The sequence below is a fragment of the Mycolicibacterium duvalii genome (assembly GCF_010726645.1).
Lineage (GTDB): Bacteria > Actinomycetota > Actinomycetes > Mycobacteriales > Mycobacteriaceae > Mycobacterium > Mycobacterium duvalii.
Genome location: NZ_AP022563.1, coordinates 2,849,131 through 2,905,024, shown reverse-complemented (window position 1 = coordinate 2,905,024; position 55,894 = coordinate 2,849,131). Strand labels below are relative to the sequence as shown.

Genomic DNA, 55,894 nt, shown 5'->3' with positions numbered 1-55,894 from the left:
GGGCCGGGTGCGACGTGCCAGCGGTCGGGTTGGGAGTCGTCGACGTCGACGCCGGCGTCGTTCAGCATCGCCACCGTCATCGCGACGTGCGGCGCTGAGGGCACCGCCGTGCCGGTGTGCACGATCGTCAGCCCGTCGTCGAACGCGGCGCCCGACAACAGCAACCCGGAGACGAACTGGGAGGAGCCCGACGCGTCGAACTCGACGGTGCCGCCGCGCACCCCGCCGGTGCCGCGCACGGTGAACGGCAGCGCGTCACCGTCGACGTCGACGCCCAGCGCGCGCAGCGCGTCCAGCAGCGGACTGATCGGCCGGGCCCGGGCCTGCTCGTCACCGTCGAAGGTGACCGGCTCGCGGCCCAGCGCGGCGATCGGCGGGACGAAGCGCAGCACGGTGCCGGCCAGGCCGCAGTCGACGCGGGCCCCCGGTGCGGCGGCCAGCTCTCCGCCCACGGTCAGGGCGGTCTCGTCGTCGGGGGCGGCGGTGACATCGACCCCGAGGGCTTCCAGCGCGCCGATCATCAGGTCGGTGTCGCGGCTGCGCAAGGCGCCGGAGAGGGTGGAGCGGCCCTGCCGGGTGGCGAGCGCCGCGAGCACCAGGGCCCGGTTGGTCTGCGACTTCGAGCCGGGCACGGTCACGGTCGCGTGAATGGGGGTGGACGTCGACGGGGCCGGCCAGGTGGTCACCGGTTCATTGTTCCCTGCCGCGGTCTCGGAGTCGGTAGCGCCCGGCAGGTTTCTGCCACCATGGGAGGTATGTGTGGGCGATTCGCAGTGACGACCGACCCGGCGCTGCTGGCCGAGAAGATCAAGGCCATCGACGAGACCAACGCCGCCAAGGACGCTTCCGCGCCGAACTACAACGTGGCCCCGACGACCACCGTGGCCACCGTGGTCAAGCGGCACACCGATCCCGACGACGAGTCGACGCGCCGGGTGCGGCTGATGCGGTGGGGTCTGATCCCGCCGTGGACCAAGGCGACCGCCGACGGCGGCCCGGACAACAAGGGCCCGTTGCTGATCAACGCGCGCTCCGAGAAGGTGTCGACCTCGCCGGCGTTCCGCAGCTCGGCGAAGAACAAGCGCTGTCTGGTGCCGATGGACGGCTGGTACGAGTGGAAGGGCGAGAAAGGCTCCAAGACACCGTTTTTCATGTACGCCGGGGATGGGGAGCCGCTGTTCATGGCCGGCCTGTGGACGACCTGGCGCCCCAAAGACGCCCCCAAGGACAGCACCCCGCTGCTCAGCTGCACCATCATCACCACCGACGCCGCCGGGCCGCTGGCCGACATCCACGACCGGATGCCGCTGACCGTCAGCGCCGAGGACTTCGACCGGTGGTTGGACCCCGACGCGCCGATCGACGAGGGCCTGCTGCGCGGGCACGGCGACCTGGACCGCATCCAGATCCGCGAGGTGTCCCGGCTGGTCAACAGCGTGCGCAACAACGGCCCGGAGCTGATCGAGCCGGCTCAACCGGAGGCGGAACAAGGCACGCTGCTGTGAGCCGACCGTTGGCCGACCCGGCGCTGGTCGAGGCGCTGGCCGGTGCTCTGCGCGCCGCGGGTTACACCACCGACGGCGTTACCGACCTGCTCGGCGCCGACGCCGGGGCGGCGTTCAGCCGGGGGCTGTGGTGGTCGGCGCTGCGGGCCACCGAGCGGCCCGCAGCCGGTCGGGAGCCGCTGGCGGTGCTGGTGCGGCTGTTCCTGCTCGGCGCCGACGAGAGCCGTGAACGCGTCACTTCGGCGCTGCCCGGCGTCGGCGTCGGCGCGCTGCTCGAGGGCGGTGTCGTGGAGGCGGGCCCCGACGGGGCGCTGCGCGCCGCACTGGACATCCGCCCGCACAGCGACGGCGCGCGCGACTTCTTGGTGGTGTCCGACCAGGACGCCGCGCTGCGGCCCGGCCCGGTCCGTCCCGACCACGTGCTGGGCATCGGCGGCGCGTCGGTGTCGCTGGCCCACGCGGTGATCCGCACGCCGGTCGGTCGCGCGCTCGACCTGGGCACCGGCTGCGGCATCCAGGCGTTGCACCTCGCCGCGCACTGCGACGAGATCGTGGCCACCGACACCAACGAACGTGCCCTGGCGTTGGCCGCGGCCACCGCGAGGCTCAACGACATGTCCTGGGATCTGCGCTGCGGCAGCCTCTTCGAACCCGTCGACGGCGAGCGCTTCGACCTGATCGTGTCCAACCCGCCGTTCGTCGTCGGCGCCGGTGCGCTGGACTACCAGTACCGCGATTCCGGGATGGCCGGAGATGCCCTGTGTCAGAGGTTGATTCAAGAGGTCGGCGAGCATCTGCTGCCCGGTGGCACCGCGCAGATCATGGCGAACTGGATCGTGCGCGACGGGGATTGGCGTGACCGGGTCGCAGGTTGGCTGGTTGACACGGGTCTGCACGCGTGGGTGGTGCAGCGCGAGTTCGCCGATCCGATCAGCTATGTGTCGCTGTGGACCTCGGATGCGGGGGAGTTGCCGCAGGACGCCGCGCGCCGCGGCGGACAGTGGCTGGACTGGTTCGCCGACAACGGCGTCTCCGGCGTCGGCATGGGGATGATCACCCTGCGTGCGCCGCGCCGCGGCGAGACCCGCCCGGCCGATGCGGTGCTCGAGGAGATCACCGGGGCGGGCGAGGCGCTGACCGGCCCCGAGGTCGACGCGTTCTTCGCCCGCCGCGAGTACCTGCACGACACCGGTGACGACCGGCTGCTGGCCGCCCGGTTGACGACGGCTCCGGTGTTCCTCGAGGAGCAGTCGCTGCCCGGCCCCGACGGCTGGCAGGTCGTCGGGGCGGCCGTGCGGCGCCCGGGCGGGCCGGGCGCGGTGCTCGGCGTCGACGAGGTGTCGCGTGCACTACTGGCCGGCTGTCGCGGCGAGGTGCCGCTGGGCATGCTGATCGAGCTGCTGGCCGCCCACCACGGCGTGGACGCCGACGCATTGGCGGCTGCCGCGCTGCCGGTCGTCCGCGAGGCGATCGGGCGCGGGATCCTCTACGAAGCCCGGTAGCGGGCGCTGACCACGACGTAGGGGGCGCCGAACGTGACCGCGCCGGTGCCGTCGACGTGCGGGCCCAGCGCGGTCTCGAAGGCCGCCGCCAGCTCGTCGCGTTGCCCGTCGGAGGCGCGGCGGAACGTCTCCACGTGCACCGGCGACTCCGCGCGCAGGAAGTGCAGCGCGGCGGCCATCGACGCGAACTCCCAGCTGTGGCGACCGCGCCGGATGTCGATGTCGTCGAAATGCGGTGCCAGCCGGTCGGTCAGCGTGTCGGCGTCACCCCACTGATCGGGGGAGAAGCCCGACGCGGCCGGCGGCCCGAGCACGGCCACCACCGGATCGAACAGCGGGTTGCTGGTGTCGCGGGTCCACGCCGAAAAGGCCAGCACCCCAGTCGGTGCGAGGAGGCGGGTGATCTCCCGGACCTGGGCGGCCGGATCGACGAAAATGATGCCCATGTTGGACACCACCGCGTCGAAGGCCGCGGCGGGCAGGCCGGTGTCGGACGCATCGCCGACGCGCCACGTGACCGCGTCGGCGCCGGGCCGCTGCTCGGCGATCGTGAGCAGCTCGGCGGTGTAGTCGACGCCGGTGACCTTCGCGCCCTGCCCGGCGGCCGCCAGTGCGGCGCTGCCGGTGCCGCAGGCCAGGTCGACCACGGCGGCGTCGCGCAGGGGGCGTCGCCGCGCGGTTGCGTCGACGACCTGCTCGGCGATCGGCGCGATGCGATCGCCGACCGCGTCGTAGCGCCCCGCGGACCAGATCGTCATCAGGGGAGAATAGGTCGCTCGCCCGCGAAAGTGGGCTGTCCGTAGTTCAGGCCCTTCGGCACCTACGCTGACGGCACTCTCGCGGGAAGAGCTACGGGCCGGTGTAACCGGGTGGGTTGGCGCTCTCCACCCAGAAGTCCACCCCGAGCTCGGCGCCGGGCACGCAGTCGTACACCGACAGATCGGTGACACCGGACTCCAACAGCACGTCCTCGCACAGCAGCGTGTTGCCGGTGAACGACGACGGCTTGGTCAGCACCGCGTACGCGGCGTCGGAGTACACCTCGGGCTTGCGCGAGCGGGCCATCGACTCGTCGCCGCCGAGCAGGTTCTGCACCGCGGCGGTGGCCACCATGGTGCGCGGCCACAGCGTGTTCGACGCGATTCGCGCATCCTTCATCTCTTCAGCAATGCCCAACGCGCACAACGTCATCCCGTACTTCGCCATCATGTACGGGGTGGGGCGCAGCCACTTGGACTCCAGCAGGATCGGCGGCGACAGCGTCAGGATGTGCGGATTGTCGCGGCCCTTCATGTGCGGCAGGCAGGCCTGCGACACCGCGTAGGTACCCCGCACCTGGATGCCGTTCATCAGGTCGAACCGTTTGAGCGGCACGTCCTCGATCGACCCGAGGTTGATCGCCGAGGCGTTGTTGACGCAGATGTCGATCCCGCCGAACTGCTCGACGGTCTTGGCGACGGCCGCGGTGACCGAGTCCCCGTCCCGGATGTCGCCGACGATCGGCAGCGCGTGCCCGCCGACGTCCTCGATCTCCTGGGCCGCGGTGTAGACGGTGCCCGGCAGCTTCGGGTGCGGTTCGGCGGTCTTGGCGACCAGCGCGACGTTCGCACCGTCCGCGGCGACCCGCTTGGCGATCGCCAGCCCGATACCGCGGCTGGCTCCGGAGATGAACATGGTTTTTCCCGCGAGCGACATGGGGTCAGCCTAGAGCGCTCGGATGTCGGCGACGGCCGCGTTGGTCAACCGCACCAGATCCCGGGGGTCCAGGCCGACCTCCAGACCGCGCTTGCCGGCGCTGCACAGCACCCGGTCCCACTGCAGCGCCGACGCATCCACCACCGTCGGCAGGGCCTTGCGCTGGCCCAGCGGGGAGATGCCGCCGACGACGTAGCCGGTGGCACGCGCCGCGGCGGACGGGTCGGCCATCGTGGCCTTGGCGGCGCCCAGCGCGGCCGCCGCCGCCTTGAGCGAGAGCTTCGCCGGGACCGGCACGACGGCGACGCCCAGGCCGGACGGCAGCGTCACCACCAGGGTCTTGAAGATCTGGTCGGCCACGACCCCGTCGCGGGCGAGCTCGTCGACCGCCTCGTCACCGAACGACCCGGTGCGGGGATCGTGGCGGTACTGCAGGACGTCGTGGGGGATGCCCGCAGCGATCAGCGCCGCGATCGCCGGGGTCGCTGCACGTGCCACCGGCACAGCCTAAGCGGGTCGGACCGCGTCATGAGCGCCCCAGCGCGCCGCGACACCGCAGCCCCAGGGTGACGAACGCGTCGGCGACGTCGACCGAGGTCAGGACGTCGGTACGGACCCGCACCGACATGCCGGACCGGTCGAGCAGCAGCACCGGCTGTTCGCGTTCGGTCTCGTAGACCGAGCACCAGTCGCCGATCGCGTCGGCCACCGCGCGCAACGTGCCGATCGGCCCGATCCCGTCGGTCGCGAACACCAGCAGCCGATCGTCCATGGCCGGCACCGGTCGCAGCGGGCGCCCGTCGCTGACGCGGTCGATGCCCAGCCAGCGGGTCACCGTCGGGGACACCGAGCCGACCAGACCGGCCGCCAGTTCACGCAGCTCCGGCGGCGGCGCCGGACCGGCGACCAGAACGGGGCCCAGCGTGGCCGGCATGGGACAGGTCCACACGCTGGTGACGAGGTGCTTGCCGGGCGGCGACATCTGCCCGACGTAGGACCGGCGCATCGTCAGCGTCCAGTCGCCGGTGGCCGGGACGACGACGGTGTCGTCACCGTCGGTGCGCAACCGCCACCCCCGCTGCTGCAGCGCGGACTGAAACGCCGCGCGGCGACGCAGCCACCACGTCAGCGCCGTGGCTGCGAGGAGCAACGCCGCGGCGATGACGACCAGGGTGGTGGAGAGATCCATCGAGACGATGAGTATTCCCGACCGGCGACAGCCTGGCCCGGGATATCGGGCAGTCGCCCGAGGGAACAGCACGCGCGCCGCAACTGTTGTGCGGAGAGCCGACAGGCCGAACGGCCGGTCAGGCCAGTGAGTCGGGGCTTGTCAGGAGCAGCCTCTAGGATCGGCGGAAGGGGATAGATGGTGCCAGTATTGGCCTTGGCGGCCCCATCACGTTCGGTGCACCTACTGGACGTGATCGGCGGCGCCGCGACAGAAGGGACGGTGTTCCCCACGATGACCGACACCGACGGGTCGGCCACAGGCACGACCCGCGAAGAGACGGCCCGCGAAGAAACCGACGCCGAGCTGACCGCCCGGTTCGAGCGCGACGCGATCCCGCTGCTCGACCAGCTCTACGGTGGCGCGATGCGGATGACGCGCAACCCCGCCGACGCCGAGGACCTGCTGCAGGAGACGATGGTCAAGGCCTACACCGGCTTCCGGTCGTTCCGCGAGGGCACCAACCTGAAGGCCTGGTTGTACCGCATCCTGACCAACACCTACATCAACAGCTACCGCAAGAAGCAGCGGCAGCCGGCGGAATATCCGACCGAGGAGATCACCGACTGGCAGCTGGCGGCCAACGCCGAGCACTCGTCGACGGGTCTGCGGTCGGCGGAGGTCGAGGCGCTGGAACTGCTGCCCGACAGTGAGATCAAGGAAGCGCTGCAAGCCCTGCCCGAGGACTTCCGGATGGCGGTGTACTACGCCGACGTCGAGGGCTTCCCGTACAAGGAGATCGCCGAGATCATGGACACCCCCATCGGCACGGTGATGTCGCGGCTGCACCGCGGCAGGCGCCAGCTGCGTGAGCTGTTGAACGAGGTGGCCCGCGACCGCGGGTTCCTGCGCGGCGAGGTCGAGGCGCCCGAAGAGGTCACCTCATGAGCGAGCACGAGGTCCCGCCGGGCGAGGGTCAGGCCGAGGAGCGATGGCGGCCGCCGGTCGGCCCGGTCGATCCCGAACATCCGGAGTGCGCCGCGGTGATCGCCGAGGTCTGGACGTTGCTCGACGGCGAATGCACCGACGAGACCCGCGACAAGCTGCGCCAGCACCTCGAAGACTGCCCGGCCTGCCTGCGGCATTACGGCATCGAGGAGCGCGTCAAGCGTCTGATCGCCGTGAAGTGCAGCGGGGAACGCGCCCCGGACAGCCTGCGCGAGCGGTTGCGCATCCAGATCAGCCAGACCACCATCATCCGGCGGGGCTGAGCCGGCCCTAGCGGCTCACACGGACTTCGAACCGGCGTTGGGCCGCTTGCCGTGGTTGGCCTTCGAGTGCTTACGGTCACGCTTCTTACGGCCACGCTTGGCCATGATGAACCTCCAACGAGTCGGTGGGTGTGCACCCGCGAACGGCGGGTCGGTTGCGTCCCATTGTCGCACGAGCTCCCGACAACTATTTCGCCGCCGCCTGCGGCCTTGCAGGACCGGCGCAAGCCGTTGTGGTTCGATAGACGCGGTAAGCACCAGTAGGGAATGGGGTGAAGATGGCCGAGGACGTCCGCGCGGAAATCGTGGCCAGTGTGCTCGAGGTCGTGGTGAACGAGGGCGATCAGATCGGTGAAGGCGACACCCTGGTGCTGCTCGAGTCGATGAAGATGGAGATCCCGGTGCTCGCCGAGATCGCCGGCACCGTCAGCAAGGTCAGCGTGGCAGTGGGTGACGTCATCCAGGCCGGTGACCTCATCGCCGTCATCAGCTAGCCGGCAGACCGTCCCGACCGTTCCGATTCGTCATGTCGACCCTCGGTGACCTGCTCGCCGAGCACACCATGCTGCCCGGCAACGCCGTCGACCATCTGCACGCGGTGGTCGGCGAATGGCAGCTGCTGGCCGACCTCTCGTTCGCCGACTACCTGATGTGGGTTCGCCGCGACGACGGGATGCTGGTGTGCGTGGCGCAGGTGCGGCCCAACACCGCCTCGACCGTGCTGCTCGCCGACGCGGTGGCCAGCACCGCCGAACCCGAGGACATCCCGATCGTCACCGCGGCGTTCCGGTCCGGAACGATCGGCAGGCTCACCCTCGACGGCCAGGACGGCGCCCCAGGACTCAACGTCGAGGCGGTGCCGGTGCGCTACCACAACACCGTCGTCGCGGTGCTGACCCACCAGACCTCGCTGGCGCCGCGCCAGGTCAGCCCCCTGGAGGCGGCCTACCGCAACTGCGCCGAAGACCTGCTGCACATGCTGTCGGAGGGCACCTTCCCCAACGTCGGCGACCTGGCGATGTCGCGGTCCAGCCCGCGCGTCGGCGACGGGTTCATCCGCCTCGATGAGGCCGGAGTCGTCACGTTCGCCAGCCCGAACGCGATCTCGGCCTTCCACCGCATGGGCTCGACCGCCGAGCTGGAGGGCCACAACCTCGTCGCGGTCACCCGGCCGCTGATCTCCGACCCGTTCGAGGCGCAGGAGCTGGCCAACCACGTCCGTGACTCACTGACCGGGGGCTCCAGCATGCGCATGGAGGTCGACGCCAACGGCGCGGCGGTGCTGCTGCGGACGCTGCCGCTGGTGGTTCGCGGCGCTCCCGTCGGCGCCGCGGTGCTGATCCGCGATGTCACCGAGGTCAAACGGCGCGACCGGGCGCTGCTGTCCAAGGACGCCACCATCCGCGAGATCCACCACCGCGTGAAGAACAACCTGCAGACCGTGGCCGCGCTGCTGCGGCTGCAGGCGCGCCGCACCACCAACCCCGAGGGCCGCGAGGCGCTGATCGAGTCGGTGCGGCGGGTGTCGTCGATCGCGCTGGTTCACGACGCACTGTCGATGTCGGTGGACGAGGAGGTCAACCTCGACGAGGTGGTGGACCGCATCCTGCCGATCATGAACGACGTCGCCACCGTCGACGCCCCGATCCGCATCAACCGGGTCGGGGAGCTGGGCGTGCTCGACGCCGACCGCGCCACGGCGCTGATCATGGTCATCACCGAGCTTGTGCAGAACGCGATGGAGCACGCGTTCGACGCCTCGACCAGTCAGGGGTGCGTCACGATCCGTGCCGAGCGTTCGGCACGGTGGCTGGACGTCGTGGTGCACGACGACGGTCGCGGGCTGCCCGACGGCTTCAGCCTCGAGAAGTCCGACCGGCTCGGGCTGCAGATCGTCCGCACCCTGGTCTCGGCCGAACTCGACGGCTCGCTGGGGATGCACGAAGGCGCTTCGGGCGGAACCGATGTGGTGCTGCGGGTGCCGATCGGGCGGCGCACCAGAGCCAGTCAATACTGATCGAATTGCGGTTTGCTAACGGCGATTCGGTCAGTTTGTGACAATTTGCTGCAAATGGTGCAAATGCCCGCCGAATTGTGCGCACAAAGTTACGGCCCCGACGTGCGTCGGGGCCGTAGGTGTGCGCGAGGGCGCGATCAGACTCCGGAACGAGCCTTCGTCCGAGCGTTGCGGCGCTTGAGCGCGCGACGCTCGTCCTCGCTCATGCCGCCCCACACGCCGGCATCCTGGCCGGACTCCAAAGCCCAGCTCAGGCACTCTGCGGTGACGGGGCAGCGGCCGCAGACGAGCTTCGCATCAGCGATCTGGGCGAGCGCCGGTCCGCTGTTTCCGACCGGGAAGAACAGCTCGGGGTCCTCGTCGCGACAGACGGCCTTGTGGCGCCAATCCATTGGTATGTCTTCCTTTCATATGCGCAGCGGAGCGCACGAGATTTACGTCGGCTGTTAACGCGAGCGCGCAGAATGTTTCTGCGCTGTTGCATCCGATGCTTTCACAGGCTCGACGGATGTCAATAGGTGTTCGTTAACTCGTGGGCTATCTCACTTCGGTGGACCGTTACCGGACCCATAACCCCGTTGTACTACGCTAAACCCATCTGCGCCCAAAACATGCGGTGTGAGTTGGCTTTCATATGCTGCTTGCGCTGGTCAGGCGGGGTTCTCAGAGGATTTTCGGTGGCGGCGCGATCACCGCGAGCGCGTCGGGCACCGCCGCGAAGTGCATCGACTCCCGCTCGCCGAGGTAATCGCCGTCGATCTGGCAGGCCACCGGCGTGGTGCTGGTCACTTTCAGCCACCGCAAGTCATCGTCGCGGACCAGATGCTTGGCAGACAGCTTGGGCTTGCGCGCGAGCATCTGGCGCACCAGGCGCAGATTGGCCCAGACGTTCATGCTGGTGGTGGCGAACACACCGAGACCGGTCTCGAACGTGGTGCCGGGGTTGGTCCACACCGGCCGCGCGTTGGCGTAGGTCCACGGGCTGGAGTTGGACACGAACGCGAAGTACACGCCTTCCACCGGCTCCCGGTCGGGCAGGTGCAGTGTCAACGTCGGCTCCTTGCGCACGCTGGCCAGCACCTCGCGGATCGCGACCTGGATGTAGCGCGACGCGGTGACCTTGCGGCCCCGCGCGCGTTGGGCCTCCACCGCGGCCACCACGTCGCCGTCGACGCCCATCCCGGCAGTGAACACCGCCCACCGCTCGCCGCAGTCCATCAGCCCGATGCGCCGCCACGTCCGGGTGCGCCGGTACTCGCCGAGCAGGTCGACGAGCTGGTTGGTGGCCTCGATCGGGTCCGGGCTGATCCCCAGCGCGCGAGCGAATACGTTGGCCGACCCGCCCGGCACCACCCCGACCGCGGGGCCGGTGCCGGTGGGGCCGCATTCGGCGAGGATGCCGTTGACGACCTCGTTGACGGTGCCGTCGCCGCCGTGCACGATCACCACCTCGATCCCGGTGCGGGCCGCCTCACGCGCCAGCTCGACGGCATGGCCACGGTGATCGGTGTGCGCGACGGTGAGTTCGACCCGGCTCTCCAGCGCGTGGGCCAGCAGGTCACGACCGGCCGGGGTCGTCGATGTCGCATTGGGGTTGACGATCAGCACGGCACGCACGGGGCTTGAGCCTAACGGGCGCACCGACCGCGCCGGTACCGTACAACGGTGACCGAACGTCGACTGCTTCTCGTCAACGGGCCCAACCTGAACCTGCTCGGGACCCGCCAGCCCGAGGTGTACGGCACGACCACGCTCGCCGAGATCGAGGCGCGGGTGGCCGAGGTGGCCGTCGCGGCCGGCTTCGACGTCCGCGCGGTGCAGAGCAACCATGAGGGCGCACTCGTCGACGCGATCCAGGCCGCCCGCACCGACTGCGTCGGCATCATCATCAATCCCGCCGCCTACAGCCACACCTCGATCGCCGTCGCCGACGCACTGCGCTCGGTGGGGCTGCCGGTGGCAGAGGTGCACCTGAGCAACATCCACGCCCGCGAACCGTTCCGCCACCACTCCTACGTCTCGGCGGTGGCCGAGGTGGTCATCGCCGGCGCCGGACCGCTCGGCTACGAGTTCGCGGTGCAGTTCTTCGCCGACCGGCTGGGCAGCTGATGTCCCCGGCGGTGCGGATCGCCGGCGGAATCGTGGCGCTGCAAGGCTTTCTGGGTCTGGTGATGGCCGTCGTGCTGGTGGTGCGCGAGGCGGCCGGTCATCACGAGGAGGCCATCAGCGGCTACGGCACCGCCGCGTGGTTCGTGATCATGGGGTCCGGTGTGCTGGCCGCGGGCTGGGCCCTGTGGACGGGCCGGCGGTGGGGGCGCGGCATCGCGGTGTTCGCCAACCTGTGCCTGCTCGGGGTGGCGTGGTACGTCTTCAGTTCGGGCCGGCTGTCCTACGCCGTGGTGGTGGCGGCGGTGTCGATCGCGGTGCTGGGGCTGCTGTTCAGTCCGTCAGCGGTGCACTGGCTGACTCAGCCCGGCCCCGACGACGACTCCGCGGCCAACTCGGCCAGCCGTGGGCCCGACACCCGGTAGGTGATCCACTCGTTCTGCGGGACACCGCCGACGCCGTCGTAGAGCGCGATGGCGTTGACGTTCCAGTCCAGCACCGCCCACGTCAGCCGGCTGTAGCCGCGGTCCACGCATTCCCGGGCCAGGGTGGCCAACAGCCGACGCGCCAGCCCGCGCCGGCGGAACTGCGGGCGGACGAACAGGTCCTCGAGGTAGACGCCGGCCACGCCGTCCCAGGTCGAGAAGTTCCGGAACCACAGCGCACCGCCGGCGAGCTGACCGTCCACCTCGGCGACGAGCCCGTAGACGACCGGGTCGGCGCCGAAAAGCGCTTGCCGCAGCTGACTTTCGGTCACGGTGCATTCATGCTCAGCCTGCTCGAAGGCGGCCAGTTCGTGAATCAGCGCGGTCAGTCCGGTTTCGTCGCCGGGCCGCGCGGCGCGGATGGTCTCACTCATCGGCGACTCCCAGCGCCGTCAGAATGGTCCTGAATTTCGTTGTCGTCTCGGCGACCTCGTCGTCGGGATCGGATTCGGCGACGATGCCGCCGCCGGAATGCGCGACCGCGCTGCGCCGGTCGGCGGACAGTTGCGCACCCCGGATCGTCACCACCCAGCGGCCGTCGCCGCGCTGGTCACACCAGCCGACCGTGCCGGCGTAGAAGCCGCGGTTGCCCTCCATCTCGGCGATCAACGCCATCGCCTGGTCGGTGGGGGTTCCGCCGACCGCGGGGGTGGGGTGCAGTGCCAGCGCCAAATCCAATGCGGTCGTCGAACTCTGGCGCAGCGTGCCCGAGATCGGCGTGGACAGATGCCAGACCGCGGCGGTCCTGCTGAGCTCGGGCTGCGGCGCCACGGACAGATCGGTGCACAGCGGTTGGAGCGCGTCGCGCAGCGCATCGACCACCACCTGGTGCTCGTGGCGGTTCTTTGCCGAATCCGCCAGCGCGGCAGCACTTTTCTCGTCTGTGGCAGGGTCGGGGGAACGGGGTGCCGAACCGGCGAAGGGGCGGCACCACACCTGCCGGCCGCGGCGCGCCACCAGCAGTTCCGGGCTCGCCCCGACGATGGCCGTGCCCGAGTAGCCTTCGCCCGCCGCGGACAGGTCGACCAGGTACTCGGTCGCGTCGGCGTCGGCGCCGTGCAGGCGGTGCAGCACGGTGCGGGCGTCGATCGGTGCGTCGGCGGTCAGCTGCAGCGCCCGCGCGAGCACGACCTTCTGCAGGCCACGCGTCGGGTCGGAGAGCCGCTCGACCGCGACGGCGACCCGCCGCCGGTGCTCGGCGGCATCGGGCGACATGCCGGCCACCCGCACCGTGGGCAGTTCGCGCAGCGGCCAGTCCGGCAGTGCGTCGCTGAACGTCACCGATTGCGGGCGGATCAACGCTGCCGGGGCGGACGGGTCGAAAGGCAACGCGCCCATGATGATCGGGGCACTGCGCGACGCCAGCGCGGCCCGCGCGTCGGCGATGCGGGGAAACGCGGTGTGCACGCCGTCGCCGACGACGACGCCGTCGGGTCCGGCGAGGACGAAAGCCGGTTCCCGGGTCATGTCGGATCCGGGTGTCCGGTCAGCCCCAGTGCGCTGAGCTGACGGATGCCGTGCTCGAACCCGCACACCGCGATCGACACCGCCGGCATCGCGAAACGGATGCCCTCGTAGACGGGTTGCTCGATCCAGCGGGTGATCACCGCGCGGGAGAAATGCCCGTGCCCGACGAACACCACGTCGCGAGTGGCCATGTGCCCGAGCGCCAGCTCGATGGCCCGGTCCGCCCGCTCGCACACCTGCGCCGAGGTTTCGCCGCCGGGACAGCCGTGGGTCCACACCAGCCAGTTCGGTACGGCCTTGCGGATCTCGTCGGTGGTGGTGCCCTCGTAGTCGCCGTAATCCCATTCGCTGATCAGCGGGTTGACCTCGTCGACGGTCAGGCCGGCCAGTTCGGCGGTGCGCTGCGCGCGTTGCCGGGGGCTGCAGACCACATACGGGTCGCGCAGAGCAATCTGGCCCAGCGTGGCGGCCGCGGCCTGCGCCTGGCCGCAGCCGCGTTCGGTCAGGTCGAGTTCGGTGTGACTGGTGTGCCGACCGGTCCGCGACCATTCCGTCTCGCCATGGCGAAACAGAATCAGGCGGTGCTGCAAGAGGGCCACACCCATCGATTGTGCCGCACCGGTGACGACGCACGCGCGCCGCGGACGGCTTTTGACTGCGCATGACACACTGGTCCGTGTGACGCGAGTACTTGCGGTCGCCAATCAAAAGGGTGGGGTCGCCAAAACGACGACGGTGGCGTCGCTGGGCGCGGCGATGGTCCAGCATGGGCAGCGGGTTCTGCTCGTCGATCTCGATCCGCAGGGTTCCCTGACGTTCTCGCTGGGCCAGGATCCGGACAAGCTGCCGGTGTCGGTGCACGAGGTGCTGCTCGGCGAGGTGGAACCCGACGCGGCGCTGGTCGACACCCCGGAGGGCATGACCCTGCTGCCGGCCAACATCGACCTGGCCGGCGCGGAGGCCATGCTGCTGATGCGGGCGGGCCGCGAACACGCCCTCAAGCGGGCGTTGGCCAAGATCAGCGACGCCTACGACGTGGTGATCATCGACTGCCCGCCCTCGCTGGGGGTGCTGACCCTCAACGGGCTGACCGCCGCCGACGAGGTGATCGTCCCGCTGCAGTGCGAGACGCTCGCCCACCGCGGCGTCGGGCAGTTCCTGCGCACCGTCGGCGATGTGCAGGCGATCACCAACCCCGACCTGAAGTTGCTGGGCGCGCTGCCCACGCTGTTCGATGCGCGGACCACCCACAGCCGTGACGTGGTGTTCGACGTCGCCGACCGCTACAACCTGCCGGTCCTCGCGCCGCCGATCCCGCGGACGATCCGGTTCGCCGAGGCCAGTGCATCGGGTTCGTCGGTGTTGACCGGGCGCAAGAACAAGGGCGCGATCGCCTACCGGGATCTGGCTGCCGCGCTGCTCAAGCACTGGAAGAGCGGCAAACCGCTGCCCACCTTCACTCCGGAGATCTGAGCGCTCAGCTCAGCGCGACGAGCTCGCCGCCCCGCTGCTCGAGCAGCATCGACCCGGCCACGGCGGGCACCACCGGCCCGGCGACGTCCATGGCCGGCCGCTGCAGCGGAATGTGGCGCTCACCGGCGCCGGTCTGCGGATCGAACACGTCGTAGCCGCCCGTGACCGGAACCAGCAGCCGGCCGGCCATGATCGTTGCCGGGCCGATCGGCGCGTTGCCGTCGGCCGCGGCGACGCTGTACTTGTACTGCAGATCGTCGCCGGAGAACACCATCAAGGTGTCGCCGGTCCACCAGGTGATCAGGTCACCGACCCGGGACGCGGTGGCCTCCGGTGTGGCCGGCGAGGGCACTACGGTGCTGGCGATCGTGGTACCGGTGTCGTCGATGATGTCCACCCGCGGGGCGGGCGTGGAGACGTAGACCGCCGTGGTCGTCCCGGCGACCGCGACCACCCGGGCACCGCTGCCCTCGGGGACGCCGTTCTGCTGGACGTACTGCACCTCCGGCACGTCCTCCTCGTCGGAGGGCCGCAGCAGGGTCAGGCGCAGGTCGGCCTGGTTCCCGCAGGCCTCGAGTACCGACACCGCCGAGGAACTGGCCGCCGCCGACACCAGCCGGCACAGCGGCGTGGCAGGAACGTCGGGCTTGATCGGGGCATCCAGCGCGCCGTAACTGAGCATGCGCACCATGTCCGACCGCCACATCTCCAGTCGGGTGGGCCCGGCCGAGAGCACGGTCGTCCCGTCGGTCGACAATTCGACCTGGTCGTCGGCGTAGCTGCTGCGGGCCGGTCCGCGTGTGCCGGTCTCGGCGTCGACGGTGCTGACCTGGCCGCATCCGCGGCTGTCCGGGTACACCGCCACCGCGTAGTCATAGACCCAGGTCACGCCGCACAGCTGCCGGTCGCGGGCGTAGGTCCACACGGTGTCGCCGGTGGCCGGGTCGCGGCCCTGCACGGTCTGCCCGTCGCCGGTGACCACCGCCCCGGCTACCACCAGCGGACGGGTGGTCGTCGGGCTGGGCGCGCTCCAGCGTTGCGTCAGCGTGTCGGGCACCGTCTCGGCCGGTTCCAGGGACGGCACCGGCGCGACGGCGGGTCGGCTGACCGTAGCCCGCGCGTCGCTGTTCCACCAGACCGCGACCGCGACCAGTGCGACGACCGCGGCGATCGCCGCTGCCGCCACCAGGTCCGCCCGGGTGCGGCGTTTCGGTCTGACCATCGCGGGCCGGGCGGTGCTAGCTGCTCGGCGTGGCAGCGGTCTGACTGGCCGCCGTCGCCTTGTTCGGGCGCCGGCGCCGACGACGGCGCCCGGACCCCGAGCGTGCCTCCGCGGCCTCACCGTTGCTGCCGCCGGCGGCGTCGCCGTCGGCCGGCGTGGCGGCCTCGGCGCCGTCCGGGTGCCCACTGACGGGCTTACCGGCCCGGGTGCGGCGGCGGTTGCGGTTGCGGGCGGGCTTCTCGCTGCGCTCGCGGGGCTCGCGCGGCGGCTTGTCGGCCGTGCGCTTCGCCTTACCGATCGAACCGCCGGCCTCGGCCGGGATGTTCAACTCGTCGTAGAGGTGCGGCGAGCTGGAGTAGGTTTCGGCCGGGTCGGGCGTGTCGAGGCCGAGCGCCTTGTCGATCATCGACCAGCGGGGCAACTCGTCCCAGTCGACCAGCGTGACCGCGATGCCGGTCTTGCCGGCGCGACCGGTGCGGCCGATGCGGTGCACATAGGACTGCTCGTCCTCGGGGATCTGGAAGTTGATGACGTGCGTGATGTCGTCGATGTCGATGCCTCGGGCCGCGACGTCGGTGGCCACCAGCACGTCGACCTCGCCGGTGCGGAACGCCTTGAGCGCCTTCTCGCGGGCGCCCTGGCCCAGGTCGCCGTGTACGGCGCCGACTTTGAAGCCGCGTTCGCCGAGCTCGTCGGCGACCTTCTGGGCGGTGCGCTTGGTGCGGGTGAAGATCATCGTCGCGCCCCGGCCCTCCGCCTGCAGGATGCGGGCCACCATCTCGACCTTGTCGAGCGCGTGCGCGCGGTAGGCGAACTGCTCGGTGGTGTCGTGGGTCTGCGACGACTGCGCCGACTCCGCGCGGATATGGGTGGGCTGGGTCATGAAGGTGCGCGCCAGCGTGATGATCGGGTCCGGCATGGTCGCCGAGAACAGCATCGCCTGCCGCTGCGCCGGGATCTGCTTGAGGATGCGCTCGATATCGGGCAGGAAGCCCAGGTCGAGCATCTCGTCGGCCTCGTCGAGCACCAGCGTCGAGAGCCCGCCGAGCTGCAGGTGTCCCTGCTGGGCGAGGTCGAGCAGCCGGCCCGGGGTGCCCACGACGACGTCGACACCCTTCTGCAGCGCCTCGATCTGCGGCTCGTAGGGCCGTCCGCCGTAGATGGCGGTCACGGTGAGCTTGCGGGTCTCGTCGGCGGAGAGGTACTTCGATGCGGCGACCAGGTCGCCGTGCACCTGGATGCACAGCTCGCGGGTCGGCACCACGACCAGCGCCCGCGGAATGCCCGACAGCGGGCGTTCGGTGTCGGTGGTGATCCGGTGCAGCAGCGGAACACCGAAGGCGTAGGTCTTGCCCATGCCGGTGCGGGCCTGCCCGATGAGATCGTCGCCGGCCAGCGCCAGCGGCAGGGTCAGCTCCTGGATCGCGAAGGCGTGTTCGATGCCGTTCTCGGCAAGTGCGCGGACGATCTCCTCGCGGACGCCGAGCTCGGCGAAGGACGGGGTGGTATGCGGGGTTACGGGAGTCATGCTGGGTAGACGAAGCCTTTCACTGTTCAATCCTCATGCGTTTGTCACGCGCGCATGAGTTGTGAAGAGAACTTCGCCGGGCCCAGCGCTGAGGGGGCGGGCCGCCTGCATGCACGCACATTGCCAAGGTGTCTGCGACGAGTGCTCGTCGACCGGACCTGATAGGTGATCTGTCGACCTGTGCGCCGACACCGTGGTCCATGGTAACGGGTCGAGCCGCCGAACACCGCACGCGGCGCTTGCCAGGGGCCCGGCGTCTAGAGTTGCGTCATGACTTCTCCGCGGACTTCTGCGCCGACATCGCAGCCGTCAGCACCGGCTGCCGAGGGCCAGGACGTCTCCGGAAAAGCGGCGCCGATCACCTCGGAGCACCCCGGGATCAACGAGCTGTTCGCGCTGCTCGCCTATGGCGAGGTGGCCGCGTTCTACCGGCTGACCGAAGAAGCCCGGATGGCCCCCAACCTGCTGGGACGTATCAACATGGCCAGCATGGCGGCCGCGGAGATGAACCACTACGAACTGCTGCGCGACGCGCTGGAACACCGTGGTGTCGACGTCGTGCCGGCGATGACCAAGTACGCGTCCGCGCTCGAGAACTATCACCGGCTGACCACTCCCAGCACCTGGTTGGAGGCGTTGGTCAAGACCTACATCGGCGACGCGATGGCCGCCGATTTCTACCTCGAGATCGCCGGCTCCATGCCGCCCGACGCCGCCGGCGTGGTGCGGTCGGTGCTGTCCGAGACGGGGCACTCGCAGTTCGTCGTCGCCGAGGTCCGCGCCGCCGTGACGGCCAGCGACCGCCAGCGCCACCGCCTGGCGCTGTGGTCGCGCCGCCTGCTGGGGGAGGCGATCACCCAGGCCCAGTACGTGCTCGCCGACCACGACGAGCTGGTCGACCTGGTGATGTCGGGCGGCGGGCTGTCACAGATGACGGATTTCTTCGACCGGCTGCAGCAGACCCACAGCAACCGCATCGAGGAGCTCGGCCTGGGCTGACGCGCTACCGCGTGCAGTTGGTGATCATCGAGTTGGAGTTCTGCGCGACCAGCAGCGCGCCGTTGGCGTCGGTGATGCTGCAGTTCAGCTTGCCGCCCACACTGGTCGCGGTGACCGAGCTCAGCGTGACGCCGGGGTCGAGCACCACGGTCTTCGACCACGGCAGCGCGACGTTGACCTCGGTCTGCAACGCGCCCTGCTGGTCGGTGTAGATGACGGTCACCATGTCGAGCAGCGCCCGGTCGCCGGTGACGCGGTAGGTGACCGTGCCGGGGGCGGCCGCGGCCGGCGGCGGCGCGGCCTGCGGTGCCGGCAGCACCGGCGCGGGCGTCGCTGACGGCGCCGGCGCCTCCGGGGTGGGGGTGATGGTGGTGATGGTCTCGGCGGGCAGGGACCGTGTCGGCGGCGCGGCGATCCGCGGCGCCGGTGGGGCCGTCGTCGACGGTGCCGGCGCGGCGGCGCTCGGGCTCGGGGCATCGGAGGTCACGACGGTCGCCGACACCGATCCGCTGTCGCTGCCGCTGAGCATGGTGCTGACGACGATGACCGCGACGAACAGGATCGTTCCGGCCACTCCGCCGATCCACATCCAGCGCCGGTCGACGTGCGCTTCGTCGACGTACTCGTCGTAGTCCTCGACAGCGTCGTAGGACCGGTCATAGCGCCGGTCATAGGACCGATCGAACGGCGGCATCGCGTCGGTATCGAGGTCGGCGTTGTCCTCGAAGTCCTCGTACGGCTCGTAGTCCAGGCCGCTCGACCTGCCGCGCCCGCTGCGGAGTCGTTCGGTCGGCGTCAGCGAGTACGGCGAATTCGCGGTGTATGACCTGTTCATCCTGCTGTCCCAGTCGTCTGCTTCCCGGTTGCGGGCCTGATGCTATCGATGCAGAAGTGACAGATGAGGCTGACGCGCGTCCGTCGCGGTCACGGTCGGGACTCAGTTCGGTCGCCTCCGCATCGCGGCGCCGGTCGGGATCGGGGCGCGCGTTCGCCCAGGGCTGAGGTGGCGGCGCGGCGGCACGCCGTCGACGTCTACTAACCTGCTGGAGACGAAGTTTCGCCAACCAACAGAAGGGTTTCCACCGTGGAGGTCAAGATCGGTGTCACCGACAGCCCGCGCGAATTGGTTCTCAACAGCGCGCAGACACCGGCCGAGGTGGAGAAGTTGGTCGTCGACGCCCTCGACGCCGGCACCGGGGTGCTGGCCCTGACCGACGAGAAGGGCCGACGCTTCCTGGTGCCCAACGCGAAGATCGCCTACGTCGAGATCGGCCCGGCCGAGGCCCGCCGCGTCGGGTTCGGGGTGGGGCTCGACGCCGGTAAGAAGGACTAGCCGACCCGCCCGCCGGCCCGGACTAGGACCGGGTCAGCGGCACGTGGGACAGCCCACCCCAGATGAAGGCCACGGTGCCCTCGACGGCGTCGTCCTTGTCGATCGGACGCTCGTTGTTCAGCCAGTAGCGCGCCGAGTCGACGCTGATGCTGACCAGGCCGACCGCGATCATCCGGGCGCGGTGCGGCTCGAGCCCCGAGTCGTGGCTGATCAGGTCGAACACCGCGTCGGTGCACGACTCGGTGGCCACCTTGACCTGCGCGGCCACCTGCGGTTCGGTCACGTAATCGTTCTCGAAGATCAGCCGGTAACCCTGGCCGTCGTGCTCGATGAAGTCGAAGAACGCCTGCACCGCGGCGCGCACCCGCTGCCGGTTGTCGGTGGTGGTGCGCAGCGCCTGACGCACGCCGGAGACCAGATTGTCCACATGGCGCGCGAGCACCGCGAGGTACAGCTCGACCTTCGACGAGAAGTGTTGATACAGCACCGGTTTGCTGACTCCGGCACGATCGGCGATCTCGTCCATGCCGGCGGCGTGATAGCCGCGGTCGACGAAAACCTCGCTGGCGGCGGCCAGAAGCTGCCCTCGGCGCTCGTCCCGGGGCATCCGGTTGCCGCGCCGGGCGGCGCCGGCACCGGAAACCCCGCTGCCGTTGGCGGGCTGGCCGCTCCGCCGCTGCGCCGTCTTGGCGAGTTCGCTCATCAGAACCTCGAGTGTCACCGCCGGACCTACCGGCGTCGTCGTCATTGCCTGTAATGGCTCGCTCTGACACTACTACCGATCGCTGATCTCTCCTGTGAGGACATGTGTTCCGGGGCCGGGGCGACCCGGCGGTGGCGCGCCGGAGCTGCAGGGCCGCCGTGCTATGTCATTCTGTTGCGGTGACCTATGACTCCCGTGTGCGCGGAGGGCAAGTGGGTCCCGAGGGCCACGAGAACGGGCGCGTACCGGTGCTGCACGACCAGTGGCGCGAGCCGCTGCGCGCACTGCGCGACCCGTTGGCCGAACAGCCTGGTCGGATCCGGTCCAACCGGGACGAGCACAAGCGGTGGCGCAAGCAGACCTGGCTGGGCCGTTTCGTGTCGACCTACGGCTGGCGCGCGTACGCGCTGCCGGTGCTCGTGGTGCTGACCGCGGTGGTCATCTACCAGACCATCACTGGGACCAGCGCGCCGCCGCTGGTCGCCGACGCCGAGGACCCGGTACAGGGCCCGCCGACCATCGGCGCGGCCAGCACCGAGATCGTCGGCGCGCCACCGAAGGGGCTGACCGAGTTCGACGCCAACCTGCCGACCGGGATCCTGCCCGACGGCGGACCGTTCACCCCGGCCGGTGCCGGCACCTGGCGCATCGTGCCCGGGGCCACCCCGCAGGTGGGGCAGGGCACCACGAAGGTGTTCACCTACACCGTCGAGGTGGAGGACGGCATCGACACCACGACGTTCGGCGGCGACGACGGCTTCGCCCGGATGGTCAGCGAGACGCTGGCCAATCCCAAGAGCTGGACGCACAATCCGCAGTTCGCGTTCGTCCGGGTCGACGCGGCCGCCGGGGTGCCGCCCGACTTCCGGGTGTCGCTGACCTCCCCGATGACCATCCGCAACGGCTGCGGCTACGACATCCAGCTCGAAGCCTCCTGCTACAACCCGGCCTTCGAGGGGCAGCCCCGCGTGTTCGTCAACGAGGCGCGCTGGGTGCGCGGCGCGGTGCCGTTCCAGGGCGACGTGGGCTCCTATCGGCAGTACCTGATCAATCACGAGGTCGGACACGCCATCGGCTATCAGCGCCACGAACAGTGCGCCGAGAACGGCGAGCTGGCGCCGATCATGATGCAGCAGACCTTCTCCACCAACAACGACGACGCGGCCCGTTTCGACCCCGGCACCGTCGTCCCCGACGGCAAGACCTGCCGCTTCAACCCCTGGCCGTATCCGATCGCTTGACCTCGGTCGCGGGAGATCGCCGCCCGGTCCGGGAAGCTGGGGGCCCTCGTTGCTGTTGTGCCCAGTACCTGCTGAGATGGTTCTATCGCCAACCAAGGAGATACTCGGTGTCATCCCCGTTACCGCCGCTGGTCGAGCCAGCGGCCGAACTCACCCATGACGAGGTCGCCCGCTACAGCCGGCACCTCATCATCCCCGACCTCGGGATGGACGGGCAGAAACGGCTGAAGAACGCCAAGGTGCTGGTCATCGGTGCCGGCGGTCTGGGCTCGCCGACGCTGCTGTACCTGGCCGCGGCCGGTGTCGGGACCATCGGGATCGTCGAGTTCGACGTCGTCGACGAGTCGAACCTGCAGCGTCAGATCATCCACGGCCAGTCCGACATCGGGCGGCCCAAGGGGCAGAGCGCGCGGGACTCCATCCACGAGATCAACCCGTTGATCGACGTCCGTCTGCACGAGTTCCGGCTGGAGCCCGACAACGCGGTCGAACTGTTCGAGCAGTACGACCTGATCCTCGACGGCACCGACAACTTCGCGACCCGCTACCTGGTCAACGATGCGGCCGTGCTGGCCGGAAAGCCCTATGTGTGGGGCTCGATCTACCGGTTCGAAGGCCAGGTCTCGGTGTTCTGGGAGGACGCGCCCGACGGATTGGGCCTGAACTACCGCGACCTGTACCCCGAGCCGCCGCCGCCGGGGATGGTGCCGTCCTGCGCCGAGGGTGGCGTGCTCGGCATCCTGTGTTCGTCGATCGCGTCGGTGATGGGCACCGAGGCGATCAAGCTGATCACCGGGATCGGTGAGCCGCTGCTGGGCCGGTTGATGGTCTACGACGCGCTGGACATGACCTACCGCACGATCAAGATCCGCAAGGATCCGTCGACGCCGAAGATCACCGAGCTGATCGACTACGAGGCGTTCTGCGGCGTGGTGTCCGAGGACGCCGCCCAGGCGGTCGCCGAGTCCACCGTCACCCCGCGGGAACTGCGCGACATGCTCGATTCGGGCAAGTACGCGCTGATCGACGTCCGCGAATCGGTCGAGTGGGACATCAACCGCATCGACGGCGCCGAGCTGATCCCGAAGTCGGCCATCGAAGCCGGCGACGGCCTGGCCAAGTTGCCGCACGACCGCGTGCCGGTGCTGTACTGCAAGACCGGCATCCGCTCGGCCGAGGCGCTGGCGGCCGTGAAGAAGGCCGGGTTCTCCGATGCGCTGCACCTGCAGGGCGGGATCGTGGCCTGGGCCAAGCAATACGAACCCGACATGGTGATGTACTAACGCGGGGTGGCCGCCGGTTGCAATTACGCTGATGCGGTGACCGCAGAGCGACCACCAGAGCACGTACTCACGGCTTTCGGGCTGTCCGGGGTGCAGCCGGTGCCGCTCGGCGCCAGCTGGGAGGGTGGCTGGCGCTGCGGTGAGGTCGTGTTGTCGCTGGTGCCCGACCACGCCCGCGCGGCGTGGTCGGCCAAGGTGCGCGAGACCCTGTTCGTCGACGGGGTGCGGCTGGCGCGGCCGGTGCGCTCGACCGACGGACGCTATGTCGTCGCCGGCTGGCGCGCCGACACCTACGTGGCCGGCACGCCCGAACCCCGCCACGACGAGGTGGTCTCGGCCGCGGTCCGGTTGCACGAGGCCACCGCCAAGCTCGAACGTCCCCGGTTTCTGACCCAGCCGCCGGTGGCGCCGTGGTCGGACGTCGACGTGTTCACCGCCGCCGACCGGGCCGCCTGGGAGGACCGGCCGCTGCACTCGCTGCCGCCGGGCGCGCGGGTGGCGCCCTCGACGACGGACGGGCAGAAGTCGATCGAGCTGATCAACCAGCTCGCCGCGCTGCGCCGACCCACCAAGAGCCCGAGCCAGCTCGTGCACGGCGACCTGTACGGCACGGTGCTCTTCGCCGGCACCGCCGCGCCCGGCATCACCGACATCACGCCGTACTGGCGGCCCCCGGCGTGGGCCGCCGGCGTGATCGTCGTCGATGCGCTGTCCTGGGGCGAAGCCGACGACGGCCTCATCGAACGGTGGAACACGCTGCCGGAGTGGCCGCAGATGTTGTTGCGCGCGTTGATGTTCCGGCTTGCCGTGCACGCGCTGCACCCGCGGTCGACCTCGGCGGCGTTCCCCGGTCTGGCCCGCACGGCCGCCCTGGTGCGCCTGGCCGCCTGATCCTGCGCGGAATAGCATTCCTGGCTGTGATAACGGCCCAATCGCAGCCCTGGCTTCACTTCCGCGGCGTTCAGAACGCGTGGCGATACTGCCGCAGCGGCACCCGGCCGTCGACGGCCGGCACCCCCTCGGTGCGCAGTCGTGCAAGTTGCTCGCTGCGCAGATGCGGTGCGGGCTCGCCCGATGCTCGGATCACGCGGTGCCAGGGCAGGTCCGACGAATCGGTGCGCATGATCCAGCCGACGATACGGGCACTGGAAAGCCCTGCCGCAGCGGCGATGTCGCCGTAGGTCGCCACGCTGCCCGCGGGGATCGCCGCGACCAGCGCCCGCACCGTCTCAACCTGCTCGTCGGTGATCGCCGGCACGTCAGGCCAGGTGTCGGCGGATCAGCTCCGCGGTCTCCCCGGGGCGGGCCAGCGGCACCATGTGATCGCAATCCCATTCCAGCACGGTCAGATTCGCGCCGAGCCCGGCATCGAGGCCGGCGATCAGCTCGTCGGAGGCATACGGCGGATCGACACGGGCGGCGCGGACCAGCGTGGTCGGAGTGCCGTCCCGCGGGATCGGGACGGGCCGGGTCAGCTCACTCCAGTAACACAGCATCGCCGGGACGCTGATCCGCCACCCGGTGCGTCCGTTGGGCAGGTCGACGAGATGCTCGTCGAGTTCACGTTCCAGCTCGCTGTCGGCGACCTCGGCCCACGAGCCGTCGACCTTCTCCTGGCGGGCCTCGGCGCGGTCGGTGTAGTCCGGCGAGGCGTACATCTGGTCGGCGATCTCACGCATGCGGGCGCCGTCGAGGCCCACCGCCGGGTCGAGCAGCACCAGCGCGGCGACCGCATCCGGGCGCGCGGCGGCCAGGTTGAGCGCCAGCGCGCCGCCGAACGAATGACCCACGATCACCGCGGGAGGCCCGTCGTCGAGCAACGCCGCCAGGGCCGCGACGTTGGCGTCGATGGTCCAGGGCGGATCCCACGACGAGTGGCCGTGGCCGAGCAGATCCGGTGCGAGCGCGCTGATGTCGGGCAGGTGCCGCTCGAACAGCGTCTCCCAGCGCTTGCCGTGGCCGGTCAGCCCGTGGATGGCCAGGACGCGGGCCGGCCCGGCGGGCCCGTAGCGGTAGGTGTGCAGAACGTCGGTCACGACCGTCGATGCTGCCAGCCCGCACAGAGCCCGGTCCACTCGACGGCGCGATGTCAGACCCTCGTGGTGTCATGCCCTCATGTCTGCGCCGCACACCGAACTGACCCCGGAGGCCCTGAGCCGAGGGCACATGCGTGGCCCCGTCCGGGTGGTGGGCGGCCCCGGCACCGGCAAGAGCACCCTGCTGGTCGATACGGCGGTCGCCCACATCCAGGACGGCTGCGAACCTGAATCCGTGCTGCTGCTGACAGGTTCGGCACGCCTGAGCGCGCAGGCCCGCGCCGCGATCACGTCGCGTCTGCTCACCGCCGGAGGCCGCCGTGCGGTGCGGGAACCGCTGGTGCGCACGGTGCACTCGTACGCGTTCGCGGTGCTGCGACTGTCCGCGCAGCGCACCGGCAGCCCGCCGCCGCGGCTGATCACCAGCGCCGAACAGGACGGAATCATCCGGGAACTGCTCGCCGGCGACGCCGAGGACGGCGACGCGGGCCCGGTGCGGTGGCCGGTGCGCCTGCGGCCGGCGCTGACGACCGCCGGGTTCGCCACCGAGTTGCGCGATCTGATGGCGCGCTGCGGTGAGCGCGGGGTCGATCCCGTTGAGCTGCAACGTATCGGCCGACTCGCCGGTCGCGACGAATGGCAGGCCGCCGGCCGCTTCGCGCAGGCCTACGAGCAGATCATGCTGCTGCGCTCGGCGGTCGGGATGGCCGCCCCGCAGGCGACCACCCCGGCGCTGGGTGCCGCCGAGCTGGTCGGCGCCGCGCTGGAGGCCCTGGCCACCGATGCCGACCTGCTGGCCGCCGAACGTGCCCGTGTCCGGGTGCTGCTGGTCGACGACGCCCAGCACCTCGATCCGCAGGCAGCGCGGCTGGTCAGCGTGCTTTCCGCAGGCGCGGAACTGACGGTGATCGCCGGTGACCCGCAGCAGACCGTGTTCGGCTACCGCGGCGCCAGCCCGGCATTGCTCAGCGGGGACGGTCCCACACTGCGGCTGACGGCGTCGCACCGGTGCGCGGCACCGGTGGCCGAGGCCATCACCGCCGTCGCGGCCCGCCTGCCCGGCGGTGAATCCCGGCAAGAGTTCACCGGCACCGCAGCCGACGGGTCGCTGTCGGTGCGCATCGCGGCGTCCGCCCACGCCGAATCTGCGCTGATCGCCGACGCGTTGCGGCGCGCACACCTGGTCGACGAGGTGCCGTGGAGCCAGATGGCGGTGATCGTGCGTTCGGTGCCCCAGATGGGGGCGGCGCTGGGCCGGGCGCTGACGGCCGCCGGGGTGCCGGTCGACGTGGCGCACAACGAGGCCGCGCTGGCCGATCAGCCGGCGGCGCGGGCGTTGCTGACCGTGCTGGCGGCCACCGCCGAGGGGCTGGACGCGGCGACGGCGCTCGCGCTGGTGACCGGACCGATCGGCCGCGTGGACCCTGTGTCGCTGCGCCAACTGCGGCGCGCCCTGCGCCGTGCCGCCGGGCAGCGCGTCGACGGGGAGAGGCTGCTTGTCGAGGCGTTGCGGCACGACATCGACGGACTGTCCGACGAGCAGGCCCGGCCTCTGCGACGTGTCCGCGCGGTGCTGGCCGCAGCCCGGCGCAGCGTCGACGAGGGCCACGATCCCCGGCACACGCTGTGGCAGGCGTGGCATCGCTCGGGTCTGCAGCGCCGATGGCTGGCGGCCGCCGAGCGCGGCGGGCCGGGCGGTGCGCAGGCAGACCGCGATCTCGACGCGGTGACGGCGCTGTTCGACGTCGCCGACCAGTACGTGACCCGCACTGCGGGCGCCTCGCTGCGGGGTCTGGTCGACCATGTGTCGGGCCTGGCCCTGCCGCCGGTGCGCCGCGACGACACCGCGGCCGATGCGGTGTCGGTGCTCAGCGCGCACTCGGCGCTGCACCGGGACTGGGAGTTCGTCGTGCTCGCCGGCGTGCAGGAGGGCCTGTGGCCGAACACCGCCCCGCGTGGCGGTGTACTGGCCACCGGCCGGCTCGTCGACGTCATCGACGGCGTCACCGAACCCGGACAACGGGAGTTGCCCAGCCGTGCACCGCTGGTGGCGGAGGAGCGCCGGCTGCTGATCGCCGCGATGGGCCGGGCGCGCAGCCGGCTGCTGGTCACCGCCGTCGACAGCGACGACGACGAAGCGCTGCTGCCCTCGCCGTTCTGCCATGAGCTCGCCGCGGTGGCCACCGAGTCGGTGGCCGAGCCGGCCGAGCCCGTCCGCGCGCCCCGGGTGCTGGCGCCGTCGGCGCTGGTGGGGCGCCTGCGGGCAGTGGTGTGCGCGCCGCCCGGCGTCGTCGATGAGGTCCAGCGAGCCTGCGCGGCAGCGCAATTGGGCCGACTCGCCGAGGCCGGAGTCGCCGGCGCCGACCCGGCCTCGTGGTATGGCATGCAGCAGTTGTCCACAACCGATCCGTTGTGGGTCGGCGACGGGCACGTGGTCACGCTGTCGCCGTCGACGCTGCAGACGCTCTCGGACTGCCCGCTGCGCTGGCTGTTGGAACGACACGGCGGGGCGCGGGGCCGCGACGTCCGCTCGACGCTGGGCTCGCTGGTGCACGCGCTGGTCAGCGAGTCGGGTCGCAGCGAGCCGGCTCTGCTCGCCGAGCTCGAGAAGGTCTGGGGCGAACTGCCGTTCGATGCGCAGTGGCACGCCGACAACGAGCTGGCCCGGCACGCGGAGATGTTGCAGACCTTCCTGCGCTGGCGCGCGCAGACCCGGGGCGAACTGACCGAGGTCGGCACCGAGATCGACGTCGACGGGCAGATCGAGGACCCGACCGGGGATCTGCCGGGGGTCCGCGTGCGCGGGCGGCTCGACCGGGTGGAACGGGACAACGCCGGCCGGCTCGTCGTCGTCGACGTCAAGACCGGTAAGAGCCCCTTCACCAAGGACGACGCACAGAACCACGCCCAGCTCGCGATGTATCAGCTGGCTGTCGCCGCGGGTCTGCTCGCCGACGGCGACCAGCCCGGCGGCGGACGCCTGGTCTATCTGGGCAAGACCAGCCGCGGCGGTGCCACCGAACGTGACCAGGCCGCGCTGACTCCCGAGGCCGTCGCGCAGTGGCGCGCCGAGGTGGTCCGCACCGCCGCGACCACGCAGGGCCCGGCGTTCCTCGCCAAGGTCAACGACGGCTGCGCACACTGCCCGGTGCGCTCGATGTGCCCCGCCCAGAACAGGAGCCAGCAGTGACCGACGTGCGCTACAGTCCCGCCGAATTGGCCGACGCACTCGGGCTTTTCGCGCCGACCGAGGAGCAGGCCGCCGTGATCTCGGCCCCGCCCGGGCCGCTGGTGGTGATCGCCGGCGCCGGAGCCGGCAAGACCGAGACGATGGCGGCGCGGGTGGTGTGGCTGGTCGCCAACGGCTTCGCCCGACCCAGCGAGGTGCTCGGGCTGACGTTCACGCGCAAGGCTGCCGGGCAGCTGCTGCGGCGGGTCCGGGCCCGGCTGGCCCGGCTGGCCGGTGCGGGCCTGATGATCCCCGGCGCCGACATCACCGAGGACCCGGTCACCATCAGCACCTACCACGCGTTCGCGGGCACGCTGCTGCGCGAGTTCGGGCTGTTGAGTCCCCCGAGCGCGAGCTGCCCCCAACCCGTCGAGCCCGACGTCCGTCTGCTCAGCGAAACCGAATTGTGGCAGCTGGCCTTCCGGGTGGTCTGCGAGTACCCCGAGGAACTGCCCACCGAGAAGTCCCCGGCGGCGGTCACCGCGATGGTGCTCAAGCTGGCCGGTCAACTCTCCGAACACCTGGTCGACACCGACCAGCTGCGGGACACGCACGTGGAGTTGGAACGGCTGGTGCACACGTTGCCGGCCGGCCGTTGGCAGCGTGACCGCGGGCCCAGCCAGTGGCTGCTGCGGATGCTGGCCACGCAGACCGAACGAACCTTGTTGGTGCCGTTGATCGATGCGCTGCACCGGCGGATGCGCGAGGAGCGTGTCGTCGACTTCGGCATGCAGATGGCCTCGGCGGCGCGGTTGGCGGCGCAGTGCCCGCAGGTGGGGGAGCAGCTGCGGCAACGCTTCCGGGTGGTGCTGCTCGACGAATACCAGGACACCGGGCACGCGCAGCGCGTCGCGTTGTCCGCGCTGTTCGGCGGCGGCGCCGACGACGGTCTGGCGTTGACCGCCGTCGGTGACCCGATCCAGTCGATCTACGGGTGGCGCGGCGCGTCGGCGACCAACCTGCCGAGGTTCACCACCGACTTCCCGCGCTCGGACGGCAGCCCGGCACCGGCGCTGGAACTGCGCACGAGCTGGCGCAACCCCCCGGAGGTTCTGCACCTGGCCAACGAGGTCTCCACCGACGCGCGCCGGCGGTCGGTGGCGGTGCGCGCGTTGCGGTCCCGGCCCGGCGCCGAACCCGGTGATGTGCACTGCGCGCTGTTCACCGACGTCGAGGCCGAACGCGAATGGGTGGCCGACGAGGTGGCCCGGCGCTACCACGCCGGGGTGGCAGCTGCCGGTTCGGCGCCCACTGCGGCAGTTCTGGTGCGCCGCAACGCCGACGCCGCGCCGATGGCCGACGCACTGAGTCGGCGCGGTGTGGCCGTCGAGGTCGTCGGGGTGGCGGGACTGTTGGCGGTGCCCGAGGTGGCCGACGTGGTCGCGATGCTGCGGTTGGCGGCCGACCCGACGGCCGGACCGGCGGCGCTGCGCGTGCTGACCGGGCCGCGGTGGCGCCTCGGGGCCCGCGACATCGCCGCGTTGTGGCGCCGCGCGGTGACCCTGCACGCCGGTGACCCGGTCCCGACGGCTGGCAGCGTCGCCGAGCAGGTGGTCGCGCAGTCCGGCCCGGACGTCGACGAAGCGTGTCTGGCCGACGCGTTGAGTGATCCCGGGCCCGCGGAAGCGTATTCGGCGGCGGGCTATGCGCGCATCGTCGCTGTCGCCCGGGAGCTGACCGCGCTGCGCGCCCATCTGGACAGCCCGCTGCCCGAACTGGTCGCCGAAGTGCGCCGCGTGCTGGGCGTGGACGCCGAGGCGCGCGCGGCACGCCCGGTCACCGCCGGCTGGTCGGGGACTGAGCACCTCGACGCGTTCAGCGACGTGGTGGCCGACTATGCGTCGCGACCGGGTGCGACCGTGACCGGGATGCTGGCGTATCTCGACACCGCCGAAGAGGTCGAGAACGGGCTGGCCCCCGCCGAGATCAGCGTGGCCGAGGACCGCGTCCAGATCCTGACCGTGCACGCCGCGAAAGGACTGGAGTGGCAGATCGTCGCGGTGCCCCACCTCAGCGGCCGGGTGTTCCCGTCGACTGCGCTGCCGCGCACCTGGCTGACCGATGCGTCCGACCTGCCCCCGCTGCTGCGCGGCGACTGCGCGGCGGTGTCCGAGCACGGCGTGCCGGTACTCGACACCTCCGATGTCAGCGATCGGAAAGGATTGTCGGACAAGATCTCCGACCACAAGCGCAGCCTCGAGCAGCGGCGCACCGACGAGGAGCGGCGCCTGCTGTACGTGGCGATCACCAGGGCCGAGCAGACCCTGCTGGTCTCCGGGCACCACTGGGGAGCCACCGAGTCCAAGCCTCGTGGCCCGTCGACGTTCCTGTGCGAGCTCAAGGACATCATCGACGCGTCGGCCGCGGCGGGTAGCCCGTGCGGCACGGTCGACCGATGGGCCGACGCGCCCGCCGACGGTGACACCAACCCGCTGCGGGAACGCGCGGTGGAGGCGATGTGGCCGGTCGATCCCCTCGCGACCCGACGCGCGGACACCGACCGCGGCGCCCACCTGGTCGCGCAGGCGATGTCGGGCGACCTACCGCCGGCCGAGACGGTCGACGACCACGGGTGGTCCGCCGACGTCGACGCGCTGTTGGCCGAACGCCGCCGCGCCCAGCAGCGGCCGCCGGTGCCGCTGCCCGCGGCGCTGTCGGTGAGCACGGTGGTGGACCTGGGGCGTGATCCCGAAGCCGCGGTGGCGCGCCTGCAGCGCAGACTGCCCCGCCGGCCCGACGCCCACGCATTGCTGGGCACCGCCTTCCACGAATGGGTGCAGCGGTACTTCCAGTCGGACAAGTTGTTCGACCTCGACGACCTGCCCGGCGCGGTGGACGCCGACCGGCAGGACGACGGCGAACTCGAGGAACTGCAGGCAGCGTTCGCCGTCTCGCCGTGGGCTGCGCGCACCCCGATCGACGTGGAGGTGCCGTTCGACATGATGCTCGGCGACCGGGTGGTGCGCGGCCGCATCGACGCCGTGTTCGCCGACGATGACGGCGGTGTCACCGTGCTGGACTGGAAGACCGGCGAGCCGCCGGCCACGCCGGAAGAGTTGCAGCACAATGCCATCCAGTTGGCGATCTACCGACTGGCCTGGGCGCGACTGCAGGGCTGCCCCCCGTCATCGGTGCGCGCGGCGTTCCACTACGTACGCCACGGCCAGACCGTGACACCCGAGCACCTGCCCGGCCCCGAGGAGCTGGCCACCCTGATCGCACGCGGCGACCTGGCGGCCTGAGCGTCGTCAGGACTGCCGATAGATCTTCAGGGCCTGGGTGATCATCGGGATCTGCAGCGGCAGCCGGGCCAGCGCCGCCAGCCGCATCGGCAGCGGCTTGTTCTTCCACAGCCGGACCATGTTGACGTTGGCCGGGAACACCGAGACGTAGAGCGCCACGGCGGCCAGCGCCCCGGCCCGGCGGGTGCGCGGCGCCAGCAGCATGCCGCCGATGGCGATCTCGGCGACGCCGGAGGCGTAGGTGTAGGTGCGGGCGCTGCCGGGCAGTTCGGCCGGGACGATGCCGTCGAACGGCTTCGGTGCGATGAAGTGCAGCGCCCCGATGCCCAGCAGCATCGCCGCCGTCCGGTATGCGCGTGTCGTGGCCTGCTGTGCTGCCGCCGGGGAAGAGGTCATGATTACATTGTGCTGGTGCGGCAGCCTCATCCCGTGACGGACCCCCGTGGCTAAGGGCAGGCTGCGGCGACGGCTCAGTCGTATCAACCAGCCGCTGGCCGACCGGCCCGTGCACTCGCTGGTGGACCGCGTCCAGATCCCTCAGGACATCCCCAGCCCGTGGCTGCGCATCACGAAGCGGATCGTCATCGCGCTGGCGGTGCTGTGCGCGGTCGTGCTGATCGTCTACATCGACCGAGACGGCTACCGTGACAATCAGGGCGACGGTCTCAGCCTTCTCGATTGCTTCTACTACGCCACGGTGTCGCTGTCCACCACCGGCTACGGCGACATCACCCCGGTCACCGCGGGAGCGCGTCTGGTCAACGTCCTGGTGATCACCCCGCTGCGCGTGGCGTTCCTGATCGTGCTGATCGGAACCACGGTCGAAACCCTCACGACCGAGTCGCGACAGGCGTTCAAGATCCAGCAGTGGAGGAACAAGGTGCGCAACCACACCGTCGTCATCGGATACGGAACGAAGGGACGCACCGCTGTCGCGGCGATGGTCGGTGACGAGATCGCCCCGGGCGACATCGTCGTCGTCGACGAAGACACCGCTGCTCTCGAGCGTGCCAAGAGCGCCGGCTTGGTCACGGTGCGCGGTACCGCGACCGACTCCGAGGTCCTGCGGCTGGCCGGCGCCCAGCACGCCAAGACGATCATCGTCGCCGCCAACCGGGACGACACCGCCGTGCTGGTCACGCTCACCGCACGCGAACTCGCGCCGAATGCGAAGATCATCGCCGCGGTGCGGGAATCCGACAACGAACACCTGCTCAAGCAATCCGGTGCGGATTCGACGGTGGTGACCTCCGAAACCGCGGGCCGTCTGCTCGGCATCGCGGTGCAGACCCCGAGCGTCGTGGCGATGATGGAGGACCTGCTGACCCCTGACGCCGGCTTCGCAATCGCCGAGCGCGAGGTGACGACGAAAGAAGTCGGCAGCTCTCCGCGTCACCAAACCGACATCGTGCTCGGTGTCGTGCGCGGCAACAAGCTGATCCGCGTCGACGATGCCGAGGTAGACGCACTCGAACTGGGTGACCGGCTGCTCTACATCCGCAGCAACGAGGAGCGATGAGCGCTTGCGGGAAGAGCAACGAGGAGCGATGAGTTCATTCCGGCTGCGGCAGGTGCCGTTGCTGTCGCGGGTCGGTGCCGACCGCGCCGACGCGTTGCGCACCGACATCGACGCAGCCGTGGCGGGCTGGCCCGACGCGCTGCTGCTGCGCGTGGACCGGCGCAACCAGGTACTGATCTCGGCGGGCCGGGCCGTGCTCAACAGCGCCGCCTCGATCGGCGCCCGGCCGCCGGAGCACGCGGTGTTCCTCGGCCGGCTCCACGACGGTCGCCACGTCTGGGCTGTGCGTGCCGAACTCGAACCGCCCGACGACCTGGACACGCCGGTCGAGGTGCTCGACCTGCGGCGCACCGGCGACGTGTTCGACGACGTCAGCGCCCAGCTGGTGGCCACCGCCACCGCGCTGCTCAATTGGCATGACAGCGCCCGGTTCTCACCCGTCGACGGGGCCGCGACCACACCGATCAAGGCCGGCTGGTCGCGGCTCGACCCGCTCACCGGGCGCGAGGAGTTCCCGCGCATCGACCCGGCGGTGATCTGCCTGGTGCACGACGGTCATGACCGCGCGGTGCTGGCCCGCCAGACCGTGTGGCCCCAGCGGTTGTTCTCCATCCTGGCCGGCTTCGTCGAGGCCGGCGAGTCCTTCGAGTCGTGTGTGGTCCGCGAGATCGCCGAGGAGATCGGCCTGGCCGTCACCGACGTCGAATACCTGGGCAGTCAGCCGTGGCCGTTCCCCCGCTCGCTGATGGTGGGGTTCCACGCCCTCGGGGACCCCGAGCAGGAGTTCTCGTTCAACGACGGGGAGATCGCCGAGGCGGCCTGGTTCACCCGAGAGGAGATCCGCGAGGCGCTCGGCCGGGGCGACTGGAGCTCCGCATCCGACGCCCGCCTGCTGCTGCCGGGGTCGATCTCCATCGCCCGCGAGATCATCGAGTCCTGGGCAGCGCAGGACTGACCGTGGAGTCGATGATCCCCGCCACCGTCCGGCAAGCCCGATGGCTGTTGGTCGGCGGCGTTCTGATGGCCGTGCTGGGCGTGCTGCGCCTCGTCGGCTTCATCAACCACGGCGGCCTCGTCTACCTCGTGATGGCCGCGCTGTTCCTGATGCTCGCGGTGCTGTCGGTGGTCGCCGGGGTCACCCGCATCCGCCGCGGCGACCCCGACGCCTGACTACACGGCGAGCTTGGCCTTGACCTGCTTGATGCTCGGGTTGGTCAACGTCGACCCGTCGGCGAACTTCAGCGTCGGCACCACGTGGTTTCCGTTGTTGACCGACCCGACGAAGTCCGCGGCGTCGGGGTCGGCCTCGATGTCGACCTCGGTCCACGAGATCCCCGCGGACTTCAGCGCCATCTTCAGGCGCACGCAGTAGCCGCACCATGTCGTCGTGTACATCGTCACGGTGGCGTTCTCAGCGCTCATAAGCACTTCAACGTAGTCGACGCACCCGACATGCCCGTCCCGAGGTCCGCGTCTGTCAGCGGGCGCTGCCATGATGGTCGCCATGGCCCCGACAGCGCACGACAAGCTGCTCGGTGACCTCGACGAGGAGCAGCGCGACGCCGTGCTGGCCCCGCGCGGGCCGGTGTGTGTGCTCGCCGGTGCCGGCACCGGCAAGACCCGCACCATCACCCGTCGCATCGCCCACCTGGTCACCGCTGGACACGTCGCACCCGGGCAGGTGCTGGCGGTCACGTTCACCCAGCGCGCCGCGGGGGAGATGCGCGCCCGGCTGCGCGGCCTCGGCGGCGACGACGCCGAAGCGTCGACCGCGTCGGTGCAGGCGATGACGTTCCACGCCGCGGCCCGCCGACAGCTGTCCTACTTCTGGCCGCGGGTGGTCGGTAGCACCGACTGGCAGCTCCTCGATTCCAAGTTCGCGATCGTCGCCCAGGCGGCCAACCGCACCGGCCTGCCCACCGGCACGGAGAACGTGCGTGACCTCGCCGGTGAGATCGAATGGGCCAAAGCCTCACTGATCAGCCCCGAGACCTACCCGGCCGCGGTGGCGGAGGCGGGCCGCGACATCCCGTTCGACGCCGAGAAGATCGGCCAGGCCTACGTCGGCTACGAGTCGTTGAAGGCGCGCCGCGACGGCATGGCGCTTCTGGATTTCGATGACCTGCTGCTGCATACCGCCGCCGCCATCGAGAACGACGCCGCCGTCGCCCAGGAGTTCCGCGACCGGTACCGGTGTTTCGTCGTCGACGAGTACCAAGACGTGACCCCGCTGCAGCAGCGGGTCCTCGATGCGTGGCTCGGCGATCGGGACGATTTGACCGTCGTCGGCGACGCCAACCAGACCATCTACTCGTTCACCGGCGCCTCGCCACGCTATCTGCTGGACTTCTCCCGGCGCTTCCCGGACGCCGCGGTCATCCGGCTCGAACGCGACTACCGCTCCACCCCGCAGGTGGTGTCGCTGGCCAACCGGGTCATCGCCGCCGCCCGCGGCCGGATGGCCGGCAGCAGACTGCACCTGGTCGGTCAGCGCCCGCCCGGCCCCGCACCGCAGTTCAAGGAGTATCCCGACGAGGTCGCCGAGGCCGCCGCGGCGGCGGCCGGCATCAAGAAGCTGATCGAGTCGGGCACCCCGGCAGCCGAGATCGCCGTGCTCTACCGGATCAACGCCCAGTCGGAGGTCTACGAGGAGGCGCTGACCGAGGCCGGCATCCCGTTCCAGGTCCGCGGCGGCGAAGGGTTCTTCACCCGCCAGGAGGTGCGGCAGGCGCTGCTGGCCCTGCAGCGCACCGCCGAGCGGGTGCCGCCCGACGCGCAGCCACCGGCCGGAGCCGAACTGTCCGAACTGGTGCGCGCCACGCTGGAGCCGCTCGGACTGACCGCCGAGGCGCCGCTGGGCACGCGGGCGCGCGACCGGTGGGAGGCGCTGGTCGCGCTGGCCGAGCTGGTCGACGACGAGGTCGCGCAGCGACCTCAACTGGACCTGCGCACCCTGCTCGGCGAGCTACGGCAGCGCGCGGACTCCCGGCACCCTCCGGTGGTGCAGGGCGTCACGCTGGCCTCGCTGCACGCGGCCAAGGGCCTGGAATGGGACGCGGTGTTCCTGGTCGGCCTCGCCGACGGCACGCTGCCCATCTCGCACGCGCTCAGCCACGGCGCCGACAGCGAACCCGTCGAGGAGGAGCGCCGGCTGTTCTATGTCGGAATCACCAGGGCGCGAGTGCATTTGACGCTCAGCTGGGCGCTGGCCCGCAACCCCGGGGGGCGCCAGGGTCGCCGTCCGTCGCGCTTTCTCAACGGCATCGCACCGCAGTCGCAGCGCGAGGACGGTCCCAGCCGGCCGCGCAAAGCGCGCGGACCGGCGCCGCGCTGCCGCGTCTGCAACGCGGCGTTGACGTCGTCGGCGGCGATCATGCTGCGCCGCTGCGAAAGCTGCCCGTCCGACATCGATGAACAGCTGCTCTCCGACCTCAAAGAGTGGCGGTCGCAGCGGTGCAAGGAGATGAAGGTTCCGGCGTATGTGGTGTTCACCGACAACACACTGATCGCCATCGCGGAATCGCTGCCGGCCGACGACGCGGCGCTGGTCGCCATCCCCGGCATCGGTGCCCGCAAGCTCGAACAGTTCGGCGCCGACGTGCTCGCACTGGTCAAGAGCCGCCAATAATCATCAAGATCGTGCCAAAAGCACTGGTCAAAAATGTGTTGTGGGCAAGAACTGATACCGTCTAGCCTCGAGGAACACGTGCGAAAGGAGGGTGCCGCGATCATGAAGAGCAATCACGCAGTCATTGGCGTAACTGCTTCGGTCATGCGCGGCACTGCCGTCTTCGCTGTCGCCGGGGCGCACCCCGCCATTGCCACCGCCGCTGCCGCCGCGCCGCGCAAGCGTCGCGCCGCCCGCGCGATTGCCGCGTCCGTGAGGGGATTCCGCTAGGTAGACCCGCTCAACGCCTCAAGGCCACGGACCCGCAATCACGGATCCGTGGCCGTTTTGTTTTTCCGCCCATCGGCCCGGATCTCCCAGTCACTGACAACCCAGCAACCCGACCACCGACGACGGAGAAAGCAGAGGACCGGACATGTCTGCAGGGACATGCGAGACGACATGCGATGAAACGAAGCTGGCGTTGCCGTGTCACGTCGAGGACCCCGATCTGTGGTTCGCCGAAGATCCGCGCGACCTCGAACGTGCCAAGGAGCTCTGCGCCGGATGCCCGCTGCAGCGCGAATGCCTGAACGCGGCACTGCAGCGGCAGGAGCCCTGGGGCGTCTGGGGCGGCGAAATCCTCGACCGGGGTGCCGTCATCGCCCGCAAGCGGCCTCGGGGGCGTCCCCGTAAGGACGCGAAAGACCCTGTCGCCGCGTGAGATTCGCCGGCCCCGACACTAGACGGCGTCGGGGTCGGCGAATCCCGGAACGGATTCCTCGGCGATGCGCCGGGTGGGCACGTGGGCATCGAGCTGGCAGGAGATCGCGACGATCGACGCGATCACCCGCATCGGGATGGCCAGCTTCGGCGGAATGTCCATCTGCCGTGCGGCTTTGATCTGGCCGGCTGCCTTGTCGAGTTCGAGCGTGGTCAGCCGTTGTAGCCACTTGCGGCTGTAATGGAACACCGGAACCTGCAGCGGGTCGACGTACTGCTTGAGCATGTCGTCGATCTCGCGGGTGGAGACCTGCTGACCCCTCTGGATGAATCCGGCCTTCTCCATGGTCGGCAACAGCTTGTCGTAATTCTTGTCCACCGCGTAGCGCAGCGTCAGACCCAGCTCGATCGGCCACCCGCCGGGCATCGGGGCCACCGCGCCGAAATCGATCACGCCCATCTTGTCGTCAGGCAACAGCATGAAGTTGCCCGGATGGGCGTCGCCGTGCACCATCTCCAGGCGGGTCGGCGCGTCGTTGCAGAACTCGAAAAGCCGGGTGGCCATCAGATCCCGCTGTTCCTGGGTGCCCTCGCGGATGATCTGCGAGAGCGGGATGCCCTCGATCCACTCCTGGATGACCACCTTCGGTGCGCTCGCGACCACGTGGGGGACCACGAACTTCGAATCGCCGTCGTAGGCCTTGGCGAATGCGCGCTGGTTGTCGGCTTCCAGCCGATAGTCCAGTTCCATCTCGGTGCGTTCGATCAGTTCGTCGACCACGCCCTGGACGTCGGCGCCGGGGGAGAGCTGCTTGAGCACGCCGACCAGACGCTGCATCGTCTTCAGATCGGCGCGCAGCGCCTCATCGGCGCCGGGGTACTGGATCTTCACCGCCACCTGGCGACCATCCGACCAGACGGCCTTGTGGACCTGCCCGATACTGGCCGAGGCCACCGATTTGTCGTCGAAGGACTGGAACCGCTCCCGCCACTTGGTGCCGAGCTGCTGGTCGAGCACCCGGTGCACCTTGGCGGCGGGCAACGGAGGCGCCTCCCGCTGCAGCTTGGTCAGCGCCTCGCGGTAGGGCTTGCCGTACTGCTCGGGGATCGCCGCTTCCATCACCGACAGGGCCTGGCCGACCTTCATCGCCCCGCCTTTGAGCTCGCCGAGCACGGTGAACATCTGCTGGGCGGCCCTGTCCATCAACTCAGCGTTGACCTCGTCTTTCGACTTGCCGGTCAGGCGCTTTCCGAAGCCGAGCGCCGCGCGCCCGGCCATCCCGACGGGCAGCGACGCCAACTTCGCGTTGCGCGCTGCGCGACCCCGCTTGATCTCACTCACCAGTCCATCATCCACGAACCCGCTGAACTTCGACCAACCAGTTGGCAACACCCGATGTCAACATGAGCACTCGGGGTGCCGGGACCACTTGCGGGTCGTCACCGCGCCGGTGCGCACGTCGAACTCGACGGTGGTGTCCAGCGTCGACGGCAGCGGCGCCGGACCCGTGCCGTCGTAGGCCAGCGCCCGCACCACCCGGTCGATCTCACCGAGCGCCAGACCCGCGGTGGCCAGCACCGTCGCCCGATCGGCGGTGCCGACGGTCCGGCACAGCTGCGACGCGACCGCCGGCCAGGCCGAGTCGCGGTCGCTGCGGTGCATGTCGGCACACCGCAGGCAGCTGGTCACTCCCGGGATGACCAGCGGCCCGATCAGCCCGGTGCCGTCGCGCACCCGCACCGGCAGATGCGGGACGCCGCAGTCGTGCAGGTCGCGCACCACGCGGGGATCGGCCACCAGATAGTCGGTGAGCACGGCGAGGTCGATGGCGGTGCTCAGCGCGTGCGTCCGGCTACTGCGGCTGAGCCGGATGTTGTTGCAGGACAGCGCGGTACTGAGCAGATCCGACAGCGGCCCGTCGCCGTGCACCCGGATCGAGGTGGACCGGGCGCGGGGCGACGCGGCCGGGGTGGCCACCCCGGTGGACAGCAGATCGGTGAGCAGTCCGGACACCGTGTCCGCGGCCACGCCGTGTGCAGCGGCGCGGGCCTGCAGATCTGCCACCGTGGCGGCGTGCTGCAGCGTGCGCAGCAGCTCGGCCAGCACGGTGGGGGAAAGACCGTCGGGTGGCCGCACCACGACGGCCCGGCGTGGGTCCCACCCCACCTGCACGCAGCCGTCGGGTCGGGACAGCACCGGCGTCGCCGGGTCGAGTGCGTACCGCGTCATGTGACGACAGTGGCACGCGGCGACGACGGCCGACCCAGTTATCCACAGGGCGCGGACCTACTGGGGAGAGGCTGGCCCGTCCTCGCCGCGTTCGTTGTCGCGCGCCTCCTCGAGGGCCTGTTCGATCGCGCTGTCGAGGTCGCTGGTGTCCCCGCCGATCACGCGGTCGATGAACGCCGCGGGCTCGTCGAGGTCCGAGGCACTGGGCAGCAGGTCAGGATGCTGCCAGACGGCGTCGCGGGCGTCCGAGCCGACGGCCTGGGTCAGCTTGTCCCACAGCTGCGCGGCCTCGCGCATCTTGCGCGGCCGCAACTCCAGCCCGACCAGGGTGGCGAAGGTCTGTTCGGCCGGCCCGCCGGTGGCCCGGCGCCGCCGTAGCGTCTCGCTCAACGCCGACGTCCCGGGAATCCGGTCCCCGAGCGCGTCGGCGACCACGGTCTGCACCCAGCCCTCGATCAGGGCGAGCAGCGTCTCGAGGCGTTCCAGTGCCGCGGTCTGCTCCGGGGTGGTCTTGGGCTCGAAGATGCCCTGGTTGAGCAGCTGCTCGAGCTGCGACGGATCGGTCAGCGCGGACGGGTCGAACCCCTGCGCGAACTCCTCGATGCCGCTCATGTCGATCTTGGTGCCCTTGGCGAACGCCTCCACGGTGGTGAGCAGCTGCGCCGATAGCCACGGCACGTGGCTGAACAGCCGGTGGTGGGCGGCCTCGCGGGCGGCCAGGAACGTCACGATCTCGCTGCGCGGTTGCTCGAGACCGTCGGCGAACGCCTCGATGGCCTCGGGCATCAGCGCCGCCACCCCGCGGGGACCCAGCGGCAGCCCGATGTCGGTGGAGGTCAGCACTTCTCGCGACAACTTGCCCAGCGCCTGCCCGAGCTGCGAGCCGAACGCCATGCCGCCCATCTGCGACATCATCGCCAGCAGCGGACCGGCCATCGCCTTGGCCTCCTCGGGCAGCGCTGAAGCCCACACCGTGGAGATCTGCTCGGCGACCGGATCGCACAGCCGCTTCCAGGTCTCCAGGGTGTTGTCGATCCAATCGGTCGGCGTCCACGCCACGGTGCGGGTGCTGCCCGCCGGCAGTGCGGTGGCGCCGTCGAGCCACGTCTCGGCCAGGCGCACCGCGTCGGCCAACGCGGTCGTGGTGGCCTCCGGCACCGGCGCGACGAAACCGATCGAGCTGGCCGCCAGCTGCCGCGCCAGGTCGTAGTTCACCGGCCCGGTGCTCTTGCCGCCGGCCATCGCGGTGCCGGCACCGCTGAACATCTCGCCGAGTTTGCTGAAGATCTGGCCCAGCTGCGACATGTCGAACTCACCGCCACCCGGGAAGCCGGAGAACGGATCGCCTCCGGCGCCGGGGTCGTTCTTGCGTTTGTCCCGCTCGGGGTCGTCCCCGGCGGAGAACCCGAAGGGCACGTCAGCCATGCCTCAACGGTACTCACCGCCGACCGGCCACGCGCCCCTGCGGGTCACGCTGAGAGTGAACCGCCGGGCCACCTCTACTGTGGGCGGCGTGAACAGGCGGATTTCGACCCTGCTCGTCGCGCTGGCGCCGATCATGATCTTCGGGGTGCTGCTCACCGTGGTGACGGTGCCCTACGTCGCGCTCGGGCCCGGGCCGACGTTCAACACGCTCGGCGAGATCGACGGCACGCCGGTCGTCGAGATCAAGGGTGCCGACGTGCACCCCACCAGCGGCCACCTCAACATGACCACGGTCTCTCAGCGCGACGGCCTGACGCTGGGGCAGGCGCTGATCTTCTGGGCCTCGGGCCGCGACCAGCTGCTGCCGCGCGAACTGGTGTATCCGCCCGACAAGAGCCGGGAGGAGATCGACGAGGCCAACACCCGGGATTTCCGGGAGTCCGAGGACCGCGCCGAATACGCCGCTCTGCACTACCTGGATTACCCGATGGCCGTCACGATCGACACCGTCGACGAGGACGGCGCCTCGCACGACAAGCTGCAGCCCGGGGACGCGATCGACGGGGTCAACAACCAACCGGTCGCAACCCTCGACGAATTCCAGGAGCTGCTCGAGGACACCCGACCCGGCGACACGATCGTCGTCGACTACCGCCGCAAGAACGCCGCGCCCGGCGTCGCCGAGATCACGCTGGGCTCCAGCCCGGACCGTCCGCAGGGAGTCCTCGGGGTCGGCGTGCTCGACGCGCCCTGGGCGCCCTATGCGATCGATTTCAACCTGGCCAACATCGGCGGACCGTCAGCGGGTCTGATGTTCAGCCTGGCGGTGGTGGACAAGCTGACCACCGGCGAGCTCAACGGCGGCAAGTTCGTCGCCGGCAGCGGCACCATCACCGGCGACGGCAAGGTGGGCTCGATCGGCGGCATCACCCACAAGATCGCCGCGGCCGAGGACGCCGGCGCGACGGTCTTCCTGGTGCCGGCCGAAAACTGTGCGGAGGCCAAGACCGCCGACGTCGACGGCATCGAACTGCTCACCGTCGACACCCTCCAGCAGGCCGTCGACTCGCTGCGGGTGCTTTCCGCCGGTGGCGAACCTCCCCGCTGCTGAGGCAGCGTGTCCGCGCCGATGCGTAGAGTGATCTTCAAACAGCCTGCGCTCTTCAGGTGCGCGGCCGACTGACACATCTGCTGGCAATCGTGAGACTGGAGTAACCGAGTGGGTATGCGGCCCGCGGCGAAGATGCCGAACCTGACGCGACGAAGCCGGGTGTTGATCGCGCTCGCGGTGGTGGTCGTGCTGCTGCTGCTGATCGGCCCGCGCTTCATCGACACCTACGTCGACTGGCTCTGGTTCGGCGAGCTGGGATACCGGTCAGTGTTCACCACCCAGCTGGTCACCCGTTTGCTCATCTTCCTCGTCGTGGCACTGTTCATCGGCGGTGTGGTGTTCGCAGCGCTGGCACTGGCCTACCGCACCCGGCCGGTGTTCGTGCCGACCGCGGGGCCCAACGACCCGGTCGCGCGCTACCGCACCGCGGTGATGACCAAGCTGCGCCTCATCGGCATCGGGGTGCCCGCGTTCGTCGGTCTGCTCGCCGGGCTGGTCGCGCAGAGCTACTGGGACCGCGTCCAGCTGTTCATCCACGGCGGCAGCTTCGGCATCCAGGACCCGCAGTTCGGCATCGATCTGGGCTTCTATGCATTCGATCTGCCGTTCTGGCGGCTGGTCCTGACCTACCTGTTCGTCGCGACGTTCCTGGCCTTCGTGGCCAACCTGCTGGGCCATTACCTGTTCGGCGGCATCCGGCTGTCCGGTCGCACGGGGGCGCTCAGCCGGGCCGCGCGCATCCAGCTGATCTCGCTGGTGGGGCTGTTCATCCTGCTCAAGGCCGTCGCCTACTGGCTGGACCGCTACCAGCTGCTCAGCAACACCCGCGGCGGCAAGCCGTTCACCGGCGCCGGCTACACCGACATCAACGCGGTGCTGCCGGCCAAGTTGATCCTGGTCGCGATCGCGGTCATCTGCGCGGCGGCGGTGTTCTCCGCGCTGGTACTGCGTGATCTGCGCATCCCCGCGATCGGCGTGGTGCTGCTGCTGCTGTCGTCGCTGGTGATCGGCGCCGGCTGGCCGCTGGTGGTCGAGCAGATCAGCGTCCGGCCCAACGCGGCGCAGAAGGAAAGCGAATACATCAGCCGCAGCATCGCGGCCACCAGACACGCCTACGGTCTGGAAGACGACGTGGTCAGCTACCGCGACTATCCGGGCAACGCGGCCGCCACCGCCACGCAGATCGCCGCGGACCGTGCGACCACGTCGAACATCCGCGTGCTCGACCCGAACATCGTCAGCCCCGCCTTCACGCAGTTCCAGCAGGGCAAGAACTTCTATTACTTCCCGGACCAGCTGAACATGGACCGCTACCGGGACCAGAACGGCAACCTGCGCGACTATGTGGTCGCCGCACGCGAACTCAACCCCGACCGGCTGATCGACAACCAGCGCGACTGGATCAACCGGCACTCGGTGTACACCCACGGCAACGGCTTCATCGCGTCGCCCGCCAACACGGTGCGCGGGGTGGCCAACGACCCCAACCAGAACGGCGGATATCCGGAGTTCCTGTCCAGCGTCGTCGGCGCCAACGGCGAGGTGATCTCACCCGGACCGGCGCCGCTGGCCCAGCCGCGCATCTACTACGGCCCGGTCATCGCCAACACGCCGGCCGACTACGCGATCGTCGGCGAGAACGGCGCCCCGCGCGAGTACGACTACGAGAACAACGTCGAGACCCGCAACTACACCTACACCGGCCAGGGCGGTGTCGGCATCGGCAACTGGCTCACCCGCAGCGTCTTCGCCGCCAAGTACGCCGAGCGGAACTTCCTGTTCTCCAACGTGATCGGCGAGAACAGCAAGATCCTGTTCAACCGCGACCCGGCCGACCGGGTGGAGGCCGTCGCGCCGTGGCTGACCACCGACACCGCCGTGTACCCGGCGATCGTCAACGAGCGGATCGTGTGGATCGTCGACGGCTACACCACGCTGGACAACTACCCGTACTCGGAGCTCACGACCTTGTCGTCGGCCACCGTCGACTCCCAAGAAGTGGCGATGAACCGGCTGCAGCCCGACAAGCAGGTGTCCTACATCCGCAACTCGGTCAAGGCCACCGTCGACGCCTACGACGGCACGGTGACGCTCTACGCCCAAGACGAGGCCGACCCGGTGCTGCAGGCGTGGATGAAGGTCTTCCCGGACACGGTCAAGCCCAAGGCCGACATCACCCCGGAGCTGCAGGAGCATCTGCGCTATCCCGAGGACCTGTTCAAGGTGCAGCGCGCGCTGCTGGCCAAGTACCACGTCGACGACCCGATCACGTTCTTCTCGACGTCGGACTTCTGGGACGTTCCGCTGGACCCGAACCCGACGGCCAGCAGCTTCCAGCCGCCGTACTACATCGTGGCCAAAGACCTTGCCACCGACAGCAATGCGGGCTCGTTCCAGCTGACCAGTGCGATGAACCGGTTCCGGCGCGACTTCCTCGCGGCGTTCATGAGCGCGAGCTCGGACCCGGACACCTACGGGCAGATCACCGTGTTGACCATCCCGGGTCAGGTCAACGGTCCGAAGCTGGCGTTCAACGCGATCAGCACCGACACCGCGGTATCTCAGGACCTCGGTGTGATCGGCCGTGACAACCAGAACCGGATCCGGTGGGGCAACTTGCTCACCCTGCCGGTCGGAGACGGCGGTCTGCTCTACGTCGCCCCGGTGTACGCCTCTCCGGGCAACACCGACGCGGCCTCGACCTACCCACGCCTGATCCGTGTGGCGATGATGTACAACGACCAGATCGGGTACGGCCCGACCGTGCGGGACGCGCTGACCGACCTGTTCGGCCCCGGCGCGGACGCCACCGCCACCGGGCCTGCGCCGACGGGAACGACACCCGCCGACGGGCAAGCAGCCCAGCAGCGGCCGCCGGTGAACACCAACCAGCAGCCGGCCGCGGCGCCACCGCGCGAGGGTCAGGCACCGGCGCAACAGCCGCCGGACGGACCGGAGGCAGCGGTGCCGCCGAGCGGGCCCACCCAGCTCTCCGGTGCGAAAGGTGCTGCCCTGCAGGAGGTCAACACCGCTCTGGACGCGGTGCGCGAAGCGCAGCGCAACGGTGATTTCGCGGAGTACGGCGAGGCGCTGCAGCGTCTCGACGACGCGATGAACGAGTACCAGACCGCGGAGTAATCCGCTGCGGCGTGTGCTGCGCGAAAGTGCCATGACGGTAGTTGTCACGGTCGCGCAGCGACGCTGACGGCACTCTCGGCGCGTGATGTAGCCCACTTTTCGGCACCAGATTCGTGCCGTTCGGCGATGCTTTCTCCGACGCGAAGCTTTGGGGAAGGGACCCGGATGACGATTCCAACCGATTTGACCGGCGACGAGGTGCTGCGTTCCCTACGCCAGCAGCTCGGCGCGGATGTCGCCCTCCCCGGCGAGCCGGGTTACGAGCGCTGCCTGCCGTGGAACGTGGCGGCTCCGGTGACACCGGCTGCGGTGGTGCTGCCGACCACCGCTGAGCACATCGCCGAGACGATCAGGTTTGCTGCGGCCCACGGGTTCACGGTGACGGTGCAGGCGACCGGGCACGGTGCGGTCGGTGTCGGCGCCGGCACCATCCTGGTGCTCACGGCGGCGATGACGCGCTGCGAGGTGGATGCCACCGACCGCACCGCCTGGGTGGGCGCGGGCGCACGGTGGCAGGACGTCATCGATACCGCAGCGCCGCACGGACTGGCGCCGCTGTGCGGTTCCGCACCCGGTGTCGGTGTCGTCGGGTACCTGACCGGTGGTGGGATCGGCCCGATGGTACGGACGTTCGGGCTGTCGTCGGATCACGTGCGGGCGTTCGACGTGGTGACCGGCGAGGGCCGCGTGCTGCGGGCTACCCCGGAGGAGAACGCGGACCTGTTCTGGGGTCTTCGTGGGGGCAAGTCCACGCTGGGCATCGTCACCGCAGTGCAGATCGATCTGCTTCCACTGCCTGAATTCTATGGTGGAGCACTGTATTTCGACGGCAGCGAGGCCGCTGCGGTGCTGCGTGCGTGGCGCGACTGGAGCGCATCGCTGCCGGAGACGGTCAATACCTCGATCGCGGTGCAGCAGCTGCCGCCGCTGCCCGGAGTGCCCGATCCGCTGGCCGGCCGGATGACCGTGGCGGTGCGCTACACCGCCGTCGGAGAGCGTGATGCGGAGCGGCTGCTGGCGCCGATGCGTGCGGTCGCCACTCCGATTCTCGACAGCGTGGGGTTGCTGCCCTATGCGGCGATCGGCGCCGTGCACGCCGACCCCGTGGATCCGATGCCGATTTACGAGGATCAGGCGTTGCTGTCCGAGCTGCCGGCGGCGGCGATCGATGCGCTGCTGGTGGTCGCGGGGCCGGAGTCAGGGTCGCCGCAGGTGATCGTCGAGCTGCGGCTGCTCGGGGGAGCGCTGACCCGAGAGCCGCAGTACCCCAGCGCCTTCTGCCGCCGTGATGCGGCCTACGCCTTGGCGGTGATCGGCGCGCCGATGCCCGACACCGCCGACATGGTCGTCGAGCACGCCCGGGCGGTGACAGCGGCCGTGGCGCCGTGGACTACCGGCGGACAGATGCCGAACTTCGCGCCCTCACATGAGCCGGCCCGCGCGGCGCGAGTGTATGACCCGGAGACGTTGCAGCGACTGGCCGCGCTGGCCGACCGTTACGACCCCGCCAGGGTTCTCGCCACCGGCCAAGTGGTCCGCGGCTGAGAGCGCCCCGAGCGCGGCTCGCTACTATTTTTCTTCCGGCATCCGAGATCGTCTTGTCGAAGGGGAAGGCACATGGCCGCGCACGTCGAGCAGCTCGAATTCCAGGCGGAAGCACGCCAACTGCTGGATCTGATGATCCACTCCGTCTACAGCAACAAAGACTCGTTCCTGCGCGAGCTCATCTCCAACGCCTCCGACGCGCTCGACAAGCTCCGCCTCGAATCGTTCCGGAACAAGGACCTCGACGTCGACACCTCCGATCTGCACATCGAGATCGACGTCGACAAGGCGGCGCGCACCCTGACCGTCCGCGACAACGGCATCGGCATGACCCGCGACGAGGTCGTGAACCTGATCGGCACGCTCGCCAAGTCGGGGACCGCTGAGCTGCGCCAACAGCTGCGAGAAGCCAAGGACAGGGACTCCTCCGAGGAACTCATCGGCCAGTTCGGGATCGGCTTCTACGCCAGCTTCATGGTGGCTGACCGGGTCGAACTGCTCACCCGCAAGGCCGGTGAGAGCGAGGCGACCCGATGGGAGTCCACCGGGGAGGGCACCTACACCATCGAGTCCGTCGATCCATCCGAGGGCGAGGTTGCCCAGGGCACCTCGGTGACGTTGCACCTCAAGCCCGAAGACCGCGAGGACCAACTGCACGACTACACCTCGGAGTGGAAGCTGCGGGAGCTCGTCAAGCAGTACTCGGATTTCATCGCCTGGCCCATCCGGATGGAGGTCGAGCGCCGCACGCCGGCTCCCGAGGAGGGTGGGGAGGAGGCGGTCACCGTCGAGACCCAGACCCTCAACTCGATGAAGGCACTCTGGGCCCGGCCTCGCGACGAGGTGTCAGACGAGGAGTACACCGAGTTCTACAAGCACGTCGCGCACGCCTGGGACGAGCCGCTCGAGGTCATCGCGATGAAGGCGGAGGGCACGTTCGAGTACCAGGCGTTGCTGTTCATCCCGTCGCACGCCCCGTTCGATCTGTTCAACCAGAATGCCGCGGTCGGGGTGCAGCTGTACGTCAAGCGGGTGTTCATCATGGGTGACTGCGATCAGCTCATGCCGCCGTACCTGCGGTTCGTCAAGGGCGTCGTCGACGCACAAGACATGTCGCTCAACGTCTCCCGTGAGATCCTGCAGCAGGACCGGCAGATCACCGCGATCCGGCGCCGGCTCACCAAGAAAGTACTTTCGACGATCGCGGAGATGCAGACCGAGCGCCCGGAGAAGTACAGCACCTTCTGGACTCAGTTCGGCAGAGTCCTCAAAGAGGGGCTTTTGAGCGACCACGACAACCAGGAGACGCTCCTGCGCCTGTGCTCGTTCGCGTCCACGCACAGTGAGGAGCAACCGACCACGCTGGCCGAATACGTCGAACGTATGCCGGACGGGCAGAGCCAGATCTTCTATGCCGCAGGGGAATCGCGGGAACAGTTGCTGCACTCACCGCACCTCGAGGCGTTCAAGGCCAAAGGCTACGAGGTGCTGCTGCTGACCGATCCCGTCGACGAAGTCTGGGTGGAGTCAGTGCACGAGTTCGACGGCAAGCCGCTGCAGTCGGTCGCCAAGGGAGAGGTCGACCTCGACGCCGACAATCCCGAGCAGGAAGCCGAACGCCAGCAGCGGGAGCAGGATTTCGCCGACGTGATCGCCTGGCTGAAGGACACGCTGGGCGATCATGTCAAGGAGGTGCGGTTGTCCACCCGCCTGACCGACTCGCCGGCATGCCTGATCACCGATACGTTCGGCATCACCCCTGCGCTGGCCCGCATGTACCGGGCCTCCGGGCAAACGATTCCGGTCGAGAAGCGAATCCTGGAGCTGAATCCCGACCACCCCCTCATCGTCGGGCTCCGGGAGTCCCACAAGAGCCGCGGCGCCGACGCCGAGCTGGCCGCCACCGCCGAACTGCTCTACGGCACCGCGCTTCTAGCCGAAGGAGGGGTCCTCGAAGACCCGGCGAAGTTCGCCGGGCTGCTCGTCGAGCGACTGACCCGGGCGGTGGGGGACCAGGCGTCGTCGTCATGACGCTGCAGATCGATTTCAGCGCCCTGAACAGGCGATTTGGAGCCTCAGCCGCCCGCCGGTAACCTAGCGTTCGCCCGTCGCGGGGTGGAGCAGCTCGGTAGCTCGCTGGGCTCATAACCCAGAGGTCGCAGGTTCGAATCCTGTCCCCGCTACTAGATGAAACGGCCCCCGGAGGAGACTCCGGGGGCCGTTTCCGTGTCGGCTAGGACTGCAGGTGTACTCGTCGAGTGAGAGCACGAGAGTGTCGCGTTGGTGATCGGCCTAATGGCGCGGCGAAGTTGAAACGGTCTCCTGTTGGGCGGCTTTCCCCCTGATAGCCCCTGCCTACCATGAGAGATATGAGCGAGCAGCAGCCCGCCCCGGACCACGCCAAGCACTGGATGTGGTTCGCCGGCATATTGCTGGCGCTGGGAGTGGTGGGCGTCGTGGCGAGCGTCGTGTTGATGCTGCCCCTGGCGATGGCCACCGACGCATGTTACGAGGGCATTCCGGACGAGGTATGCCAGCTCTCCGCGCGCGGCCAGAATGTGCTCGTGTTCATTCCGTGGGTCTGCCTGATCGTGGGTACAGCCGTAGCCGTCGCGAGTGCAGGTGTCGCCGTTCGTTTCCATCGGACGCCGCTGCTCGGGCTTCCACTCGGCATCGCCGCGTACTTGGCGATGATCCCGGTTGGCTATGGGATCGCATTACAGGCGTGAGAGGTACGCAAGGGGCCGCTCAACCCGCCGCCCACTGCTTGGCCGCGTCGAGTTCGTCCATCCCGAACAGCGCGACCTCGCCGGGGATCATCCAGGCCAGCGCGTGCAGGGTGTGGCCGATCCACTCCTTGTCGGTGACCACCGCGGTGCGTTTGAACGCACGCATATGGGTGAGGGTGCTGAAGCCCTGCTTCACATCGGCGAGCAGTCCGCCGGGGCCGAATCCCTCGTAGTCGGGGCCGATGACCTCGATGATGCGGACCTCGCCGGCGTCCAGCATGCGGTCCATGGCGGGTTTGAAGTCACGGAAATCGTCGGCGGTGACCCGCCCCGACACCCGGGTGCCGACGACGCCCGCGGGAACGTCCTGCAGTTCTTCGATCATGGGGACCTCCAATGCCAGGATTGACGGTAGGCCGGAGATCGCCGGTGCGGCCAGGGGCTTTGGTCACCAGGAGGCTCGCGCTCAGTCGAGCCGCGTGACCACACCTCGGTCACCGTCCACCCGCACCCGGTCACCGCTGTTGAGCACTTGCGTGGCGACGAGGGTGTTGACGACGCAGGGCAGCCCGTACTCGCGCGCGATGACGGCCCCGTGGGACACCGAGCTGCCGATGTCGGTGACCAGAGCGGCGATCACCGTGAAGTACGGCGTCCAGCCGACATCGGTGACCGGCGCCACCAGGATCTCCCCGCGCTGCACATCGCGCGCATCGTGAATCGACTTGGCCACCCGGACAACGCCTTCGACTGTTCCCCGGCTGGCCGGGCGGCCGACGACCTGGTCTCCGGCCGTGCTAGCTGCGGGTGCGGCGACGATCGGCCTGGGCCGTCCCACCGAGACGTCGTCGAATTCGAGGGCGTCCTGGTAGGGCAGCGCGTCCCGGCGCGCGAGGGCGCGCTTCACCAGCTCGTCGACGTCCCCGTCGCTGACGACGCGGGCCAGTTCGCTGCGGTCGAAAAAGAAGACCAGATCAGGGTCGGGGAGACGGCCGGACCGCGCCAGTACCTCGCCCAGATGGCGGTAGCCGCGCTTGAGCGCGTGCGCCATCAGCGCCATCTTCGATTTCGTTTCCTCGCGTCCCCGCGCGCCTGCTCGGGCAAGGCGGGCAAGGACTCTGACGGCGCGTGAGCCGGATGCGTCAGCGCGCCGGTGCACCGGACCGCGGACGGCCGGATCGAGGGCGGCGTGCAGCATCACCTGCATCATCGAGCCCAAGCCGGCGGGGTCCTCGGCCCAGGACGGGTCGCGCATGCACAGCTCACGGTATCCGCGGTGGCCGTGGTGATTCAGGAACTGCCGCAACGCCTCCCCGCCGGGTCCGGCCGCGCCCCGCAACTCGACCACGGCGGCCTCCGGCGCCGCGGCCAGGAACCGGCGCGCGGTGTCGGCGTCGGCGGCGATGGTGTGAACCACCGCGTCGAGCTCATCGACCATCAGGGCACTTTCGACGTCGGCGGCCCCTGCCATCAACCGCATCGCCTCCGCTTGCCCCTCTTCAGCGGTACGGCCGTCCTTGACGGCCTGCCGCACCAGTGTGCTCTCCAGGATGTTCGCTGCTACCGCGGCCCGCGACGATGAGCGCACGTGGGTCAAGGTCACATGGCAGTACAGCTCGACACCTGCCTCGAGCTGCTGGAAAATCGCCCGGGCATCCGTGCCGTTGGGGACGGCCCACCCGGCGATCTCGCTTCCCAGCCGGCGGATCGCCGGGCCCACCGACAGGGCGTGCGAGGTGAGTCGGATCGTATTGGTGAGCTTGCGCAAAAATGGTTGCGGCGGTTTGGCTTCCAGCTCATCGACGACGCGGCCGCAGATCGACAGGGAGAACTGCTCGCGCGAGTTGCCGAGAATGCCAGAGCTCAGCGCGGTGCCCTCGGTCAAATTCAGGAACATGTGCCCGTAGAAGTAGCCGACCTGCAGCCAGGGGTTCTCGTAGCGCGGTTGGGCGCGCGCGACGACCTGGGTCATCTGCATCGCGTAGTCGATGGCGTAGCCCGACACGGACGCGGTGAGCGGGCAGAACGCCCCGGGCATCATCTCGCCGATGTTGCAGCGGGTGTAGACGTGATCGGGACCGGCGACCGGGGAGTCCATCTCATTGAGGTCGCCGGGCAGCGTCGTGATCGGCCGGGCCTGCAGCCACCACAAGGCACCGTCTCGGTCGATGGCCCATTCGAGGTCCATCGGCCGGCCCCAGTGCTGCGCGGCGGCCACGGCGCCCTCGCGGATCGCGACGATGTCGTCGGCGCGTAACACCGGCACGTCACCTACCTCGTGGTCGGCGATGCTGCCGTCGGCATCGAGGACGACGTGGTCGGGGGAGGCCGATCCGGCGACCAGCGCCTCACCCAGTCCGGCGACCGCGTCGATCACCATCAGGTCGCGTCGCCCCGTCGTCGGATCGGCGGTGAATACCACGCCCGCGGCACGCGCGTCGACCATCTGCTGAACGACCACATGCATCGAGGTTTTCATGTCGCCGCTGTAGGACGACGCCCGTTGAGAGGCTATGGAATCCACGCACTGCCGCACCGCGACCACGAAGTCATCGACCGAGTCGACACCCAAGACGGTGTCGTACTGACCGGCGAAGGACTGGTCCTCGCCGTCTTCGCCGACCGCTGAGGAGCGGACGGCGACCGGGGACGCGCCGGCGGCGGCCAACGCCTCGAATCGGCGCGCGGCGTCGTCGACGGCATCGGGTCGCGACGCGTCGGCGATGACGAATCCCGTCGGCACCGGCAGCCCGAGACGGTGCAGTTCAGCGAGACCGGCGGCCTTCCCGCCGAAGCGGTCGTCGGTGATCGCGTCGAACTCGACAGTCAATTCCGTCACGTCGTCAGCCCAGCGCATCGACGATCTCGGCGAGCGCGTCGATCGGGATCGGCCCGGGCTGATACAGGCAGATGCGGTCGGAGACACCGACGACGCGGTCGCGGATGTGGTCGGCGATCTCGGCCGGTGTGCCGCACGCGGCGATGGTGTACAGGATCTCGTCGTCGATCAGCGTCGCCATCTCCTGCCAGCGGCCCTGTTTGGACATCGCGTTGAGTTCGGGTTGCAGATCACCCCACCCGTGGGCATCGAGCACCGGGCGGTAGGCCGGAGTGGACCCGTAGAACGCCAACAACATTCGGGTGGAGTGATGATCGCGATTGCCTTCCGCGTCGACGGAGACGATGATCTCCGGCACCACCGCGAATTGATCCCGGCTGCGGCCCGCGGCGGCCAGTCCGGCATGCACCTGCGGCATCGTCTTCTCGTGCAGGTACCGCTTCGATCCGAAGGGCATCACGAGAAGTCCGTCAGCCACCTCGGCGGTGGCCCGGGTCAGGCGCGGGCCCAGCGCCCCGAGATAGATCGGCGGCGGACCGTACGGATTGGGGCCGGGCACGAAGGTCGGCGTCATCAGGGTGTGCCGGTAGAACTCACCGCGGAAGTCCAGGCGCGCGTCGTCGTTCCAGGCGGCGAAGATCGCCCGCAGCGCGCCGACCATCTCCGTCATCCGCGCCACCGGATGGTCGAACGCGACGCCGTAGCGTTTCTCGATCTGCGCCCGCACCTGGGTGCCCAGGCCCAGGATGAAGCGTCCCTCAGTGAGCAGTTGCAGGTCGTTGGCTTGATGGGCCAGCTGAATGGGATTGCGAGGGAACGCGATCGCCACATTGGACATCACGTCGAGGCCCTTGACCGACGACGCCAGTACCAGCGGGGTGAAGACGTCGAAGGGCCCCTCGAAGGTGAACACGCCGGACGCGCCGGCCTCGCGCAACAACTGGGCTCGTTCGACCGCGTCGGTGGGCCCGTAGAGGGCCGTCATGATCTTCATCGTCTACTCCGCGGTGTCGGTCCAGTCGGAGAATCCCGACGGGTGGTGTGGGCCGATGACGCCGTGCTCGAACAGCCCGGCACCTTCGCAGGTGCTGCCGTCGGGTTCGGTGCACACGGCCTTCCCGACGTGGTCGATGAGGCTGAACGGTGCCTTGGCCATCACCTCCGGGTCGGTCAGATCGAAGCTGACCCGTTCGGCGAAGGGCCCGCCCTTCCAGGTGCCGTGCGCCCAGGACGAATCCCCGCCGTAGCCAGAGCCGAAAGCGATGGGCGCGAACAACTTCGACTCGACGTCGAGCTGGATCCGGTCGCCGGCGCGGTTCATGAAATCGACATGCGCACCGTACGGGATTCGCGTTCCGGGCGTGTAGTGGATGGTGGCACGCACCCCGTCGAGCTGCTCGACCCGGCCGTCGCGCCAGCGCCGGGTGCAGTCGTAGAGGCTGCGGTGACCGTCCGGGTCCTCCTGCAGGATCAGGAAGAGCTGGTAGTCGTCGAAGGCCAGGGGGAGATACAGCCACCACATGCCCTGGAACGCTGTGTCGGGGCGGCCGGCGGGTTCGGCTTCGCCGATGGGGCGGATTCCCCACGACCGGTCCCGGCTGCCGACGCTGGTGGTCGGGTCGACGGTGAGGCGTTCCCCGTCGACGTCGATCCAGCCCTCCCAGCAGCCGACCTGGGCAAAGCGGCACGCCTGCAACGTCACCCGGCGCTCGGTGAGCATTTCGTGCGGGCGCTCCAGCGCCGCGGGGAATAGGCCGCGCCAGGTCAGGTCCGCGGAGATGCCTTCGGTCTCGGCCAGGGTCAGATGCAGTTGCTGCAGGGGTTCGACGACATCGAGGCGGTAGCCGGTGACGTGCTGGTGGAGTCGGTCGTCGTCAATCGCGTCGCTGAGGTGCACCGCGGTCTGGGTGTCGCCGCGCCGAACCAGGAAGTAGGCGTCCTTGACGCCGAGGCGGGGGTAGTAGCCGATGCCGGTGAGCGCCATGAAACGGCCTTCGCGGTCGAGCACGTTGAAGTAGGACCGGTCGTAGAAGTTGCGGTCCGAGGTGGCCGGCGTCGCGATCGGCGCGGGCACCTGGTGGACCGGGTACTCGTCGAGCGGGCTCAGGGTCATCAGCTCTCCAAAAGATACGATACGTGCTGTATCGAAACTACACTGGCAGACATGACAGCAGATCGGCGTGGGGATGGCAAGACGCCGGGGCGGCCGCGCGACGGCCGGATCGACGCCGCGATCATCGCCGCCACCCGCGAGCTACTCCTGCAGACGGGGTACTCGGCGCTGTCGCTGTCGGCGATCGCCGCCCGGGCCGGCACCACCACCGCCGCGATCTACCGGCGGTGGTCCGGCAAGGTCCACCTGGTCCACGAAGCGGTTCTGCCCGAGGACACGATCCCGGTGCCTGTCGCGTCGGGTGATGTCCGCAGCGACATCCGCGCGTTGGTCGAGACGACGCGGCGGCTGTTCGACCGGCCGGAAGTGCGGGTCGCGCTGCCGGGTCTGATCGCCGACACCGTCGCCGATCCGCACCTGCACAGCCTCATGATCGCCCGCCTGGCAGGAAACCTCACGGAGTTCGAGCACCGTTTCGGACAGGGACGGCGCGACGACGACGCGCTGCCGATGCTCGCCGAAGTCGTTGCCGGCACCGCGATCTTCCGCATTCTCATTCGCAACGATGCCGCACTCGACGACGCCTGGGTGGGCGCCATGACGGAGATGATCACCGAACGCTGGCCGGCCGGCTGAGCGGTCCCGCGACGGTGCCGTCAGCGTCGTTCCGCGGCGACCGCAACGACCGTGGAAGCACTTTCGCGGTACGGCTCAGACGGCGCGCTCGTCGGCGACGTCGAGCGCGGCGTCGAGAATGCGCAGGCCTTCGGCCACCTCGTCATCGCTGACGTTGCACGGCGGCACCGCGTGAATCCGGTTGAAGTTCGCGAACGGCAACAGACCGCCGGACTTGCACGCCGCCAGCACCGCGGCCATCGCCGGACTGGACCCGCCGTAGGGTGCCAGCGGTTCCCGCGTCTGCTGGTCGGCGACCAGTTCGATCGCCCAGAACACACCCAGCCCGCGGACCTCGCCGACACTGCGGTGCCGCGCGGCCAGGTCACGCAACCCGGGGCCGAGGACGTCCCGGCCGATCCGGGCCGCGTTGGCGACCATGCCTTCGTCGTCCATCGCGTTGATGGTCGCGACGGCACACGCACATGCCAACGGATGGCCGGAGTAGGTCAGCCCACCGGGGTAGGGGCGGTCGGCAAAAGTGGAGGAGATCGCGTCGTTGATGGCCACCCCGCCGAGCGGGACGTAGCCGGAGGTGACGCCCTTGGCGAAGGTGATCAGATCCGGCACGACGTCGAAGTTGTCGATCGCGAACCACGTACCGGTACGGCCGAATCCGGCCATCACCTCGTCGGCGATGAACACGATTCCGTGACGGTCGCAGATCTCGCGCACCCCGGCCAGGTAGCCGGGTGGGGGCACCATGATCCCCGCGGTGCCCGGCACCGACTCGAG

Annotated in this window: 54 protein-coding genes and 1 tRNA gene (2 of these 55 running past the window's edge); 28 read left to right on the top strand and 27 right to left on the bottom strand. The window is 69.7% G+C overall.

What is annotated here, in order from left to right; translation table 11 throughout:
- Window positions 1-686, bottom strand: the 5' portion of a protein-coding gene (aroA, locus tag G6N31_RS13660; protein ID WP_098004051.1) for a 3-phosphoshikimate 1-carboxyvinyltransferase. Its footprint begins 616 nt before the window's first position; the window shows 686 of its 1,302 coding nt (coding positions 1-686); its start codon is at window positions 684-686; its stop codon lies beyond the left edge, outside the window.
- Between the two features lie 69 nt (window positions 687-755).
- Here aroA and G6N31_RS13655 point away from each other — a divergent pair, with 69 nt between their 5' ends.
- Both G6N31_RS13655 and G6N31_RS13650 read left to right on the top strand, forming a co-directional pair.
- Entirely contained in the window at window positions 756-1,505 is a 750-nt protein-coding gene (locus tag G6N31_RS13655) for an SOS response-associated peptidase (RefSeq protein ID WP_098004052.1), read from the top strand.
- Window positions 1,502-3,007 (top strand): DUF7782 domain-containing protein, encoded by a 1,506-nt coding sequence (locus G6N31_RS13650; protein WP_098004053.1) that lies wholly within the window; start codon window positions 1,502-1,504, stop codon window positions 3,005-3,007. Before G6N31_RS13655 ends, G6N31_RS13650 begins: the two co-directional genes overlap by 4 nt.
- Here the strand turns inward: G6N31_RS13650 and G6N31_RS13645 are convergent.
- The 4 genes from G6N31_RS13645 to G6N31_RS13630 all read right to left on the bottom strand — a co-directional run bounded on the left by G6N31_RS13645 (window position 2,992) and on the right by G6N31_RS13630 (window position 5,891).
- Complete coding sequence (locus tag G6N31_RS13645) at window positions 2,992-3,765, bottom strand: class I SAM-dependent methyltransferase (RefSeq protein ID WP_098004054.1); 774 nt, start codon at window positions 3,763-3,765, stop codon at window positions 2,992-2,994. The two genes, G6N31_RS13650 and G6N31_RS13645, sit on opposite strands and share 16 nt — an antisense overlap.
- Window positions 3,766-3,856: 91 nt before the next feature.
- Entirely contained in the window at window positions 3,857-4,702 is an 846-nt protein-coding gene (locus tag G6N31_RS13640; RefSeq protein ID WP_098004055.1) for an SDR family oxidoreductase, read from the bottom strand.
- A gap of 9 nt (window positions 4,703-4,711) precedes the next feature.
- Window positions 4,712-5,200 (bottom strand): YbaK/EbsC family protein, encoded by a 489-nt coding sequence (locus tag G6N31_RS13635; RefSeq protein WP_098004127.1) that lies wholly within the window; start codon window positions 5,198-5,200, stop codon window positions 4,712-4,714.
- Window positions 5,201-5,228: 28 nt separating this feature from the next.
- Complete coding sequence (locus G6N31_RS13630) at window positions 5,229-5,891, bottom strand: hypothetical protein (protein WP_098004056.1); 663 nt, start codon at window positions 5,889-5,891, stop codon at window positions 5,229-5,231.
- A gap of 273 nt (window positions 5,892-6,164) precedes the next feature.
- On the opposite strand from G6N31_RS13630, the gene G6N31_RS13625 reads away from it, so the two are divergent.
- Window positions 6,165-6,818, top strand: coding sequence for a sigma-70 family RNA polymerase sigma factor (locus G6N31_RS13625; protein ID WP_179964338.1), 654 nt, complete (start codon window positions 6,165-6,167; stop codon window positions 6,816-6,818).
- Complete coding sequence (gene rsrA / locus G6N31_RS13620; protein ID WP_098004058.1) at window positions 6,815-7,141, top strand: mycothiol system anti-sigma-R factor; 327 nt, start codon at window positions 6,815-6,817, stop codon at window positions 7,139-7,141. Before G6N31_RS13625 ends, rsrA begins: the two co-directional genes overlap by 4 nt.
- Window positions 7,142-7,156: 15 nt before the next feature.
- On the opposite strand, the gene G6N31_RS27840 is transcribed toward rsrA, so the two are convergent.
- Complete coding sequence (locus G6N31_RS27840) at window positions 7,157-7,246, bottom strand: 50S ribosomal protein bL37 (protein ID WP_098004059.1); 90 nt, start codon at window positions 7,244-7,246, stop codon at window positions 7,157-7,159.
- A 173-nt stretch (window positions 7,247-7,419) separates the two neighbouring features.
- Here G6N31_RS27840 and G6N31_RS13615 point away from each other — a divergent pair, with 173 nt between their 5' ends.
- Window positions 7,420-7,635 carry a biotin/lipoyl-binding carrier protein gene (locus G6N31_RS13615; protein WP_098004128.1) on the top strand — a complete coding sequence of 72 codons (216 nt, stop codon included), beginning with the start codon at window positions 7,420-7,422 and terminating at the stop codon, window positions 7,633-7,635.
- A 32-nt stretch (window positions 7,636-7,667) separates the two neighbouring features.
- Window positions 7,668-9,158 carry a two-component system sensor histidine kinase PdtaS gene (locus tag G6N31_RS13610; protein WP_098004060.1) on the top strand — a complete coding sequence of 497 codons (1,491 nt, stop codon included), beginning with the start codon at window positions 7,668-7,670 and terminating at the stop codon, window positions 9,156-9,158.
- Window positions 9,159-9,295: 137 nt separating this feature from the next.
- On the opposite strand, the gene G6N31_RS13605 is transcribed toward G6N31_RS13610, so the two are convergent.
- Both G6N31_RS13605 and G6N31_RS13600 read right to left on the bottom strand, forming a co-directional pair.
- On the bottom strand, window positions 9,296-9,550 hold the full coding sequence (locus G6N31_RS13605; RefSeq protein WP_098004061.1) for a WhiB family transcriptional regulator: 255 nt from the start codon (window positions 9,548-9,550) through the stop codon (window positions 9,296-9,298).
- 271 nt (window positions 9,551-9,821) lie between these two features.
- Complete coding sequence (locus G6N31_RS13600) at window positions 9,822-10,775, bottom strand: diacylglycerol/lipid kinase family protein (RefSeq protein WP_098004062.1); 954 nt, start codon at window positions 10,773-10,775, stop codon at window positions 9,822-9,824.
- 48 nt (window positions 10,776-10,823) lie between these two features.
- Between G6N31_RS13600 and aroQ the strand changes: the two genes are divergently transcribed.
- Entirely contained in the window at window positions 10,824-11,267 is a 444-nt protein-coding gene (gene aroQ / locus G6N31_RS13595; protein WP_098004063.1) for a type II 3-dehydroquinate dehydratase, read from the top strand.
- Window positions 11,267-11,689 carry a hypothetical protein gene (locus G6N31_RS13590; RefSeq protein WP_098004064.1) on the top strand — a complete coding sequence of 141 codons (423 nt, stop codon included), beginning with the start codon at window positions 11,267-11,269 and terminating at the stop codon, window positions 11,687-11,689. Before aroQ ends, G6N31_RS13590 begins: the two co-directional genes overlap by 1 nt.
- Here G6N31_RS13590 and G6N31_RS13585 read toward each other — a convergent pair.
- Genes G6N31_RS13585 through G6N31_RS13575 form a run of 3 tightly spaced genes read right to left on the bottom strand, consistent with a single transcriptional unit; the run spans window position 11,626 to window position 13,815 of the window.
- Entirely contained in the window at window positions 11,626-12,123 is a 498-nt protein-coding gene (locus tag G6N31_RS13585; RefSeq protein ID WP_098004065.1) for a GNAT family N-acetyltransferase, read from the bottom strand. The genes G6N31_RS13590 and G6N31_RS13585 overlap by 64 nt on opposite strands.
- Window positions 12,116-13,216, bottom strand: a complete 1,101-nt coding sequence (locus tag G6N31_RS13580) for an isochorismate synthase (protein ID WP_098004066.1) — start codon at window positions 13,214-13,216, stop codon at window positions 12,116-12,118. The genes G6N31_RS13585 and G6N31_RS13580 overlap by 8 nt, the downstream gene beginning before the upstream one ends.
- The gene (locus tag G6N31_RS13575; RefSeq protein WP_098004129.1) at window positions 13,213-13,815 is read right to left on the bottom strand and encodes an acid phosphatase; all 603 of its coding nucleotides are present in this window, start codon (window positions 13,813-13,815) and stop codon (window positions 13,213-13,215) included. Before G6N31_RS13575 ends, G6N31_RS13580 begins: the two co-directional genes overlap by 4 nt.
- 79 nt (window positions 13,816-13,894) lie before the next feature.
- On the opposite strand from G6N31_RS13575, the gene G6N31_RS13570 reads away from it, so the two are divergent.
- Window positions 13,895-14,689 carry a ParA family protein gene (locus G6N31_RS13570; RefSeq protein ID WP_098004067.1) on the top strand — a complete coding sequence of 265 codons (795 nt, stop codon included), beginning with the start codon at window positions 13,895-13,897 and terminating at the stop codon, window positions 14,687-14,689.
- A 4-nt stretch (window positions 14,690-14,693) separates the two neighbouring features.
- Here the strand turns inward: G6N31_RS13570 and G6N31_RS13565 are convergent, their stop codons facing one another.
- Window positions 14,694-15,911, bottom strand: a complete 1,218-nt coding sequence (locus G6N31_RS13565) for an Rv3212 family protein (RefSeq protein ID WP_098004068.1) — start codon at window positions 15,909-15,911, stop codon at window positions 14,694-14,696.
- A gap of 16 nt (window positions 15,912-15,927) precedes the next feature.
- Window positions 15,928-17,439 carry a DEAD/DEAH box helicase gene (locus tag G6N31_RS13560; protein ID WP_098004069.1) on the bottom strand — a complete coding sequence of 504 codons (1,512 nt, stop codon included), beginning with the start codon at window positions 17,437-17,439 and terminating at the stop codon, window positions 15,928-15,930.
- 270 nt (window positions 17,440-17,709) lie between these two features.
- Between G6N31_RS13560 and G6N31_RS13555 the strand changes: the two genes are divergently transcribed.
- Window positions 17,710-18,438, top strand: a complete 729-nt coding sequence (locus tag G6N31_RS13555; RefSeq protein ID WP_179964179.1) for a ferritin-like fold-containing protein — start codon at window positions 17,710-17,712, stop codon at window positions 18,436-18,438.
- A gap of 4 nt (window positions 18,439-18,442) precedes the next feature.
- Here G6N31_RS13555 and G6N31_RS13550 read toward each other — a convergent pair whose 3' ends face one another.
- Window positions 18,443-19,273, bottom strand: a complete 831-nt coding sequence (locus G6N31_RS13550; RefSeq protein WP_098004070.1) for an MmpS family transport accessory protein — start codon at window positions 19,271-19,273, stop codon at window positions 18,443-18,445.
- Between the two features lie 249 nt (window positions 19,274-19,522).
- On the opposite strand from G6N31_RS13550, the gene G6N31_RS13545 reads away from it, so the two are divergent.
- Complete coding sequence (locus tag G6N31_RS13545) at window positions 19,523-19,771, top strand: DUF3107 domain-containing protein (protein ID WP_098004071.1); 249 nt, start codon at window positions 19,523-19,525, stop codon at window positions 19,769-19,771.
- Between the two features lie 22 nt (window positions 19,772-19,793).
- On the opposite strand, the gene fasR is transcribed toward G6N31_RS13545, so the two are convergent.
- Entirely contained in the window at window positions 19,794-20,474 is a 681-nt protein-coding gene (gene fasR, locus G6N31_RS13540) for an HTH-type transcriptional activator FasR (RefSeq protein ID WP_098004131.1), read from the bottom strand.
- A gap of 179 nt (window positions 20,475-20,653) precedes the next feature.
- Here fasR and G6N31_RS13535 point away from each other — a divergent pair, with 179 nt between their 5' ends.
- The 3 genes from G6N31_RS13535 to G6N31_RS13525 all read left to right on the top strand — a co-directional run bounded on the left by G6N31_RS13535 (window position 20,654) and on the right by G6N31_RS13525 (window position 23,889).
- Complete coding sequence (locus tag G6N31_RS13535; protein WP_420090812.1) at window positions 20,654-21,715, top strand: DUF3152 domain-containing protein; 1,062 nt, start codon at window positions 20,654-20,656, stop codon at window positions 21,713-21,715.
- 107 nt (window positions 21,716-21,822) lie between these two features.
- A complete protein-coding gene (moeZ, locus tag G6N31_RS13530; protein ID WP_098004073.1) occupies window positions 21,823-22,998 on the top strand; it encodes an adenylyltransferase/sulfurtransferase MoeZ in 1,176 nt (391 codons plus the stop codon).
- A 36-nt stretch (window positions 22,999-23,034) separates the two neighbouring features.
- Complete coding sequence (locus G6N31_RS13525; protein WP_098004132.1) at window positions 23,035-23,889, top strand: TIGR02569 family protein; 855 nt, start codon at window positions 23,035-23,037, stop codon at window positions 23,887-23,889.
- Window positions 23,890-23,959: 70 nt separating this feature from the next.
- Here G6N31_RS13525 and G6N31_RS13520 read toward each other — a convergent pair whose 3' ends face one another.
- Window positions 23,960-24,256 carry an MGMT family protein gene (locus G6N31_RS13520; protein WP_098004074.1) on the bottom strand — a complete coding sequence of 99 codons (297 nt, stop codon included), beginning with the start codon at window positions 24,254-24,256 and terminating at the stop codon, window positions 23,960-23,962.
- A gap of 1 nt (window position 24,257) precedes the next feature.
- Window positions 24,258-25,034 (bottom strand): alpha/beta fold hydrolase, encoded by a 777-nt coding sequence (locus tag G6N31_RS13515; protein WP_098004133.1) that lies wholly within the window; start codon window positions 25,032-25,034, stop codon window positions 24,258-24,260.
- Window positions 25,035-25,113: 79 nt separating this feature from the next.
- Here G6N31_RS13515 and G6N31_RS13510 point away from each other — a divergent pair, with 79 nt between their 5' ends.
- Both G6N31_RS13510 and G6N31_RS13505 read left to right on the top strand, forming a co-directional pair.
- Complete coding sequence (locus tag G6N31_RS13510; protein WP_098004075.1) at window positions 25,114-28,224, top strand: ATP-dependent helicase; 3,111 nt, start codon at window positions 25,114-25,116, stop codon at window positions 28,222-28,224.
- Complete coding sequence (locus G6N31_RS13505; protein ID WP_098004076.1) at window positions 28,221-31,505, top strand: ATP-dependent helicase; 3,285 nt, start codon at window positions 28,221-28,223, stop codon at window positions 31,503-31,505. Before G6N31_RS13510 ends, G6N31_RS13505 begins: the two co-directional genes overlap by 4 nt.
- Before the next feature lie 6 nt (window positions 31,506-31,511).
- Here the strand turns inward: G6N31_RS13505 and G6N31_RS13500 are convergent, their stop codons facing one another.
- Window positions 31,512-31,901 carry a DoxX family protein gene (locus G6N31_RS13500; protein ID WP_098004077.1) on the bottom strand — a complete coding sequence of 130 codons (390 nt, stop codon included), beginning with the start codon at window positions 31,899-31,901 and terminating at the stop codon, window positions 31,512-31,514.
- 46 nt (window positions 31,902-31,947) lie between these two features.
- Between G6N31_RS13500 and G6N31_RS13495 the strand changes: the two genes are divergently transcribed.
- From G6N31_RS13495 to G6N31_RS13485, 3 genes are read left to right on the top strand one after another with little or no spacing between them, the layout of a single operon-like run.
- Window positions 31,948-33,024: a potassium channel family protein gene (locus G6N31_RS13495; protein WP_098004078.1), complete on the top strand. Its 1,077-nt coding sequence runs from the start codon at window positions 31,948-31,950 to the stop codon at window positions 33,022-33,024.
- A gap of 28 nt (window positions 33,025-33,052) precedes the next feature.
- Complete coding sequence (gene nudC / locus G6N31_RS13490) at window positions 33,053-33,979, top strand: NAD(+) diphosphatase (protein ID WP_098004079.1); 927 nt, start codon at window positions 33,053-33,055, stop codon at window positions 33,977-33,979.
- 2 nt (window positions 33,980-33,981) lie between these two features.
- Window positions 33,982-34,194, top strand: a complete 213-nt coding sequence (locus tag G6N31_RS13485; RefSeq protein WP_098004080.1) for a hypothetical protein — start codon at window positions 33,982-33,984, stop codon at window positions 34,192-34,194.
- Here G6N31_RS13485 and G6N31_RS13480 read toward each other — a convergent pair whose 3' ends face one another.
- Window positions 34,195-34,446, bottom strand: coding sequence for a mycoredoxin (locus G6N31_RS13480; protein ID WP_098004081.1), 252 nt, complete (start codon window positions 34,444-34,446; stop codon window positions 34,195-34,197). It abuts the gene before it with no gap.
- Between the two features lie 70 nt (window positions 34,447-34,516).
- Between G6N31_RS13480 and G6N31_RS13475 the strand changes: the two genes are divergently transcribed.
- Window positions 34,517-36,652, top strand: a complete 2,136-nt coding sequence (locus tag G6N31_RS13475; protein WP_098004082.1) for an ATP-dependent DNA helicase UvrD2 — start codon at window positions 34,517-34,519, stop codon at window positions 36,650-36,652.
- A gap of 415 nt (window positions 36,653-37,067) precedes the next feature.
- Entirely contained in the window at window positions 37,068-37,355 is a 288-nt protein-coding gene (locus tag G6N31_RS13470; protein WP_098004084.1) for a WhiB family transcriptional regulator, read from the top strand.
- Window positions 37,356-37,373: 18 nt separating this feature from the next.
- Here the strand turns inward: G6N31_RS13470 and G6N31_RS13465 are convergent, their stop codons facing one another.
- The 3 genes from G6N31_RS13465 to G6N31_RS13455 are packed head-to-tail and all read right to left on the bottom strand — an operon-like array spanning window position 37,374 to window position 41,009.
- A complete protein-coding gene (locus G6N31_RS13465; RefSeq protein WP_098004085.1) occupies window positions 37,374-38,711 on the bottom strand; it encodes a macrolide-binding ATPase MABP-1 in 1,338 nt (445 codons plus the stop codon).
- A gap of 42 nt (window positions 38,712-38,753) precedes the next feature.
- The gene (locus G6N31_RS13460; protein ID WP_098004086.1) at window positions 38,754-39,584 is read right to left on the bottom strand and encodes a bacteriocin biosynthesis cyclodehydratase domain-containing protein; all 831 of its coding nucleotides are present in this window, start codon (window positions 39,582-39,584) and stop codon (window positions 38,754-38,756) included.
- A 57-nt stretch (window positions 39,585-39,641) separates the two neighbouring features.
- Complete coding sequence (locus tag G6N31_RS13455) at window positions 39,642-41,009, bottom strand: zinc-dependent metalloprotease (RefSeq protein ID WP_098004087.1); 1,368 nt, start codon at window positions 41,007-41,009, stop codon at window positions 39,642-39,644.
- An 88-nt stretch (window positions 41,010-41,097) separates the two neighbouring features.
- Here G6N31_RS13455 and G6N31_RS13450 point away from each other — a divergent pair, with 88 nt between their 5' ends.
- From G6N31_RS13450 to G6N31_RS13425, 6 genes are all read left to right on the top strand, one after another.
- The gene (locus tag G6N31_RS13450; RefSeq protein ID WP_098004088.1) at window positions 41,098-42,120 is read left to right on the top strand and encodes a YlbL family protein; all 1,023 of its coding nucleotides are present in this window, start codon (window positions 41,098-41,100) and stop codon (window positions 42,118-42,120) included.
- 108 nt (window positions 42,121-42,228) lie between these two features.
- Window positions 42,229-45,258 carry a UPF0182 family protein gene (locus tag G6N31_RS13445; protein WP_098004089.1) on the top strand — a complete coding sequence of 1,010 codons (3,030 nt, stop codon included), beginning with the start codon at window positions 42,229-42,231 and terminating at the stop codon, window positions 45,256-45,258.
- 165 nt (window positions 45,259-45,423) lie between these two features.
- Window positions 45,424-46,803 (top strand): FAD-binding oxidoreductase, encoded by a 1,380-nt coding sequence (locus G6N31_RS13440; protein WP_098004090.1) that lies wholly within the window; start codon window positions 45,424-45,426, stop codon window positions 46,801-46,803.
- A gap of 72 nt (window positions 46,804-46,875) precedes the next feature.
- The gene (gene htpG, locus G6N31_RS13435; RefSeq protein ID WP_098004091.1) at window positions 46,876-48,834 is read left to right on the top strand and encodes a molecular chaperone HtpG; all 1,959 of its coding nucleotides are present in this window, start codon (window positions 46,876-46,878) and stop codon (window positions 48,832-48,834) included.
- Window positions 48,835-48,912: 78 nt separating this feature from the next.
- A tRNA-Met gene (locus tag G6N31_RS13430) sits at window positions 48,913-48,986 on the top strand.
- A gap of 186 nt (window positions 48,987-49,172) precedes the next feature.
- Window positions 49,173-49,532 carry a hypothetical protein gene (locus tag G6N31_RS13425; protein ID WP_098004092.1) on the top strand — a complete coding sequence of 120 codons (360 nt, stop codon included), beginning with the start codon at window positions 49,173-49,175 and terminating at the stop codon, window positions 49,530-49,532.
- Between the two features lie 19 nt (window positions 49,533-49,551).
- Here the strand turns inward: G6N31_RS13425 and G6N31_RS13420 are convergent, their stop codons facing one another.
- From G6N31_RS13420 to G6N31_RS13405, 4 genes are all read right to left on the bottom strand, one after another.
- Window positions 49,552-49,917, bottom strand: a complete 366-nt coding sequence (locus tag G6N31_RS13420; protein WP_098004093.1) for a SpoIIAA family protein — start codon at window positions 49,915-49,917, stop codon at window positions 49,552-49,554.
- A gap of 81 nt (window positions 49,918-49,998) precedes the next feature.
- Window positions 49,999-52,389, bottom strand: coding sequence for a PEP/pyruvate-binding domain-containing protein (locus tag G6N31_RS13415; protein ID WP_098004094.1), 2,391 nt, complete (start codon window positions 52,387-52,389; stop codon window positions 49,999-50,001).
- On the bottom strand, window positions 52,376-53,365 hold the full coding sequence (locus tag G6N31_RS13410) for a TIGR03617 family F420-dependent LLM class oxidoreductase (RefSeq protein ID WP_098004095.1): 990 nt from the start codon (window positions 53,363-53,365) through the stop codon (window positions 52,376-52,378). Before G6N31_RS13410 ends, G6N31_RS13415 begins: the two co-directional genes overlap by 14 nt.
- Before the next feature lie 3 nt (window positions 53,366-53,368).
- Window positions 53,369-54,484: an Rv3169 family protein gene (locus G6N31_RS13405; protein ID WP_098004096.1), complete on the bottom strand. Its 1,116-nt coding sequence runs from the start codon at window positions 54,482-54,484 to the stop codon at window positions 53,369-53,371.
- Between the two features lie 51 nt (window positions 54,485-54,535).
- On the opposite strand from G6N31_RS13405, the gene G6N31_RS13400 reads away from it, so the two are divergent.
- Window positions 54,536-55,120: a TetR-like C-terminal domain-containing protein gene (locus tag G6N31_RS13400; RefSeq protein ID WP_098004097.1), complete on the top strand. Its 585-nt coding sequence runs from the start codon at window positions 54,536-54,538 to the stop codon at window positions 55,118-55,120.
- A gap of 75 nt (window positions 55,121-55,195) precedes the next feature.
- Here the strand turns inward: G6N31_RS13400 and G6N31_RS13395 are convergent, their stop codons facing one another.
- Window positions 55,196-55,894, bottom strand: the 3' portion of a protein-coding gene (locus G6N31_RS13395; RefSeq protein WP_098004098.1) for an aspartate aminotransferase family protein. It continues 669 nt past the right edge of the window; the window shows 699 of its 1,368 coding nt (coding positions 670-1,368); its start codon lies off the right edge, out of view — the gene reads right to left on this strand; its stop codon occupies window positions 55,196-55,198.

What these genes read in the sequence shown, in the direction of transcription:
- G6N31_RS13405 (WP_098004096.1), bottom strand. Translation starts at nt 54,484, where the DNA reads ATGACCCTGAGCCCGCTCGACGAGTACCCGGTCCACCAGGTGCCCGCG.
- nudC (WP_098004079.1), top strand. Translation starts at nt 33,053, where the DNA reads ATGAGTTCATTCCGGCTGCGGCAGGTGCCGTTGCTGTCGCGGGTCGGT.
- G6N31_RS13555 (WP_179964179.1), top strand. Translation starts at nt 17,710, where the DNA reads ATGACTTCTCCGCGGACTTCTGCGCCGACATCGCAGCCGTCAGCACCG.
- G6N31_RS13605 (WP_098004061.1), bottom strand. Translation starts at nt 9,550, where the DNA reads ATGGATTGGCGCCACAAGGCCGTCTGTCGCGACGAGGACCCCGAGCTG.
- G6N31_RS13630 (WP_098004056.1), bottom strand. Translation starts at nt 5,891, where the DNA reads ATGGATCTCTCCACCACCCTGGTCGTCATCGCCGCGGCGTTGCTCCTC.
- G6N31_RS13615 (WP_098004128.1), top strand. Translation starts at nt 7,420, where the DNA reads ATGGCCGAGGACGTCCGCGCGGAAATCGTGGCCAGTGTGCTCGAGGTC.
- rsrA (WP_098004058.1), top strand. Translation starts at nt 6,815, where the DNA reads ATGAGCGAGCACGAGGTCCCGCCGGGCGAGGGTCAGGCCGAGGAGCGA.
- G6N31_RS13590 (WP_098004064.1), top strand. Translation starts at nt 11,267, where the DNA reads ATGTCCCCGGCGGTGCGGATCGCCGGCGGAATCGTGGCGCTGCAAGGC.
- G6N31_RS13610 (WP_098004060.1), top strand. Translation starts at nt 7,668, where the DNA reads ATGTCGACCCTCGGTGACCTGCTCGCCGAGCACACCATGCTGCCCGGC.
- G6N31_RS13625 (WP_179964338.1), top strand. Translation starts at nt 6,165, where the DNA reads ATGACCGACACCGACGGGTCGGCCACAGGCACGACCCGCGAAGAGACG.
- G6N31_RS13560 (WP_098004069.1), bottom strand. Translation starts at nt 17,439, where the DNA reads ATGACTCCCGTAACCCCGCATACCACCCCGTCCTTCGCCGAGCTCGGC.
- G6N31_RS13510 (WP_098004075.1), top strand. Translation starts at nt 25,114, where the DNA reads ATGTCTGCGCCGCACACCGAACTGACCCCGGAGGCCCTGAGCCGAGGG.
- G6N31_RS13440 (WP_098004090.1), top strand. Translation starts at nt 45,424, where the DNA reads ATGACGATTCCAACCGATTTGACCGGCGACGAGGTGCTGCGTTCCCTA.
- G6N31_RS27840 (WP_098004059.1), bottom strand. Translation starts at nt 7,246, where the DNA reads ATGGCCAAGCGTGGCCGTAAGAAGCGTGACCGTAAGCACTCGAAGGCC.
- G6N31_RS13460 (WP_098004086.1), bottom strand. Translation starts at nt 39,584, where the DNA reads ATGACGCGGTACGCACTCGACCCGGCGACGCCGGTGCTGTCCCGACCC.
- G6N31_RS13480 (WP_098004081.1), bottom strand. Translation starts at nt 34,446, where the DNA reads ATGAGCGCTGAGAACGCCACCGTGACGATGTACACGACGACATGGTGC.
- htpG (WP_098004091.1), top strand. Translation starts at nt 46,876, where the DNA reads ATGGCCGCGCACGTCGAGCAGCTCGAATTCCAGGCGGAAGCACGCCAA.
- G6N31_RS13400 (WP_098004097.1), top strand. Translation starts at nt 54,536, where the DNA reads ATGACAGCAGATCGGCGTGGGGATGGCAAGACGCCGGGGCGGCCGCGC.
- G6N31_RS13470 (WP_098004084.1), top strand. Translation starts at nt 37,068, where the DNA reads ATGTCTGCAGGGACATGCGAGACGACATGCGATGAAACGAAGCTGGCG.
- G6N31_RS13415 (WP_098004094.1), bottom strand. Translation starts at nt 52,389, where the DNA reads ATGCGCTGGGCTGACGACGTGACGGAATTGACTGTCGAGTTCGACGCG.
- G6N31_RS13655 (WP_098004052.1), top strand. Translation starts at nt 756, where the DNA reads ATGTGTGGGCGATTCGCAGTGACGACCGACCCGGCGCTGCTGGCCGAG.
- fasR (WP_098004131.1), bottom strand. Translation starts at nt 20,474, where the DNA reads ATGAGCGAACTCGCCAAGACGGCGCAGCGGCGGAGCGGCCAGCCCGCC.
- G6N31_RS13425 (WP_098004092.1), top strand. Translation starts at nt 49,173, where the DNA reads ATGAGCGAGCAGCAGCCCGCCCCGGACCACGCCAAGCACTGGATGTGG.
- G6N31_RS13420 (WP_098004093.1), bottom strand. Translation starts at nt 49,917, where the DNA reads ATGATCGAAGAACTGCAGGACGTTCCCGCGGGCGTCGTCGGCACCCGG.
- G6N31_RS13645 (WP_098004054.1), bottom strand. Translation starts at nt 3,765, where the DNA reads ATGACGATCTGGTCCGCGGGGCGCTACGACGCGGTCGGCGATCGCATC.
- G6N31_RS13410 (WP_098004095.1), bottom strand. Translation starts at nt 53,365, where the DNA reads ATGAAGATCATGACGGCCCTCTACGGGCCCACCGACGCGGTCGAACGA.
- G6N31_RS13565 (WP_098004068.1), bottom strand. Translation starts at nt 15,911, where the DNA reads ATGGTCAGACCGAAACGCCGCACCCGGGCGGACCTGGTGGCGGCAGCG.
- G6N31_RS13585 (WP_098004065.1), bottom strand. Translation starts at nt 12,123, where the DNA reads ATGAGTGAGACCATCCGCGCCGCGCGGCCCGGCGACGAAACCGGACTG.
- G6N31_RS13455 (WP_098004087.1), bottom strand. Translation starts at nt 41,009, where the DNA reads ATGGCTGACGTGCCCTTCGGGTTCTCCGCCGGGGACGACCCCGAGCGG.
- G6N31_RS13500 (WP_098004077.1), bottom strand. Translation starts at nt 31,901, where the DNA reads ATGACCTCTTCCCCGGCGGCAGCACAGCAGGCCACGACACGCGCATAC.
- G6N31_RS13475 (WP_098004082.1), top strand. Translation starts at nt 34,517, where the DNA reads ATGATGGTCGCCATGGCCCCGACAGCGCACGACAAGCTGCTCGGTGAC.
- G6N31_RS13640 (WP_098004055.1), bottom strand. Translation starts at nt 4,702, where the DNA reads ATGTCGCTCGCGGGAAAAACCATGTTCATCTCCGGAGCCAGCCGCGGT.
- G6N31_RS13550 (WP_098004070.1), bottom strand. Translation starts at nt 19,273, where the DNA reads ATGAACAGGTCATACACCGCGAATTCGCCGTACTCGCTGACGCCGACC.
- G6N31_RS13580 (WP_098004066.1), bottom strand. Translation starts at nt 13,216, where the DNA reads ATGACCCGGGAACCGGCTTTCGTCCTCGCCGGACCCGACGGCGTCGTC.